Source organism: Serinibacter arcticus (assembly GCF_004786095.1).
Classification (GTDB): domain Bacteria; phylum Actinomycetota; class Actinomycetes; order Actinomycetales; family Beutenbergiaceae; genus Litorihabitans; species Litorihabitans arcticus.
In genome coordinates this window covers 1-56,578 of the sequence record NZ_RHPJ01000001.1, presented here as the reverse complement: position 1 = coordinate 56,578, position 56,578 = coordinate 1, and the positions used below count along the sequence as shown (strand labels likewise).

At 73.5% G+C, this 56,578-nt stretch carries 55 protein-coding genes and 1 rRNA gene (1 of these 56 cut by a window edge); 48 read left to right on the top strand and 8 right to left on the bottom strand.

From position 1 onward, the window contains the following. From SERN_RS00280 to SERN_RS00215, 14 genes are all read left to right on the top strand, one after another. Positions 1–593, top strand: partial view of a UDP-N-acetylmuramoyl-tripeptide--D-alanyl-D-alanine ligase gene (locus SERN_RS00280; RefSeq protein ID WP_135848162.1) — the 3' end only. Its footprint begins 838 nt before the window's first position; 593 of the gene's 1,431 nt are visible here — the last part of the coding sequence; its start codon lies off the left edge, out of view; the stop codon is at positions 591–593. Beyond that, positions 590–1,684, top strand: coding sequence for a phospho-N-acetylmuramoyl-pentapeptide-transferase (gene mraY / locus SERN_RS00275; protein ID WP_135848161.1), 1,095 nt, complete (start codon positions 590–592; stop codon positions 1,682–1,684). The genes SERN_RS00280 and mraY overlap by 4 nt, the downstream gene beginning before the upstream one ends. Then, entirely contained in the window at positions 1,681–3,225 is a 1,545-nt protein-coding gene (gene murD / locus SERN_RS00270) for a UDP-N-acetylmuramoyl-L-alanine--D-glutamate ligase (RefSeq protein ID WP_135848160.1), read from the top strand. The genes mraY and murD overlap by 4 nt, the downstream gene beginning before the upstream one ends. After that, positions 3,222–4,553, top strand: coding sequence for an FtsW/RodA/SpoVE family cell cycle protein (locus SERN_RS00265; protein WP_135848159.1), 1,332 nt, complete (start codon positions 3,222–3,224; stop codon positions 4,551–4,553). Before murD ends, SERN_RS00265 begins: the two co-directional genes overlap by 4 nt. Continuing rightward, positions 4,550–5,767, top strand: a complete 1,218-nt coding sequence (locus SERN_RS00260; RefSeq protein ID WP_135848158.1) for a UDP-N-acetylglucosamine--N-acetylmuramyl-(pentapeptide) pyrophosphoryl-undecaprenol N-acetylglucosamine transferase — start codon at positions 4,550–4,552, stop codon at positions 5,765–5,767. The genes SERN_RS00265 and SERN_RS00260 overlap by 4 nt, the downstream gene beginning before the upstream one ends. Further along, on the top strand, positions 5,764–7,224 hold the full coding sequence (gene murC, locus SERN_RS00255) for a UDP-N-acetylmuramate--L-alanine ligase (protein WP_135848157.1): 1,461 nt from the start codon (positions 5,764–5,766) through the stop codon (positions 7,222–7,224). Before SERN_RS00260 ends, murC begins: the two co-directional genes overlap by 4 nt. Beyond that, positions 7,221–8,198: a cell division protein FtsQ/DivIB gene (locus SERN_RS00250; protein WP_135848156.1), complete on the top strand. Its 978-nt coding sequence runs from the start codon at positions 7,221–7,223 to the stop codon at positions 8,196–8,198. The genes murC and SERN_RS00250 overlap by 4 nt, the downstream gene beginning before the upstream one ends. 176 nt (positions 8,199–8,374) lie before the next feature. Continuing rightward, complete coding sequence (gene ftsZ, locus SERN_RS00245) at positions 8,375–9,610, top strand: cell division protein FtsZ (RefSeq protein WP_135848155.1); 1,236 nt, start codon at positions 8,375–8,377, stop codon at positions 9,608–9,610. Positions 9,611–9,641: 31 nt separating this feature from the next. Continuing rightward, positions 9,642–10,481 carry a polyphenol oxidase family protein gene (locus SERN_RS00240; protein WP_199241461.1) on the top strand — a complete coding sequence of 280 codons (840 nt, stop codon included), beginning with the start codon at positions 9,642–9,644 and terminating at the stop codon, positions 10,479–10,481. A gap of 78 nt (positions 10,482–10,559) precedes the next feature. Continuing rightward, positions 10,560–11,012 (top strand): cell division protein SepF, encoded by a 453-nt coding sequence (locus SERN_RS00235; RefSeq protein ID WP_135848154.1) that lies wholly within the window; start codon positions 10,560–10,562, stop codon positions 11,010–11,012. Between the two features lie 59 nt (positions 11,013–11,071). Further along, entirely contained in the window at positions 11,072–11,365 is a 294-nt protein-coding gene (locus SERN_RS00230; protein WP_135848153.1) for a YggT family protein, read from the top strand. A 98-nt stretch (positions 11,366–11,463) separates the two neighbouring features. Beyond that, on the top strand, positions 11,464–12,165 hold the full coding sequence (locus tag SERN_RS00225) for a DivIVA domain-containing protein (RefSeq protein ID WP_135848152.1): 702 nt from the start codon (positions 11,464–11,466) through the stop codon (positions 12,163–12,165). Between the two features lie 124 nt (positions 12,166–12,289). Next, a complete protein-coding gene (locus tag SERN_RS00220) occupies positions 12,290–12,985 on the top strand; it encodes a signal peptidase II (RefSeq protein WP_233251360.1) in 696 nt (231 codons plus the stop codon). Next, on the top strand, positions 12,982–13,902 hold the full coding sequence (locus SERN_RS00215; RefSeq protein WP_135848150.1) for an RluA family pseudouridine synthase: 921 nt from the start codon (positions 12,982–12,984) through the stop codon (positions 13,900–13,902). Before SERN_RS00220 ends, SERN_RS00215 begins: the two co-directional genes overlap by 4 nt. Positions 13,903–13,969: 67 nt before the next feature. Here the strand turns inward: SERN_RS00215 and SERN_RS00210 are convergent, their stop codons facing one another. Next, positions 13,970–15,352, bottom strand: coding sequence for a cryptochrome/photolyase family protein (locus SERN_RS00210; RefSeq protein WP_135848149.1), 1,383 nt, complete (start codon positions 15,350–15,352; stop codon positions 13,970–13,972). A gap of 111 nt (positions 15,353–15,463) precedes the next feature. Between SERN_RS00210 and dnaE the strand changes: the two genes are divergently transcribed. After that, the gene (gene dnaE, locus SERN_RS00205) at positions 15,464–19,021 is read left to right on the top strand and encodes a DNA polymerase III subunit alpha (RefSeq protein WP_135848148.1); all 3,558 of its coding nucleotides are present in this window, start codon (positions 15,464–15,466) and stop codon (positions 19,019–19,021) included. 11 nt (positions 19,022–19,032) lie between these two features. Then, complete coding sequence (locus SERN_RS00200; protein ID WP_233251359.1) at positions 19,033–19,626, top strand: GNAT family N-acetyltransferase; 594 nt, start codon at positions 19,033–19,035, stop codon at positions 19,624–19,626. An 11-nt stretch (positions 19,627–19,637) separates the two neighbouring features. Here SERN_RS00200 and SERN_RS00195 read toward each other — a convergent pair whose 3' ends face one another. Genes SERN_RS00195 through SERN_RS00185 form a run of 3 tightly spaced genes read right to left on the bottom strand, consistent with a single transcriptional unit; the run spans position 19,638 to position 21,477 of the window. Then, positions 19,638–20,315 (bottom strand): DUF4166 domain-containing protein, encoded by a 678-nt coding sequence (locus SERN_RS00195; protein ID WP_135848147.1) that lies wholly within the window; start codon positions 20,313–20,315, stop codon positions 19,638–19,640. Further along, a complete protein-coding gene (locus SERN_RS00190; RefSeq protein ID WP_199241460.1) occupies positions 20,312–21,220 on the bottom strand; it encodes a hypothetical protein in 909 nt (302 codons plus the stop codon). Before SERN_RS00190 ends, SERN_RS00195 begins: the two co-directional genes overlap by 4 nt. Positions 21,221–21,252: 32 nt before the next feature. Next, positions 21,253–21,477, bottom strand: a complete 225-nt coding sequence (locus SERN_RS00185; protein WP_135848146.1) for an RNA-binding S4 domain-containing protein — start codon at positions 21,475–21,477, stop codon at positions 21,253–21,255. Between the two features lie 29 nt (positions 21,478–21,506). On the opposite strand from SERN_RS00185, the gene SERN_RS00180 reads away from it, so the two are divergent. The 3 genes from SERN_RS00180 (at position 21,507) to SERN_RS00170 (ending at position 23,832) form a co-directional block, all read left to right on the top strand. After that, positions 21,507–22,097 carry a P-loop NTPase family protein gene (locus tag SERN_RS00180; RefSeq protein ID WP_135848145.1) on the top strand — a complete coding sequence of 197 codons (591 nt, stop codon included), beginning with the start codon at positions 21,507–21,509 and terminating at the stop codon, positions 22,095–22,097. A 9-nt stretch (positions 22,098–22,106) separates the two neighbouring features. Further along, positions 22,107–23,444, top strand: coding sequence for a histidinol dehydrogenase (hisD, locus tag SERN_RS00175; protein WP_135848144.1), 1,338 nt, complete (start codon positions 22,107–22,109; stop codon positions 23,442–23,444). 106 nt (positions 23,445–23,550) lie between these two features. Further along, positions 23,551–23,832, top strand: coding sequence for a PspC domain-containing protein (locus SERN_RS00170; RefSeq protein ID WP_135848143.1), 282 nt, complete (start codon positions 23,551–23,553; stop codon positions 23,830–23,832). Between the two features lie 3 nt (positions 23,833–23,835). Here SERN_RS00170 and SERN_RS00165 read toward each other — a convergent pair whose 3' ends face one another. After that, entirely contained in the window at positions 23,836–26,307 is a 2,472-nt protein-coding gene (locus SERN_RS00165) for a RecQ family ATP-dependent DNA helicase (RefSeq protein ID WP_135848142.1), read from the bottom strand. A gap of 146 nt (positions 26,308–26,453) precedes the next feature. Between SERN_RS00165 and SERN_RS00160 the strand changes: the two genes are divergently transcribed. From SERN_RS00160 to SERN_RS00130, 7 genes are read left to right on the top strand one after another with little or no spacing between them, the layout of a single operon-like run. Beyond that, positions 26,454–27,584, top strand: a complete 1,131-nt coding sequence (locus tag SERN_RS00160; RefSeq protein ID WP_135848141.1) for a histidinol-phosphate transaminase — start codon at positions 26,454–26,456, stop codon at positions 27,582–27,584. Next, the gene (gene hisB, locus SERN_RS00155; protein WP_135848140.1) at positions 27,581–28,222 is read left to right on the top strand and encodes an imidazoleglycerol-phosphate dehydratase HisB; all 642 of its coding nucleotides are present in this window, start codon (positions 27,581–27,583) and stop codon (positions 28,220–28,222) included. Before SERN_RS00160 ends, hisB begins: the two co-directional genes overlap by 4 nt. Beyond that, positions 28,219–28,881 carry a hypothetical protein gene (locus SERN_RS00150; RefSeq protein ID WP_135848139.1) on the top strand — a complete coding sequence of 221 codons (663 nt, stop codon included), beginning with the start codon at positions 28,219–28,221 and terminating at the stop codon, positions 28,879–28,881. Before hisB ends, SERN_RS00150 begins: the two co-directional genes overlap by 4 nt. Then, positions 28,878–29,537, top strand: coding sequence for an imidazole glycerol phosphate synthase subunit HisH (gene hisH, locus SERN_RS00145; protein ID WP_135848138.1), 660 nt, complete (start codon positions 28,878–28,880; stop codon positions 29,535–29,537). Before SERN_RS00150 ends, hisH begins: the two co-directional genes overlap by 4 nt. A gap of 53 nt (positions 29,538–29,590) precedes the next feature. Next, the gene (gene priA / locus SERN_RS00140) at positions 29,591–30,352 is read left to right on the top strand and encodes a bifunctional 1-(5-phosphoribosyl)-5-((5-phosphoribosylamino)methylideneamino)imidazole-4-carboxamide isomerase/phosphoribosylanthranilate isomerase PriA (RefSeq protein WP_135848137.1); all 762 of its coding nucleotides are present in this window, start codon (positions 29,591–29,593) and stop codon (positions 30,350–30,352) included. A 1-nt stretch (position 30,353) separates the two neighbouring features. Next, the gene (locus SERN_RS00135) at positions 30,354–31,160 is read left to right on the top strand and encodes an SseB family protein (RefSeq protein ID WP_233251358.1); all 807 of its coding nucleotides are present in this window, start codon (positions 30,354–30,356) and stop codon (positions 31,158–31,160) included. 54 nt (positions 31,161–31,214) lie between these two features. Continuing rightward, the gene (locus tag SERN_RS00130) at positions 31,215–31,619 is read left to right on the top strand and encodes a VOC family protein (protein ID WP_135848136.1); all 405 of its coding nucleotides are present in this window, start codon (positions 31,215–31,217) and stop codon (positions 31,617–31,619) included. Between the two features lie 26 nt (positions 31,620–31,645). Here SERN_RS00130 and SERN_RS00125 read toward each other — a convergent pair whose 3' ends face one another. After that, a complete protein-coding gene (locus tag SERN_RS00125; protein ID WP_135848135.1) occupies positions 31,646–33,256 on the bottom strand; it encodes an HNH endonuclease signature motif containing protein in 1,611 nt (536 codons plus the stop codon). Between the two features lie 134 nt (positions 33,257–33,390). Here SERN_RS00125 and SERN_RS00120 point away from each other — a divergent pair, with 134 nt between their 5' ends. Beyond that, complete coding sequence (locus SERN_RS00120) at positions 33,391–34,158, top strand: alpha/beta hydrolase (RefSeq protein ID WP_135848134.1); 768 nt, start codon at positions 33,391–33,393, stop codon at positions 34,156–34,158. A gap of 49 nt (positions 34,159–34,207) precedes the next feature. Here the strand turns inward: SERN_RS00120 and SERN_RS00115 are convergent, their stop codons facing one another. Continuing rightward, positions 34,208–34,630 carry a DUF1844 domain-containing protein gene (locus tag SERN_RS00115; protein WP_199241459.1) on the bottom strand — a complete coding sequence of 141 codons (423 nt, stop codon included), beginning with the start codon at positions 34,628–34,630 and terminating at the stop codon, positions 34,208–34,210. Between the two features lie 298 nt (positions 34,631–34,928). Between SERN_RS00115 and infC the strand changes: the two genes are divergently transcribed. From infC to SERN_RS00065, 10 genes are all read left to right on the top strand, one after another. Beyond that, positions 34,929–35,909, top strand: coding sequence for a translation initiation factor IF-3 (infC, locus tag SERN_RS00110; RefSeq protein WP_233251357.1), 981 nt, complete (start codon positions 34,929–34,931; stop codon positions 35,907–35,909). 91 nt (positions 35,910–36,000) lie between these two features. Continuing rightward, complete coding sequence (gene rpmI / locus SERN_RS00105) at positions 36,001–36,195, top strand: 50S ribosomal protein L35 (protein WP_135848133.1); 195 nt, start codon at positions 36,001–36,003, stop codon at positions 36,193–36,195. A 26-nt stretch (positions 36,196–36,221) separates the two neighbouring features. Then, positions 36,222–36,614, top strand: a complete 393-nt coding sequence (gene rplT / locus SERN_RS00100) for a 50S ribosomal protein L20 (RefSeq protein ID WP_135848132.1) — start codon at positions 36,222–36,224, stop codon at positions 36,612–36,614. A 115-nt stretch (positions 36,615–36,729) separates the two neighbouring features. Further along, positions 36,730–37,545 (top strand): TrmH family RNA methyltransferase, encoded by an 816-nt coding sequence (locus SERN_RS00095; protein ID WP_135848131.1) that lies wholly within the window; start codon positions 36,730–36,732, stop codon positions 37,543–37,545. Between the two features lie 118 nt (positions 37,546–37,663). Continuing rightward, positions 37,664–38,443: an amino acid ABC transporter substrate-binding protein gene (locus SERN_RS15395; RefSeq protein WP_135848130.1), complete on the top strand. Its 780-nt coding sequence runs from the start codon at positions 37,664–37,666 to the stop codon at positions 38,441–38,443. A gap of 3 nt (positions 38,444–38,446) precedes the next feature. Then, a complete protein-coding gene (locus SERN_RS15390) occupies positions 38,447–39,145 on the top strand; it encodes an amino acid ABC transporter permease (protein WP_135848129.1) in 699 nt (232 codons plus the stop codon). After that, on the top strand, positions 39,142–39,927 hold the full coding sequence (locus tag SERN_RS00080) for an amino acid ABC transporter ATP-binding protein (RefSeq protein WP_135848128.1): 786 nt from the start codon (positions 39,142–39,144) through the stop codon (positions 39,925–39,927). Before SERN_RS15390 ends, SERN_RS00080 begins: the two co-directional genes overlap by 4 nt. 220 nt (positions 39,928–40,147) lie before the next feature. After that, a complete protein-coding gene (gene pheS, locus SERN_RS00075; RefSeq protein ID WP_135848127.1) occupies positions 40,148–41,236 on the top strand; it encodes a phenylalanine--tRNA ligase subunit alpha in 1,089 nt (362 codons plus the stop codon). Further along, positions 41,236–43,821 carry a phenylalanine--tRNA ligase subunit beta gene (pheT, locus tag SERN_RS00070; RefSeq protein ID WP_135848126.1) on the top strand — a complete coding sequence of 862 codons (2,586 nt, stop codon included), beginning with the start codon at positions 41,236–41,238 and terminating at the stop codon, positions 43,819–43,821. The genes pheS and pheT overlap by 1 nt, the downstream gene beginning before the upstream one ends. Next, a complete protein-coding gene (locus SERN_RS00065) occupies positions 43,814–44,635 on the top strand; it encodes an SDR family NAD(P)-dependent oxidoreductase (RefSeq protein ID WP_135848125.1) in 822 nt (273 codons plus the stop codon). The genes pheT and SERN_RS00065 overlap by 8 nt, the downstream gene beginning before the upstream one ends. A gap of 7 nt (positions 44,636–44,642) precedes the next feature. On the opposite strand, the gene SERN_RS00060 is transcribed toward SERN_RS00065, so the two are convergent. Continuing rightward, positions 44,643–45,626, bottom strand: coding sequence for a quinone oxidoreductase family protein (locus SERN_RS00060; RefSeq protein WP_135848124.1), 984 nt, complete (start codon positions 45,624–45,626; stop codon positions 44,643–44,645). Positions 45,627–45,711: 85 nt separating this feature from the next. Between SERN_RS00060 and argC the strand changes: the two genes are divergently transcribed. The 11 genes from argC to SERN_RS00005 form a co-directional block, all read left to right on the top strand. Next, positions 45,712–46,782 carry an N-acetyl-gamma-glutamyl-phosphate reductase gene (gene argC / locus SERN_RS00055; RefSeq protein ID WP_199241458.1) on the top strand — a complete coding sequence of 357 codons (1,071 nt, stop codon included), beginning with the start codon at positions 45,712–45,714 and terminating at the stop codon, positions 46,780–46,782. Beyond that, on the top strand, positions 46,779–47,942 hold the full coding sequence (gene argJ / locus SERN_RS00050) for a bifunctional glutamate N-acetyltransferase/amino-acid acetyltransferase ArgJ (RefSeq protein ID WP_135848122.1): 1,164 nt from the start codon (positions 46,779–46,781) through the stop codon (positions 47,940–47,942). The genes argC and argJ overlap by 4 nt, the downstream gene beginning before the upstream one ends. Then, positions 47,939–48,946 (top strand): acetylglutamate kinase, encoded by a 1,008-nt coding sequence (gene argB / locus SERN_RS00045; protein ID WP_135848121.1) that lies wholly within the window; start codon positions 47,939–47,941, stop codon positions 48,944–48,946. Before argJ ends, argB begins: the two co-directional genes overlap by 4 nt. Further along, on the top strand, positions 48,943–50,199 hold the full coding sequence (locus SERN_RS00040) for an acetylornithine transaminase (RefSeq protein WP_135848120.1): 1,257 nt from the start codon (positions 48,943–48,945) through the stop codon (positions 50,197–50,199). Before argB ends, SERN_RS00040 begins: the two co-directional genes overlap by 4 nt. After that, the gene (gene argF / locus SERN_RS00035) at positions 50,196–51,200 is read left to right on the top strand and encodes an ornithine carbamoyltransferase (RefSeq protein ID WP_135848119.1); all 1,005 of its coding nucleotides are present in this window, start codon (positions 50,196–50,198) and stop codon (positions 51,198–51,200) included. Before SERN_RS00040 ends, argF begins: the two co-directional genes overlap by 4 nt. Then, the gene (locus tag SERN_RS00030; protein ID WP_135848118.1) at positions 51,197–51,724 is read left to right on the top strand and encodes an arginine repressor; all 528 of its coding nucleotides are present in this window, start codon (positions 51,197–51,199) and stop codon (positions 51,722–51,724) included. The genes argF and SERN_RS00030 overlap by 4 nt, the downstream gene beginning before the upstream one ends. 58 nt (positions 51,725–51,782) lie before the next feature. Beyond that, positions 51,783–53,219 carry an argininosuccinate lyase gene (gene argH / locus SERN_RS00025; protein WP_135848117.1) on the top strand — a complete coding sequence of 479 codons (1,437 nt, stop codon included), beginning with the start codon at positions 51,783–51,785 and terminating at the stop codon, positions 53,217–53,219. Further along, complete coding sequence (locus SERN_RS00020) at positions 53,201–53,887, top strand: uridine kinase family protein (RefSeq protein ID WP_135848116.1); 687 nt, start codon at positions 53,201–53,203, stop codon at positions 53,885–53,887. Before argH ends, SERN_RS00020 begins: the two co-directional genes overlap by 19 nt. After that, complete coding sequence (locus SERN_RS00015; protein ID WP_135848115.1) at positions 53,880–54,566, top strand: DNA-3-methyladenine glycosylase; 687 nt, start codon at positions 53,880–53,882, stop codon at positions 54,564–54,566. The genes SERN_RS00020 and SERN_RS00015 overlap by 8 nt, the downstream gene beginning before the upstream one ends. A gap of 74 nt (positions 54,567–54,640) precedes the next feature. Continuing rightward, the gene (gene tyrS / locus SERN_RS00010; protein ID WP_135848114.1) at positions 54,641–55,909 is read left to right on the top strand and encodes a tyrosine--tRNA ligase; all 1,269 of its coding nucleotides are present in this window, start codon (positions 54,641–54,643) and stop codon (positions 55,907–55,909) included. A gap of 558 nt (positions 55,910–56,467) precedes the next feature. After that, a 16S ribosomal RNA gene (locus SERN_RS00005) occupies positions 56,468–56,578 on the top strand; the annotation flags it as partial.

Below are 56,578 nucleotides of genomic sequence, written 5' to 3'. Positions count from 1 at the left end.
ACCGCACGGGCGCGGCGGAGTCGGCCGAGACCCTGCTCACCCTCGTCGGGGAGCACCACGCGACCAACGCGCTGGCCGCCGCCGCGGTCGCGCTCGAGTGCGGCGTGGCCGTCGCGGACGTCGCCGCTCGCCTGTCGCGGGCCGGGGCGATCAGCCCTCACCGGATGGCTGTGACGGAGGTCGCAGACGGCGTCACGATCGTCGACGACTCCTACAACGCCAACCCCGAGTCGATGCGCGCGGCCCTCAAGGCGCTCGTCTCCCTGGCCGGTCAGCGCCGTACGATTGCGGTGCTCGGGGAGATGCGCGAGCTCGGCGAGGACTCCCTCACCCAGCACGACGCGCTCGGCAGACTGGCCGTCCGCCTCGACGTCTCCCGCCTCGTCGTGGTGGGTCGCGGCGCCCGGGCGATGTACACGGGAGCCCTGCTCGAGGGCTCCTTCGGCGAGGAGGCAGCGTTCGTGGCGGACATCGACGAGGCTCAGCAGTGGCTGGCCGACAACGTGATCCCGGGTGACGTGATCCTGCTGAAGTCCAGCAACGGCAGCGGGCTCCACCTCCTGGCCGACCGGCTCCTGGAGGCGAGGCGATGATCCCCGTCCTCATCTCCGGTGGTGTCGCGATCGCGGTGTCCCTCCTGGGCACCCCGCTCTTCATCAAGCTGCTGATCCGCAAGCAGTACGGCCAGTTCATCCGCCAGGACGGCCCGACGTCGCACCACACCAAGCGCGGCACGCCCACCATGGGCGGTGTCGTCATCATCGGCGCCACCGTCGTGGGCTACCTGGTCGCGAACCTGGTCTCCTTCCTTCGCACGGGATCGACGCCGAGCGTGTCCGGCCTGCTCCTGCTCTTCCTGATGATCGGCCTGGGGCTGGTCGGGTTCGCCGACGACTTCACCAAGATCTCGAAGCAGCGCTCGCTGGGTCTCTCGCCGCTCGCGAAGATCCTGGGCCAGGGCGGGGTGGGCATCGCGTTCAGCCTCCTGGTCCTGCAGTTCCCCAACGACACCGGCGTGACGCCCGCGTCGCTGGGAATCTCCTTCATCCGTGACACCGGTCTGTCGCTCGCGTTCGCGGGCTCCGCCGTCGGGCTGCTGCTGTTCGTGATCTGGGCGAACTTCCTGGTCACGGCGTGGTCCAACGCCGTCAACCTCACCGACGGGCTCGACGGCCTGGCCACCGGCGTCAGCGTGTTCGCGTTCGGCGCCTACGTGCTCGTGACGATGTGGCAGTTCAACCAGTCGTGCAACGACCTGCTGGCGGGTGGGCGCTGCTACGAGACGCGCGACCCGCTGGACCTCGCGATCGTCACGGCCGCCATCGTCGGTGCGTGCATCGGGTTCCTGTGGTGGAACGCGTCGCCCGCGAAGATCTTCATGGGCGACACCGGCTCCCTCGCGCTCGGTGGCGCGCTCGCCGGACTCTCGATCCTCACCCGTACCGAGCTGCTGGCGCCGATCATCGGCGGCATGTTCGTCGTCATCGTCGCCTCCAGCGTGATCCAGATCGGCTTCTTCAAGGTCTCCGGCGGCCGACGCGTCTTCCGCATGGCGCCGCTGCACCACCACTTCGAGCTGGCAGGCTGGGAGGAGGTCACGATCGTCATCCGGTTCTGGCTCATCTCCGCGGTGTTCGCGGCCATCGGCCTCGGCATCTTCTACGCCGAGTGGATCACCGGATGACGTCCGACCCCACGCTCCTCACGGGTCACGCTGCTCGCGAGGCCCTCCGGGGGGCGCGCGTCCTCGTGATCGGTCTCGGTCTGACCGGGACGGCCGCGGCCCGCACGCTGCACGCGCTCGGCGCCGACGTCGTCGCGATCGACTCGCGTCCGGCCGCCGCCGAGGCCGCGGCGCGCGACCTGCCCGGGGTGCGCGTGCTGCCGCTGCCGGGGAACGGTGACGACCGCGCCCTGGCGGAGGCCGCCGTCGCGACCGGACCTCGGCTCGCCGTCGTCTCGCCCGGCCTGCCTCCGACGTCGCCGCTCGTCGCGCTCCCGCGGGCGGCCGGCGTGCGCATCCTGACCGAGTTCGACCTCGCCTGGATGATCCGGCTCGACGAGAGCCCCTGGTTCCTCGTCACCGGCACCAACGGCAAGACGACCACGGCCCAGATGACGAGCGCGCTGCTGCGGGCGGGCGGGCTGCACGCCCCGCCGCTCGGGAACATGGGCGTGGCCGTCTCGACCGTCGCGCTGGAGGGCATCGCCGACGACGCCGGTGTCGTCAGGGCGCCCCAGGCCTGGCCGATCGAGATCGCCGCGCTGCAGCTGCACGACACGACGCTCCCGCGGCCCCGCGCGAGCATCTGCCTCAACGTCGCCGAGGACCACCTCGACTGGTTCGGCACCATGGCGGCCTACCGGGCGGACAAGGCCAAGGTCTACCGCGGCGTGACCGGCGCGTGCGTCTACCCGACGTGGGAGCGCGGCGCCCGCGAGATGGTCGAGGAGGCCGAGGTCACGGTCGGGGCCCGCGCCGTCGGGCTCGCGCTCGGCGCCCCCGCCCTGGCGCAGGTCGGCATCGTGGAGAACGCGATCATCGACCGCGCCTTCCACGCGCGCCGGCACACGCACGGCGTCGAGCTCTTCACGACCGACGACGTCGCCCACCTCGGGCTCGGGGAGGCCGGGCTGCCGCTGCACATCGTCACCAACGCCATGGCCGCCGCGTCGCTGGCGCGCGAGGCGGACGTGGAGCCCGACGCGATCGCCGCGGGTCTGCGCGCGTTCCGGGTCGAGGACCACCGGATCGCGCGGGTGGCCGTCGCCGGCGGCGTCACCTGGGTCAACGACTCCAAGGCCACCAACGCCCACGCGGCGGCGGCGTCGCTGCGCGCGCTGGAGGACGGCACGTGCGTCTGGCTCGCGGGCGGCGACGCCAAGGGGGCCTCGCTGGAGGACCTCGTGCGCGACTTCGCGGGCAAGATGCGCGCCGTCGTGCTCATCGGGCGCGACCCGACGCCGTGGCGCGAGCCGCTCGCGCGACACGCGCCCGATGTGCCCGTGATCGTCGTGCCCGACGGCGAGACTGAGGCCGTGATGCGTGGTGCGGTCACGGCCGCTGACGGGTTCGCGCGGCCGGGTGACACGGTGCTGCTGGCCCCGGCCGGCGCCTCGTGGGACCAGTTCCGCAACTACGGTCACCGCGGTGACGCGTTCGCGCGTGCCGTGGGGGAGCTCGTGGCCCACGCCACGGCAGGAGGAGAACAGGAGCAGGCATGAGCGTCACGGATGACCGACCGCGCGCCGGTCGAGGTCGGACGTCAGGCAGCAGCTCCACCTCCGCCCGGTCGGGCCGTGCTGGTCGTGCCGGCCGTGCCGGTACCCGCACCGCACCGCCGTCGGCGACCCGGGTCGCGCTGCGCTCGGCCTGGGACTCGCCCGTCACCTCCTACTACCTCATCGGCTCCGTCACCCTCGTGCTGGTGACGCTGGGCCTGGTCTTCGTGCTGTCGAGCTCGACGATCGTCTCGCTCTCGCGCAACGGCGGGGTGCTGGGGGCCTTCCAGAGCCAGGCGATGTACGCGGTGCTGGTGGCGCCGCTCGCCTTCGCGGTCTCCCGACTTCCGGTGCGCGTGCTGCGCCTGCTCGCCTGGCCTGCCTACCTCGGGGCGCTCGGGCTCCAGCTGCTGCCGATCCTCGCGCCCGGCATCGCCACGACGTCCGGCGGCAACATCACCGGCATCGACCTCGGTGTCATCTACTTCCAGCCGGCCGAGTTCGCCAAGCTGTCGCTCGCTCTCTGGCTGGGATCCGTGCTCGCGGCGAAGCAGCACCAGCTGGGGCAGCTGCGCCACGTCGCGCTGCCGGCGGCCGGTGCGGCTCTCATGATGGCCGCCCAGCTCTACACCCACGATCTCGGCACCGCCCTCGTGCTCGGTGCCCTGGTGGCCGGGGCGCTGTGGGTCGCCGGCCTCCCCGCGAGGTTCTTCGCCGGACTCGGGGTCGCCGCCCTCGCGGTGGTCGCCTTCATGGCCACCCAGGGAACGACCCGGATGGCGCGCATCATGGCGTTGTTCAACCCCGACGCGCTCGACTCCGAGGGGCTGGGCTGGCAGAGCGAGAAGGCGCTGCAGGCCCTCGGCACCGGCGGCATCTCCGGCGTCGGCCTCGGCGGCTCCCGGACCAAGTGGCTCTACCTTCCCGAGGCCAACAACGACTTCATCCTCGCCATCATCGGTGAGGAGCTCGGCCTGCTGGGCGTGCTCCTGGTCCTCGTGCTGTTCGGCCTGCTCATGCTCGGGCTGACCCGCATCGTGCTGCGCCACCCCGACCCGGTCGCCAAGATCACGACGGCCGCCGTGGCCGCGTGGATCCTGTCGCAGGCGCTCGTCAACATCGGGGTCGTGATCGGCGTGCTGCCCGTCATCGGCATCCCGCTGCCGTTCATCTCCACGGGTGGTTCGTCGCTGATCGCGACCGTGCTCGCCATCGGTCTGGTGCTGGCGTTCGCGCGCGACGAGCCGGGGGCCCGTGAGGCGCTCCTCGCCCGCCGCGGCGCCGTCCGCCGCTCGTTCGGCGTGCTCGCCCGACGGGGGAGGGGCGCATGACCGGGGCGGTGTCCTCGCGGCGTCCGCTCCGCCTGCTGCTGGCCGGTGGCGGGACGGCCGGCCACGTCAACCCGCTGCTCGCGCTGGCCGACGAGCTGCGCGCGCGCGACCCCCGCGTCGAGATCCTCGTGCTCGGGACCGCCGAGGGCCTCGAGCAGCGCCTCGTGCCCGAACGGGGCTACGAGCTGGCCACCATCCCGCGCGTGCCGTTCCCCCGCCGTCCCGACGCCGCCGCGCTCCGGTTCCCGCGCGCGTTCGCGCGGGCCGTGGATCTGACGGCCGACGCGATCCGGCGCGTCGGCGGCGGTGCGGGTGCGGACGTCGTCGTCGGCTTCGGCGGCTACGTCGCCACGCCCGCCTACCGCGCGGCCGCCCGGCTCGGTGTGCCCGTGGTGATCCACGAGCAGAACGTGCGGGCCGGCCTCGCCAACCGCCTCGGGGCGAGGTCCGCCGCCGCCGTCGCCGTGACGTTCGCCGAGACGACGCTGACCGCGCGCCGCGGTCGCACACTGCACACCGGCCTCCCGCTGCGCCCCGCGCTCGCGACGCTCGCCGCCAGGCGCGCCGATCCCGTGCAGGCCGCCGAGGCCCGGCGGGAGGCGGCGCCGCAGCTGGGGCTCGACCCCGAGCGCCCGGTGCTGCTCGTCACGGGCGGTTCGCTGGGTGCGCAGCGCATCAACGAGGCGCTGGCGGGCGCTGCGTCCGACCTCACCGGCGCGGGCGTGCAGGTGCTGCACGCCGCCGGTCGCGGCAAGGACGACGCCGTGCGGCCGGCCGCCGAGGCGGCCGGTGCCGACTACCACCTCGTGCCCTACCTCGATCGGATCGAGCTCGCGTACGCCTGCGCCGACCTCGTCGTGGGGCGCTCGGGCGCCGGCACGGTGGGGGAGCAGGCCGCGCTCGGTCTGCCCGGCGTGTACGTGCCGCTCCCGATCGGCAACGGCGAGCAGCGGCTGAACGTCCGCGGCGTCGAGCGCGCGGGCGGCGCCCTCGTCGTCGACGACGCCGATCTCACCCCGGCGTGGCTGCGCGAGCACGTGCTGCCGCTCCTCACCGACGCGCCCCGGCTCGCGGCCATGGCCGCAGCCGCGCGTTCGACCGGCATCCAGGACGGCGCGGCCCGCCTCGCGGACCTGGTCGTCGGCTCAGCACCGGCGGCCGCAGCATCATCGACGACAGCACCTGACGCAGGACGGGACGGACGCACCACGTGAGCCACTGGCACTTCATCGCGATCGGCGGGCACGGCATGAGCGTGCTGGCGGAGATCGCGCTCGAGCTCGGTCACCGCGTGACCGGGTCGGACCAGGTCGAGGGCGAGGAGGTCCTGCGCCTGCGGGCGCGTGGCGCGCACGTCGACCTGGGGCACGCGCCCGAGCAGGTGACGGGTGCCGACGTCGTGGTCGTCTCCACCGCCATCCCCGCGAGCAACGTCGAGGTCGTCCGGGCGGGTGAGCTCGGCATCGAGGTCGTCCACCGCTCCGAGGCCATGACGCGCCTGACCGCCGGTCGGCCGTTCTACGCCGTCGCCGGGACGCACGGCAAGACGACGACGTCGGCGATGCTCGCCGTCGCGCTGGAGGGCGCCGGATGCGATCCCGGCGCCGCCATCGGCGGCACCGTGACCTCGTGGTCCGCCGGTTCCCGAGTCGGCACCGGACCGTTCGTCGCCGAGGCCGACGAGTCGGACGGCTCGTTCCTGCGGTACGCGCCCCGCGTCGCGATCGTCACCAACGTCGAGGAGGACCACCTCGCGCACTACAGCGGTCTCGCCGAGATCCTCGACGCGTTCGAGGCCTTCACGGCGCGCGTGACCGACGACGGCGTCGTGGTCGCGTGCAGCGACGACCCCGGCTCCCTGGAGATCGCCCGCCGCGCGCACGCCTCGGGCGTCCGCGTCCGCACGTACGGCCGGGACGCGCCGACGGCGGCGGACGGCGCCCCGCTCGCCGTCGAGCACCTGCGGCTGACGGACGTGGCGCTGACCGGCACCGACGCCGCCGCGACGATCGCGCTGCTGGGACCGGACGGCGACGTGCGCCACGCACCGCTGACGCTGCGGGTCGCGGCACCCGGTCTGCACACGGTGCTCGACGCCGCCGCGGCGTGGGCCGCCGCCGTCGAGGCCACCGGGCTGGCGGGCGGCCGCGCCGTCGCCGAGGCGCTCGAGGGCTTCACGGGCGCCGGTCGGCGGTTCGAGCTCGTGGGTGAGGCCGACGACGTCCGCGTCGTGGACGACTACGCCCACAACCCGACCAAGGTCGCCAGCGCGCTGGCGGCGGGTCGGCTCGCCGCCGGCGACGGCCGCGTCGTCGCGCTGTTCCAGCCGGCCCTGTTCACCCGGACCCGCGACTTCGCGGAGGAGTTCGCGCTCGCGCTGGACGCCGCAGACGCGGTCGTGGTCTGCGACGTGTTCGGTTCCCGCGAGGACCCGATCGACGGCGTGACCTCGGCGCTGATCACCGATGCCGAGCCCGACGAGCGCGCCGAGCGCGGCGCGATGCCGTTCCGACTCGTGCCCGACCGGCTCGAGGCCGCGGCGCAGACGGCCGCGCTGGCCGGACCCGGCGACCTCGTCATGACGATCGGTTCGGGCGACGTGACGCTGCTGGCGCCCGTCGTGCTGGCGCACCTGCGGGCACGGGCGGGCGAGCCGGCGGAGCGGGCGTGAGGACGCCGTCGGCGCCGCGCCGCCCGGCGGCCGGGTCGACGCGCGTGCCGCAGCCGGTGACCGCGCGCGGGACTGTCGGCGCACCGGGGCGCGGCGACGGCCGTGATCGCGGCCAGGACCTGGTGATCGCCGACGAGCTCGACGACGAGGACCTCGACGACGACCTCGACACCTCCTCCGACGGCGACCTCGACGCGCGCGACGGCGACCGCCACGGACCCACGGCCCCGTCCGCCCCCGTCCGCTCGCTCGAGCCCGCCTATGCGGCGCGCGACGCCGCGCGCAGGCGGGTCCTGCTGGTCCGGACGGGGATCGCCGCCGGCGCCGCCGCGCTGCTCGCCCTGACCGGGTGGCTGACGCTCCTGTCACCGGTGCTGGCGCTGGACCCGGCCGAGGTCAACGTGGTGGGCGGGAGCGCCTACGTGGACACCGCCGCCGTGGTCGAGGTCGCCGCCGCGCAGGAGGGAACACCGCTCCTGCGGCTGGACACGGCCACGGTGCGCGACCAGGTCGCCGCGATGCCCGGCGTCCTCGAGGCGAGCGTCGACCGTGACCTCCCGCGCGGCCTGACGATCACCGTCGTCCCCCGCGAACCCGTGGCGCTCGTGGCGCAGGACGCCGCCACCGTGCAGCTCGTGGGGAGCGACGGCGTCGTCATCGCCACGACCCCCGTGGAGCAGGCGCCCGTCGGGCTGCCGACCCTCGCCGTCGACATGGCGATGACGGGTGCCGGCACGGCCGTCAACGACGTGCTGGCGGTGCTGGCCGATCTGCCGCCCGAGCTGCTCGGCCAGATGGCCAGCGCCGGGGCCACCGGACCGGGGAACGTGCGGTTCGAGCTCGTCGACGGCGCCCAGGTGGTGTGGGGGAGCGCGAGCGACAACGCGCTGAAGGCGGCCGTGCTGACGACGCTGCTCCAGGTGGGCGCCTCGACGTACGACGTCAGCACCCCGGAGACCCCCATCACGAGCTGACGGCGGCACCGATCTCGCCACGGGTGTCCGACACACCCGGCGAGGTCGTTGCCGCAGGGGCGTGGCGCGCCTAGCGTCACAGAGTCAGAATCTGACATAAGTCTTACCCTCAGCCTGAGGGTGAAGGTTGAACGCACTGTCCTCCCAGCGGGTGGGCGCGGACGAGAGGGACGAACGTGACGACACCGCAGAACTACCTGGCGGTCATCAAGGTCGTCGGCATCGGTGGTGGCGGCGTGAACGCCGTCAATCGGATGATCGACGCCGGGCTCAAGGGTGTGGAGTTCATCGCGGTCAACACCGACGCCCAGGCCCTCCTGATGAGCGACGCCGACGTCAAGCTCGACGTCGGCCGCGAGCTGACCCGCGGTCTCGGCGCCGGCGCCGACCCCGAGGTCGGCAAGAAGGCCGCGGAGGACCACGCCGAGGAGATCGAGGATGTGCTGCGCGGCGCGGACATGGTCTTCGTGACGGCCGGCGAGGGTGGTGGCACGGGCACGGGTGGCGCGCCCGTCGTCGCCCGCATCGCCCGCCAGCTCGGCGCGCTGACCATCGGTGTGGTGACGCGCCCGTTCACGTTCGAGGGCCGCCGTCGCTCCACGCAGGCGGACACCGGCATCGACGCGCTGCGCGCCGAGGTCGACACGCTCATCGTCATCCCCAACGACCGCCTGCTCTCGATCAGCGACCGGAACGTCTCGGTCCTGGACGCGTTCAAGTCGGCCGACCAGGTGCTGCTCTCCGGTGTGCAGGGCATCACCGACCTCATCACCACGCCGGGTCTGATCAACCTCGACTTCGCCGACGTGAAGTCCGTCATGCAGGGTGCGGGCAGCGCGCTCATGGGCATCGGTTCGGCGACGGGGGAGGACCGGGCGCTCCAGGCGGCCGAGTTCGCCATCTCCTCGCCGCTGCTCGAGGCCAGCATCGACGGCGCGCACGGGGTCCTGCTGTCCATCCAGGGCGGCAGCGACCTCGGCATGTTCGAGATCACCGAGGCGGCCCGCCTCGTCCAGGAGGCCGCGCACCCCGAGGCCAACATCATCTTCGGAACGGTCATCGACGACACGCTCGGCGACGAGGTCCGCGTCACGGTCATCGCCGCCGGCTTCGACAGCGGGACGCCGACCAAGCCGCCCGTCGCGCCGCCGGCCCGGGCCGAGCGCACCGAGCGCGACCGCGGCATCGGTCAGGTCTCCCGCCAGCAGCCGGCCGTGACCGTGCCGGCCCAGCTGCGGGAGGAGGACCTCGAGCGCGCCGGAGAGATCCGCTACGAGCCCTCCACGCCGGTCACGACCGACAGCGCCCCCGTCGTGGCGGCTCCGGAGCCGCAGCGCCCCGTCGTGGTCGAGGAGCGCCCGCAGCGCTCCCGCCGCGAGGAGGAGCTCGACGTCCCCGACTTCCTCAAGTAGACGCACCCCGGCGCACGCTGGACGAGGTGACGTGACGCACGTCGACGGCCAGGTCGACCCGCAGGTCCTGCGGGTCGACCTGGCCGTCGACGTCTCGGCGCTCTTCACCACGCGCGGGGGCGGGGCGAGCCGCCCGCCCTACGACGGCGCCAACCTGGGGCTCGGCGTCGCCGACGACCCGGGCGCCGTGCTCGCCAACCGCGCCGGCGTGGCGCGGGTTCTCGGCGCACCGATCACGTGGGCGCGCGCCGTGCACGGACGCGACGTCGCGCGCGTGGGGGAGGGTGGGGTCCTTCCCGCCGCCACCCCCGGCGACGGTGGGACGCCCGACGTCGACGCCCTCGTGACGACCGAGCGGGGACGCGGCGTCGCGGCGCTGGCCGCCGACTGCGTGCCGGTCCTGCTCGCCGCGACGCTCGCCCCGGACGCGGGGGCGGACGCACCCGCGGGGCCGACGCTCGCCGTCGCGGCCGTGCACTCCGGGCGTCGCGGGCTCGCGGCCGGAGTGGTGCCGGCCGCCGTGGCCGCGCTGGGCAGGGCTGCCCACGAGGCCCTGGGACGCGGGGCAGAGGCGTCCGACGTCGTGCTGCGCGCCGTGGTCGGCCCGGCGATCTGCGGTCGCTGCTACGAGGTCCCGCAGGAGCTGCGGGACGAGGTGGCCGCCGTCGTCCCCGAGGCGGCCGCCACGACGTCGTGGGGCACGCCGTCGCTCGACCTGCCGGCCGGGGTGCTGGCCCAGCTCCAGGCCGCCGGGGTCGACGTGCGCGTGCTGCCGGTCTGCACGCACGAGGATCCGCGGTTCTTCTCCCACCGGCGCGACGGCGTCACCGGCCGGTTCGCCGGTGCGATCGCGACACGCCGCACGCGTTGACGCCCGTGGTGCGGGGCGACGGATAGCGTCGCAGGCGGACGGGCTCGCCAGGAGCTGTGACCGAGGAGGAGGACGCTCATGGGAGCGCTGCGCAAGACGATGGAGTACCTCGGGCTCTCCGAGCCCGACCGCGACCAGGAGCTGGAGTACGGCGTGAGCGACGAGGAGTACTCGATGGACGAGGTCGAGGCCCCCGCCCGGACCGCCCCCGTGACGCCGATCACCGCGGCCCGTTCGGCCGTGCCGAGCGGTGACCTGCGCCGGATCACGACGGTGCACCCCCGCACGTACAACGACGCCAAGGTCATCGGCGAGTCGTTCCGCTCCGGGACCCCCGTCATCATGAACCTCACCGAGATGTCCGACGCCGACGCCAAGCGTCTCGTGGACTTCTCCGCCGGACTCGCGTTCGGCCTGCACGGCGCCATCGAGCGGGTCACCAACAAGGTGTTCCTGCTGTCGCCGGCCTCCGTCGAGGTCGCCACCGATCCCGGCGCCACCGAGCAGAGCCACCTGTTCAACCAGAGCTGAGCGCGGGTGGTCGGAGCCGCACGCGCGGCCCGGCCACCCAGTCGTCGTAGAGTTGATCCGTGCTCAGTGTGATTGCGACCGTCCTGTACGTCCTCGTACTCCTGTTCGTCGTCGCCATGCTGGTGCGGATCATCTACGACGTGGTCCAGATGGTCGCGCGCGAGTGGCGCCCCCAGGGCCTGGCCCTGGTCGCGGCCGAGGTCGTCTACTCGACCACCGACCCGCCGCTGAAGGCGGTCCGCCGCGTGGTTCCGCCGTTGCGGCTGGGCGGTATGGCGATCGATCTGGCCTTCCTGCTCCTCATGCTCGCCGCCTGGATCCTGATGTTCATCCTGGGCCAGCTCGCCGGTTGAGGTGACGGCGGTGTCGCCGACCTGCACCGATGGGCTACCGTTGTCCGCGATCGACGCATGTGAGCATGCGTGCGTCTCTACCAAACTGAGGTGACGACATGACTCTGCTGACAGCAGACGACGTTCTCAAGAAGACCTTCCAGACCACGAAGTTCCGTGAGGGTTACGACCAGGACGAGGTCGACGACTTCCTGGACGAGATCGTCAACACCCTTCGCGTGCTCCAGGGTGAGAACGCCGAGCTCCAGGCGAAGATCGCCGAGCTCGAGCAGTCCGACGGCGAGCAGACCCGCGCCTCGGCCGCCGACCAGACGAGCCAGATCACGGCCGTCGTCGACGAGCCCGTGGCCGAGCCCGAGCCGACGCCGGAGCCCGAGCCCGAGCCGGAGCCCGTCGTCGAGGCCGCACCGGTCGTCGAGCAGGCGCCCGTGCAGCAGACGTCCGTCGTCCCGGCCGGCCAGTCCTCCTCGAACGAGCCCGAGTCCGCCACCGGCATGCTCCAGCTCGCCCAGCGCGTGCACGACGAGTACGTCCGCAACGGCAAGGACGAGGGCGACCGCCTCGTCGGCGCCGCCCGCCAGGAGGCCGACAAGCTCGTCTCCGAGGCCGAGGGCCAGCGTGCGCGCACCCTCAAGCAGCTCGAGACCGAGCAGGCCACGCTCGAGCACAAGATCACGCAGCTGCGCGCCTTCGAGCGCGACTACCGCATGCGTCTGAAGGGCTTCCTCGGCAGCCTCGTCGAGACCCTCGACGCGCAGGCCGGCGCCGTCGGCATCGACGGGCCGCCCGCGCAGCTCTGACAGCTCCACGACCTGCGCCGTCGCTCCCGGGCGACGGCGAACGGGCCCGGACCGCCTCGGCGGTCCGGGCCCGTCGTCGTCGGGGCGGGCCCGGAGCACACCCGGCATGCGGAAGGATGGGACGGTGAACGAGACGACCCCCGACGACACGGTCCCGGCACCGCAGCCCGCGGTGGCCGGTGCGACCGACCCCGCCGGCGCCACCGGGACCGATGCCCGCCCGCACGGACGGGCTGCGCGCGCCCCCCGACGACGGGTCGGTCTGCTGGCCGTGCTCGCCGTCCTCGTGCTCGTGCTGGACCAGGGCACCAAGACCATCGCGCTCGACCGGCTCACCGAGAACGTCCGTGTGCCGTTCCTCGGCGACCTGCTGGGGTGGCGCCTGGTCTTCAACCCCGGGGCAGCGCTGTCGTTCGGCACCGGGGTGACCTGGATCTTCACGATCGCGATGGTCGCGTGCTCGATCGCGGTCATCGTGCTCGCGACGCGCATCCGCTCGCGCGGCTGGGCGGTCGCCGCCGGTGCCCTCCTCGGTGGCGCGCTGGGCAACCTCGTCGACCGGCTGGCCCGCGACCCCGGCTTCGCCGTCGGGCACGTCGTCGACTTCATCGACTACGGCGTCTTCATCGGCAACGTGGCCGACATCGGGATCGTCGCGGCGGCGGCCGGCTTCGTGCTGCTCACGCTGCTCGGGATCTCGTGGGACGGCACGCGCGAGCGCAGCGGCCGGTCCCAGGACCGGACGGCCCCCGAGCCCGTCGAGAGCAAGAGCGAGGGCTCCGGCGACGGCGCCACCGACGGCGGGGAGCGGCGCCCGTGAGCGATCTGACGCTGCCCGTCCCCGACGGTCTGGTCGGCGAGCGCGTCGACGTCGCCCTGTCCCGCCTGATGGGTCTGTCCCGCTCGAAGGCCGCCGCCCTGGCCGACGCCGGCGGCGTCCGACTCGACGGACGTCCGCTCGCCAAGGCCGACAGGCTCACCGCCGGCGGCTGGCTCGAGGTCGAGCGGCCCGAGCCCGAGACGGTGGAGGTCGCGGAGCCCACGCTCGTCGAGGGCATGCGGATCGTGCTGGAGGACGACGACGTCGTCGTCGTCGACAAGCCCGTCGGCGTGGCGGCCCACCCGTCCCCCGGCTGGACCGGGCCGACGGTCATCGGCGGGCTGGCCGCGGCCGGGGTCCGCGTGGCCACGTCGGGTGCGAGCGAGCGGCAGGGTGTCGTGCACCGGCTCGACGTCGGCACGTCGGGCCTCATGGTGGTCGCCAAGAGCGAGCACGCCTACACGGTGCTGAAGCGGGCGTTCAAGGAGCGCACGGTGACGAAGGTCTACCACGCGCTGGTGCAGGGCCACCCCGATCCGTCGGCGGGCACCATCGACGCCCCGATCGCGCGGCACCCCAAGCACGACTGGAAGTTCGCGGTGGTCGCCGACGGCAAGCCGAGCGTCACCCACTACGCCACGCTCGAGGCGATGCCTCGGGCGAGCCTGCTCGAGATCCACCTCGAGACGGGTCGTACGCACCAGATCCGCGTCCACACCTCGGCGCTCCGCCACCCGTGCGTCGGGGACGTCACCTACGGCGCCGACCCCGTGCTGGCCGCCAGGGTCGGTCTGACCCGCCAGTGGCTGCACGCGATGCGGCTCGGCTTCGCCCACCCGGCGACGGGGGAGTGGACCGAGGTGTCCTCCGACTACCCGGCCGACCTCGCGCACGCGCTCGAGGTGCTGCGGGGCTGACCGGCCCCGGGCCGGGGCCGCGAGCCCGGCCGAGCCCGCACGGCCGCGGGCCTGAGCCGGGGTGCCCTCAGCGCCGGCCGTAGGCCTCCAGCGTGACCTCGCGCTCCTGCTTGTGGTCGATCATCCGCTCCGGGTAGCCCGCGGGCTGCGCGTCGAGCTTCCACGGCTCGTGCACCGCCTTGCCGGTCACCCCGCGCAGCTCCGGCACCCACCGGCGCACGTAGTCGCCCTGGGGGTCGAACTTCACGCCCTGCGTGACGGGGTTGAAGATGCGGAAGAACGGGGCGGCGTCGGTCCCCGTCCCCGCCACCCACTGCCAGTTGTGGGAGTTGGACGCCAGGTCGCCGTCGACGAGGTGGAGCATGAAGTGGCGCGCGCCGGCCTGCCACCGCACGTGCAGGTCCTTGACCAGGAACGACGCCACGACCATCCGCACCCGGTTGTGCATCCAGCCCGTCTCGGCGAGCTGACGCATGCCGGCGTCCACGAACGGGTAGCCCGTGCGTCCCGCGGCCCACGCGTCGAGCGCGTGGCGCTCGTCGTCGCCGCCGATCCAGACGTCGTCGGCGACGACGTCGCGCAGCGACTCGCGCGCGCTGGCCGGGTCCTGCCACAGCACGTCGGCGTAGAACTCGCGCCACGCGAGCTCGGAGCGGAACACCGCGGCGCCGTCGGTGCGCTTGCGGGCGAGGTCGGCGAGCAGCGTGCGGGGGTGCAGCTCCCCCCACTTCAGCGCGGCCGACAGCTGGGAGGTGCCCTCGTGGTCGGGACGGTCGCGCTCGGTCCCGTACTCGGCGACGGCGTCGGTGCGGAACTCCTCCCAGCGCTTGCGGGCGGCCTCCTCCCCGGCGCGCGGGTGACCCTCGGCGGGGTCGGGCAGGTCGCGTCGCACCAGGCGCCCCAGGTCGACGTCGTCGGGGTCGACCCAGGTGACGTGGGCCGGGAAAGGGGCGGCGTCGCGCCAGCCGTGCTTCTCCCACGCGCGGCCGAACGGCGTGTAGACCTTGTACGGCGAACCGTCGTCCTTGGTCACGCGGCCGGGGGCCACGGCGTAGGGCGATCCGCTGCGCACGAGCTCCACGTCGCCGAGGGCCTCGGCCACCCGCTCGTCGCGCTGCGACCCGTACGGGCCGTAGTCGGTCGCGATGTGGACGCCGGCGGCACCGATCGTTGTCGCGAGCTGCGGCAGGACGTTCTCCGGGGTGCCGTGCACGAGCAGCAGCGAACCGCCGATGGCCGCGTCGAGCCGGGCGAGGGACGTCATGAGGTAGTCGTGCCGCGGCTTCCCGGCCGGGCCCATCAGGGCGTCGTCGATCACGAAGACCGCGAGCACCGGGTGCTTGCCCGCCTCGCCCGTGAGGTGCTCGCCCGTGGCGGCGAGCAGGGCGGGGTTGTCGTGGAGGCGCAGGTCGCGCCGGACCCACCAGATGTTCGGTGCGGAGCGAGGCATTCCTCGAGCCTGCCACGCGGGGTCCCGGGCGTCACGTGACGCGTGCGGGCCGACCTCCTGACACGCCCGGGCGGGCCCGGCGCGCCCGGCGGCGCGATCTAGGATCGGGGGATGCCGGCAGCCCAGGAAGACTTCGTCCACCTGCACGTGCACACCGACTACTCGATGCTCGACGGCGCGGCCCGCGTGCCGGACCTCATCAAGGAGGTCAAGGCGCAGGGGCAGAGCGCGATCGCGATCACCGACCACGGGTACCTGTTCGGCGCGTACGACTTCTGGAGCAAGGCCCGCTCGGCCGGGGTCAAGCCCATCATCGGTCTCGAGGCGTACGTGACGCCCGGCACCGCGCGCCAGGACCGCACCCGGGTGCGCTGGGGAGAGCCGCACCAGAAGGGCGACGACGTCTCCGGCGGTGGCGCCTACACCCACATGACGCTGTGGTCGGAGACGACGGCGGGCATGCACAACCTGTTCCGGCTCGGGTCGCTCGCGAGTCTCGAGGGCTACTACTTCAAGCCCCGCATGGATCGCGACCTGCTGACCCGGTACTCCGACGGTCTGATCGCGACGTCGGGCTGCCCCTCGGGCGAGGTCCAGACGCGCATCAAGCTCGGGCAGTGGGACGAGGCCGTGCGCGCCGCGGGCGAGATGCAGGACCTGTTCGGCAAGGACAACTTCTTCATCGAGCTGATGGACCACGACCTCGAGATCGAGCGTCGGGTCTTCCGCCAGCTGGTCGAGCTCGGCAAGACCATCGGCGCGCCGCTGGTGGCCACCAACGACCTGCACTACGTGCGCCAGGAGGACCACACCGCGCACGAGACGCTGCTCGCGGTGCAGTCCAACTCGCTCCTCACCGACCCCACGTACGACCAGGGCGGCAACCGGTTCGCCTTCACGGGCGACACCTACTACGTGCGCTCGGCCGCCGAGATGCGTCGCATCTTCGCCGAGCTGCCGGAGGCCTGCGACAACACGCTGCTCATCGCCGAGCGGTGCAACGTCGAGTTCACCGAGCAGGTCGGCAAGTACATGCCGCACTTCCCGGTGCCCGAGGGCGAGGACGAGATCTCGGTGTTCGTCAAGGAGGTCGAACGCGGCCTCGTGGCGCGGTTCGGGGAGGTCGTCCCGGCCGAGGTCGACAAGCAGGCACGCTACGAGATCGAGATCATCACGTCCAAGGGGTACGCCGGCTACTACCTGGTCGTCGCCGACTTCATCAACTGGGCCAAGCGCAACTCGATCCGCGTCGGTCCCGGGCGCGGTTCGGGCGCCGGGTCGATGGCCGCCTACGCGATGGGCATCACCGAGCTCGACCCGCTGGCAAACGGCCTGATCTTCGAGCGGTTCCTCAACCCCGAGCGCATGAGCCTGCCCGACTTCGACATCGACTTCGACGAGCGTCGGCGCGGCGAGGTCATCCGGTACGTGACGGAGAAGTACGGCGACGACAAGGTCGCCTCGATCGTCACCTACGGCACGATCAAGGCCAAGCAGGCGCTCAAGGACGCGGGCCGCGTGCTCGACTACCCGTTCGCGATGGGTGACAAGCTCACCAAGGCGATGCCGGCCGACGTCATGGGCAAGGGCATGTCGCTCAGCGGCGTCTTCGACCCGAGCGACAAGCGCTACGCCGAGGCCGCCGAGTTCCGCACGCTCTACGAGGTGGATCCGGACGCCCGCAAGATCACTGACCACGCCAAGGGCATCGAGGGCCTGAAGCGGCAGTGGGGCGTGCACGCGGCCGGCATCATCATCTCCTCGGAGCCGCTGCTCGACGTGATCCCGATCATGCGGCGCGAGCTCGACGGCGCGATCATCACCCAGATCGACTTCCCGGCCGGGGAGGAGCTCGGCCTGGTGAAGATGGACTTCCTGGGCCTGCGGAACCTGACGATCCTGGACGACGCGCTCGAGAACATCACGGTCAACGGCAAGGACGACGTCGTCATCGAGGACGTCGAGCTCACCGACCCCGACACGTACGCGCTGCTGGGTCGCGGCGACACGCTGGGCGTCTTCCAGCTCGACGGCGGCGGCATGCGCTCGCTGCTGCGCCTCATGCGCCCCGACAACTTCGAGGACATCTCGGCCGTCGGCGCGCTCTACCGGCCCGGGCCGATGGGCGCGAACTCCCACACGAACTACGCGCTGCGCAAGAACGGCCTGCAGGAGATCGAGCCGATCCACCCCGAGCTCGCCGCGGCGCTCGAGGACATCCTCGGCAAGACCTTCGGCCTCATCGTGTACCAGGAGCAGGTGATGGAGATCGCCCAGCACCTGGCCGGCTACACCCTGGGCGAGGCCGACCTGCTCCGGCGCGCGATGGGCAAGAAGAAGAAGGAGATCCTGGACAAGGAGTACGTGCCGTTCTCGGGGGGCATGAGGAAGAACGGCTTCTCCGAGAAGGCCATCAAGGCGCTCTGGGACGTGCTGGTGCCGTTCTCCGACTACGCCTTCAACAAGGCCCACTCCGCCGCCTACGGGCTGGTCTCCTACTGGACCGCGTTCCTCAAGGCGAACTACACGACCGAGTACATGGCGGCGCTCCTGACGTCCACGCGGGACGACAAGGACAAGTCGGCGATCTACCTCAACGAGTGCCGTCGCCTGAAGATCACGGTGCTCCCGCCGGACGTGAACGCCTCAGCCGGCACCTTCACCCCCGTCGGCAACGACATCCGCTTCGGCATGGCCGCGGTGCGCAACGTCGGGCAGAACGTGGTGGACGCCATCGTCGCGGCGCGCGAGGAGAAGGGCGCGTTCACCTCGTTCACGGACTTCCTCGACAAGGTGCCGGCCGTCGTGTGCAACAAGCGCACGATCGAGTCGCTCATCAAGTCGGGCGGCTTCGACTCGCTCGGCCACACGCGCCGCTCGCTCCTGCTGATCCACGAGCAGGCCGTCGACGCCGTCATCGACGTCAAGCGCAAGGAGGCCGTGGGGCAGTTCGACCTGTTCGCCGACCTCGGGTCGCTCGACGACGGCGCGGGCTCGTTCTCCGTCCAGGTCCCCGACCTGCCGGAGTGGGACAAGAAGCAGAAGCTGACCTTCGAGCGCCAGATGCTGGGGCTGTACGTGTCCGACCACCCGCTCGCCGGCGTCGAGCACGTCCTGACCGCGGCGAGCGACGTCTCGATCGCCACGCTGCTGACGGACGAGTCGCGGTCGGACGGCAGCGTCATCACGATCGCCGGTCTCATCACGTCGGTCGCGGTGAAGATCTCCAAGAAGAGCGGCAACCCGTGGGCCGCGGTGACGATCGAGGACCTCGAGGGCAGCGTCGAGGTGCTGTTCTTCGGCGAGACCTACCTGGCCTACTCCACCGTGCTGGCGGAGGACGCCGTCGTCGTGCTGAAGGGTCGGATGCGGCGCCGCGACGAGGCGCTGTCGGTGCAGGCGATGGAGCTCTCGCTGCCCGACATCGTCTCGACGGCCGACGGCGCGCCCGTGGCCATCACGATCCCCGAGTCGCGCTGCACGCAGCCGCTGCTCGAGCGTCTGGTGGAGGTGCTGCGGTCCCACCCCGGCGCGAACGAGCTGCACGTGCACGTCCGCACCCGCACGGGGCGCACGGTCGTGCGGGCCGGTGACCAGCTGCGGATCGATCGGACGTCGTCGCTGTACGGCGACCTGAAGGCGCTCCTCGGTCCGAACTGCCTGGTCTGAGGAGGGTCGCCGTGACCGCCACCGACGCCTTCGCCGTCAAGCCGACCCTCGTGGGGGAGCGCGTCGTGCTGCGGCCGTTCCGCCCCGACGACATCGAGGCGATGGGGCCCGTCCTCGCCGACCCCGAGGTGCTGCGCCTCACCGGTTCCGTGACCACGACGGCCGAGGTGGCGGACGCCGACCCCGAGCTCGACGACCGCACGCGTCGGTGGTACTCCTCGCGCTCCGCGCAGGCCGACCGGCTCGACCTCGCGATCATCGACCGCGCGAGCGGACGCTGCGTGGGCGAGGTGGTGCTCAACGAGCTGCGCCCCGGGCAGGACGCGTGCAACCTGCGGATCCTCGTGGGTCCGGACGGCCGCGGCCGCGGTCTGGGGACGGAGGCGGTGCGCCTCGTGCTGGACCACGCCTTCGCGACGACGGACCTGCACAGGATCTCGCTCGACGTCCAGGCCGACAACGTGCGCGCCCGCCGCTCCTACGCCAGCGCCGGGTTCGCCGTGGAGGGCCTGCTGCGTGACGAGCACGTGTTCGACGGCGTCCGCAGCGACACGGTGCTGATGGCCGTCCTGCGGACCGACCGCGAGGTGGCGGCCGAGGGCTGAGCCTACGGCGCTCAGCGCCGGGGCTCCTCCCGCAGCGGTCGCGCGGAGGCGGGGACGGCGTCGCCGACCACGGTCGGGTACTCGCACGTGAAGGTGCCGTCGTAGCCCGCCAGCGGCCCGAAGCGGTCGTTGGAGACCGCGACCGAGATGGTGAACCGGCCGCGCGCGTCGTCGTAGCCCTCGCGCAGCACGGCCGTCCCGGACAGCGCGAGCGGGAAGCGGAACGACACCGGGCCCTCGTGGAACCGCTGACCGCGCGAGAGGATCTGCAGGCCGCCGTCGGGCAGGACGGCGGGCTCGAGATCGACGGCGAGGTGCTGGTGCGTGCCGAGGTAGTCCAGGACCCGGCCGGGGCCGTCCGCGACGAGGGTCGCGTCGAACCGACGCCGCCGGCCGGGACCGACCTCGAAGGTCCGCACGACGGAGAGGCTCTCGCGACCGAGCGCGTCGACGTAGGCGTAGTTCTCGATCGTGAAGGGGATGTCGTGGCCGGCCTCGGGGACGAGGATGTTGCGCCACGCGCCCAGGTGCAGGAAGGGCAGCGTCCAGGCCGGGCCGTGCCACATCCGATCCATCGTTCCGCGACCCAGGCACGAGTACCCGGCCGTGGTGCTCGCGCCGAAGCGGCGCTGCAGCTCGGGGTGGAGGCGGTCGGCGTCGCTGCCGAGCGCGTCGAGGACGATGCTCATGACGGTGCTCCCTCGTGGTCGGTCGGTGGTGGTCGGTCGACGGCCGGTGCGGGCCCGGTGGACGGTCCGGGGTCCACGGGTGCGGTCAGGGTCGCGAGGCTGCGGGGAGCCCGTGCGGCGCGGCGGTCCGGCGGTCGGCGCACCGTCCGACGTGCGGACGGCACCCGGGCCGGTGTCGGGACGCCCGCCGCCGCCGTGACGAGGGCGGCCCCGGCGGCGACCGCGGCGCCGACGGCGCTCCACGACCACGCGTCGCCGGGGCGTCCGATCGCCTCGGCCACCCCACGTCCGACCAGGAGCGAGCCGCCGGCGACACCGGCGAGGCGCGCGACGGCCTGGACGAGCGCGGCGTCGCGCGAGCGCGACGGGTCGACGCCCCGTTCGGCCCACAGCCGGAGGCGGTCGAAGCTCCATGCCGTCGCCCAGCCGACCAGGGGACGGACCACGAGCGGGTCGAGTCCGGCGCCGAGCCGCCCCCATCCCGGCTCGTAGTCGTAGCCGGTCAGGAAGCGCACCCCGGCGTCGGTGGGGACGTAGCGCCAGTACCCCGACCCGGGACCCAGCGGCGAGAGCGTGTCGTCGGGGTGGAACCGGAGGGCGGAGGTGCCGTGGCCGTCGTCGTCGCGCCGGTGGCCGACCGAGGTTCCCCAGCCCCGCAGGGCCCACCGCCGCCCGAGCGCACCGGGTGGGCGGATCTCGTACCGGAAGCGCTGGTGCCCGGTCGCGCCAGGTGCGCCGTCCGGCGTGATGTGGGTGAAGCGCAGGTCCCACCGCGGGTGCAGCAGGGGGTCCTGCGTGAGGTGCCAGAGCCGGTCGACCGCGCGCTCGCCCGGCGTGCGGACGAGGGTCTCGACGTAGATCTGCCGGCGCTCACGGGAGCGGGACGACGACCGGCGGTGACGCATCGGCGTAGGTGTCCTGGCGACCGCGGGCGCCGTCAGCGCTGACGCACGACGAGCAGGGTCCGGACGCCCTGCGGCAGGTCGATCTCGACGACGGCGCCCACCGGGACCTGGCGGCCGCGACGCGTCTCCACCTCGCCGTCCACGCTGACGGCGTCGTCGGACAGCAGGTCCTTGACGTCGCTGCCGTCGTCGACCAGGCCGGCCAGCTTGAGGAGCTGGCCCAGGCGGATGATGTCGTCGCGGATCTCGATGTCCATGCGCCCATCATCCCGCGTAGCCTCGCGCGGTGACCACCGACCTCCGCGCCGTCCGCCGTGTCCGGATCGTCGGGGTGTCGGGTTCGGGCAAGACGCGCCTGGCGGGGCGGGTCGCCGCGATCCTGGGGGTGCAGCACCTCGAGCTCGACGCCGTCTTCTGGGACGCGGGCTGGACCTACCGCGACCTCGACGAGGCGCTCCGGACGGTGCGGGCGTTCGTCGAGGCGAGCGACGAGAGCGACGGCGGCTGGGTGGCGGACGGGAACTGGTCCTCGCGGATGCAGGGTCTGCTCGATCCCGGCACGCCCGGGGGTGCGGACGTGCTCGTCTGGCTCGACCACCCCCGTCCGCTCGTGATGTGGCAGGTGGTCCGGCGCACGGTGTCGCGCGGGCTGCGGCGCACCGAGCTCTGGCACGGCAACCGCGAGTCGCCCGGCAGCTGGCTGCACCTGGACCCCGAGAAGAACGTGGTGCGGTGGGCGTGGGTGCAGCACCCGGTGCTCCGTGCGCGGATGACGGCGGTGCTCGACGCCGATCCCGGCGCACCGGTGATCAGGCTCGCCGGGCGCCGTGCGGTCGCACGATGGCTGCGGGCGCTCGCAGCGGCACAGCCCTCCTAGAATCGCCTCATGCCCGTCATCTCCCGCATCGACCTGCGCGGCCGCACCCTGACCACCGCCGAGCTGCGCCGCGCCATCCCTCGCGCACCGCTCGACGTCGCCGCGGCGACCGGCGCGGTCGAGCCGATCCTGGCCGACGTGCGCGCCCGCGGCGCCGCTGCGCTGCGGGACCTGGCCGAGAAGTTCGACGGCGTCCGTCCCACCCACGTGCGCGTCCCCGCAGCCGAGCTCGAGGCCGCGCTGGCGCGCCTGGACCCGGCCCTGCGGTCCGCCCTCGAGCTCGCCGCGACGCGGGTGCGTGCCGGCCACACCGCGCAGCTGCCGCGGGCCACGAGCACCGACCTCGGGCCCGGTGCGCAGGTGCGTCAGCGCTGGGTGCCCGTGCGGCGCGTCGGCCTGTACGTGCCCGGCGGTCTCGCGCTCTACCCCTCGAGCGTCGTGATGAACGTCGTGGCGGCCCAGGTCGCCGGCGTCGAGGGGTTGGCCGTGGCCAGCCCGCCGCAGCGCGACAACGGCGGCCTGCCCGACCCGACCGTGCTGGCGGCGTGCGCGCTGCTCGGCGTGAGCGAGGTCTACGCGGTCGGCGGGGCGCAGGCCGTGGCGATGTTCGCCTACGGCGCGGTGGGCAGCGAGGAGGCCGACGGCGGCGACGGCGTCGAGCTCTGCGCGCCGGTCGACACCATCACCGGTCCCGGCAACATCTACGTCGCGGCGGCCAAGCGTGCCGTCCGCGGCGTGGTCGGCATCGACTCCGAGGCGGGGCCGACCGAGATCGGCATCCTCGCCGACGCCGGGGCCGACCCCGACCACGTGGCGGCCGACCTGGTCTCCCAGGCCGAGCACGACCCGAACGCCGCCAGCGTGCTGGTGACCGACTCGCTCGCGCTGGCCGCCGCCGTCGAGGAACGCCTGGAGGCGCGGGCCGCGAGCACGAAGCACGGTGAGCGCGTGCGCACCGCGCTGGGTGGCCCGCAGTCGGCAATCGTGCTGGTGGACGACGTCGAGCAGGGCCTGGCGGTCGTCGACGCCTACGCGGCCGAGCACCTCGAGATCCAGACCGCTGACGCCGCCGCGCTGGCCGAGCGTGTGCGCTCGGCCGGGGCCATCTTCGTGGGGGCCTACTCGCCCGTGTCGCTCGGCGACTACGTGGCCGGGTCCAACCACGTGCTGCCCACCGGAGGCTGCGCGCACTTCTCCTCGGGTCTCGGCGTCATGAGCTTCATGAAGTCGGTCCAGGTGATCGAGTACACGCGGGAGGCACTCGCGGCCGTGACCGAGCCGCTGGTGGCGCTCGCGAACGTCGAGGACCTGCCGGCTCACGGCGAGGCGGCGCAGGCGCGCCTCTGAGCGGGCGCCGCTCGCGGGCGGGTCAGCCCGTCGGGGGAGGGCTCGGGGTCAGGATCAGGCCGATCCCCGATAGCGGTGCGACGGCGACGCGCCTACCGTCGAGGTCATGAACTCCTTCTACGACATGATCCGCAACACCGGCTTCCGTCGCGGCCCCGGCCGCCTGATCGGTGGCGTCTGCGCCGGCATCTCGCGCCAGTGGGGCTGGGACCTCACGCTGGTGCGCGTCGTCGTCCTCATCCTGATGATCCTGCCCGTGCTCAGCTGGGCCGTGTACGCCGTCGCGTGGCTGCTCCTGCCGTGGCAGGACGGCTCCATCCCGCTCCAGAAGGCCTTCAGCGGGTCGAACGGGTCCGGCGGTGCCGGCCCCCGTCCGTACGACGCCTGACGGTCAGCGGACCCCGAGCGTGAACGGGTGGACCGCCACGGCGCCCGCTCGTCGCAGCAGGCGGGCCGCCAGGGTCAGGGTCCACCCCGAGTCGGTGTAGTCGTCGACCAGCAGCAGGGTGCGGTTCGCGAGACCCGCGCGGGCGCCGTCGGACAGCTCCAGCTCGAGCCGACGGTCGACGACGGCCAGCCGCTGCGCCGAGTTGAGGTCGTGACGGCCGGGCGGCATCCCCCCTCGGGCGACGAACCGCCCGACCACGGGCACCCCGAGCACGGCGGCCGCGCCGCGCGTCAGGTGGTCCACCAGCTGCGGTCGCGTCGCGGAGCTCACCGAGACGACGCCGTCGACCCGGATCCCCCCGCCGGTGATCCACCGCTCGAGCACGGCGCGGGTCGCGGCCCGCAGCTCCGGACCCACCTGGCCGTCGGTCGCCGACGGCCCGACCGCGTCGCGCACGCTGCTCGCGAGACCGATGCCGTCCATCCGGGCCAGGGCCGTGCCCGGTTCGGAGCGGTCGTCGACCGCGATGCGACCCGCGAGGTCGATGCCGATCCCCGGCATGCCGGTCGGCCACTGCCGCCGCGGCACGATCTCGACCCCCGCGCGCGCGAGGCTCACCCTGACGTCCTCGGCGGCGTCGGCACCGGGCAGCGTGGGCGCCCACGGCCCGTCGCAGAGGTCGCAGCGTCCGCACCGCCAGTCGGCGGGCAGCTCGGGATCGTCCAGCTGGCGCCGCAGGTAGGCGACCCGGCACGCGTCGGTGCCGTCGAGCTTCTCGTAGGCGATCATCGAGGCCTGCTCCGCGAGCCTGGCCTGCTCGACACGGGCGTACCGCTCGGCGTCGTAGACCCACTCCTGGCCCGTCAGCTGCCAGCCGCCACGCACCTTGGAGACGGCGCCGTCGACGTCGAGCACCGACAGCATCATCTCCAGCCGGGAGCGGCGGAGATCGACGGCGGTCTCCAGCCGGGCCGTCGAGGCGATGCGGTCGGGCGAGCCCGCCAGTGCCTCGAGGACCTGGTGGACGGTCTCGGCGGGCGGGAAGGCGAGGGAGCCGAAGTAGTCCCAGATCGCTCGGTCCTCGGGTCCGGGCGCGAGCACGACGTCGGCGCTCGCGACCCCGCGACCCGCACGACCGATCTGCTGGTAGTAGGCGATCGGTGAGCTCGGCGCACCGAGGTGCACCACGAAGCCGAGGTCCGGCTTGTCGAAGCCCATGCCGAGCGCGGAGGTCGCGACCAGGGCCTTGACGCGGTTGCTCAGCAGGTCCGCCTCGAGCTGCTCACGCTCGGACGGCTCCGTCCGGCCGGTGTACGCGGCGACGTCGAGCCCGGCGCCGCGCAGCTGCGTGGCGACCTCCTCGGCCATCGCGACCGTCAGGCAGTACACGATGCCCGACCCCTCCACGCCCCGCAGGTACTCCATCAGCCACGCGACGCGGACGGCGGCGTCAGCGCGGGGGAGGACCGCGAGGCGGAGCGAGTCGCGGGCGAGCGAGCCGCGCAGGACGAGGACCTCGCCCGCCCCGGCCGCGCCCCCGGACGTGCCGACGGCCGCGCCCCCGGTCGTGGTCGACGCCAGCCCGGCCCCGAGCTGCTCCGCGACGTCGGTGCTGACCCGCTCGTTGGCGGTCGCGGTCGTCGCGAGCACCGGGGTGCCCGGCGGCAGCGTCTCCAGCAGCGTGCGGATGCGGCGGTAGTCGGGACGGAAGTCGTGTCCCCAGTCCGAGACGCAGTGCGCCTCGTCCACGACCACCAGCCCGGCGGTCGCGGCCAGGCGGGGGAGCACCTCGGCGCGGAACGCCGGGTTGTTCAGGCGCTCGGGGGAGCACAGCAGGACGTCGACCTCGCCCGCGGCGATGTCGGCGTGGATGCCGTCCCACTCCGTCACGTTGGCCGAGTTGATCGTCACCGCGCGGATCCCGGCGCGCGACGCCGCAGCGACCTGGTCGCGCATGAGGGCGAGGAGCGGCGAGACGATGACCGTCGGACCCGCACCGCGGGCGCGCAGCAGGCTGGTGGCGACGAAGTAGACCGCGGACTTGCCCCACCCGGTGCGCTGCACCACGAGGGCCCGAGCGCGGTCGGCGACCAACGCGCTGATCGCGCGCCACTGGTCCTCGCGCAGGACGGCGTCGTCACGTCCCACGAGCGCCCGGAGGGCCGTCTCGGCCTCGGACCGCAGCTCGTCCGAGGACTCGACGTCCTCGCGGACCACGGTCTCGATCGGCGTCGCCGGGGGCGAGGTCACCGAGGTCCGGGTCTCCGACGTCCGGGTCCCCGAGGTTCGCGTCTCCGAGGTGCGGGTCTCCGAACGCCGGTCCGACCCCGCCGGCTCCCGTCCACCGCTCGCGCGCCGACCGGCACCCCCGGTCTCCTCCCGGTTGCTGCCGCCACCGGGGCCACCGGTGTCGGGCGGCGCGTCGTCGTACTCGGGGTCGTAGGGCGGTTCCTCGAGCGGGGGCAGGTCCGTCATGTCGATCACCGTACGCGGGGGGTCGGACATGGTCGGCACCCGCCGGTGCGCCCCCTGTGGACGGCCGTGGGAGGCACGCGGCGTCCCGGCGCCCGACCGCCGGACGCGCCGGTGACGCGCGGCCGCGCCGCCTAGACTGGTGCACCGTGACCGCCACGCCCCTCCCCGACGCTCCCCGGCTGCCGATCCGCCCGGAGCTCGCGCACGAGGAGCCCTACGGGGCGCCCCAGCTGGACGTGCCGATCCTTCTCAACGTCAACGAGAACCCCTACCCGCCGAGCGAGGCCGTCGTGGCCGACGTCGCGGCCGCCGTCGCCGTCGCCACGCGGGGTCTGAACCGGTATCCCGACCGAGAGTTCCGCAAGCTGCGCACCGCGCTGGCGACCTACCTCGAGCGCGAGTCCGACGTCGGGGGGCTCGACGCCGACCACCTGTGGGCCGCGAACGGCTCCAACGAGGTGATGCTCCACCTGCTGCAGGCGTTCGGCGGCCCCGGCCGCACGGCGCTGTCGTTCGCCCCGACCTACTCGATGTACCCCGAGTACGCGCGCGACACGAACACCGCCTGGGTCGCGGGACGCCGCGAGGAGGACTTCTCCCTCGACCCCGAGGCCGCCGCGGCGCTGCTGCGCGAGGTGCGCCCCGCCGTCGTGCTCCTGCCGAGCCCGAACAACCCCACCGGGACGGCCCTCCCGCTCGACACGGTGCAGCACCTGCTAGACGTCGCGCGGACGACCGGCCCCGACGGCGCCGCGACCGTCGTCGTGATCGACGAGGCCTACGCCGAGTTCCGCCGCGCGGGGGTGCCGAGCGCGCTGACGCTGCTCGGCGCCAACCCGCACCTGGCGGTCTCGCGCACGATGTCCAAGGCGTTCGGTCTCGCCGGTGCTCGCCTGGGCTACCTCGCCGCCGCGCCCGCCCTGGTCGACGCGCTCCGGGTCGTCCGCCTGCCCTACCACCTGTCGGCCGTCACGCAGGCGGTGGCGCTCGCGGCCCTCGCGCACACCGACGAGCTCATGGCGCAGGTCGCGTCGCTGCGCGACGAGCGCGACGCGCTGGCGACGTGGCTGCTCGAGCACGGCCTCGACGCCGTCCCGAGCGACGCGAACTTCATCCTGTTCGGTAAGTTCACGGACAGGCACGCCGTCTGGCAGGGGCTGCTGGACCGCGGCGTCCTCATCCGCGAGACGGGTCCCGACGGCTGGCTCCGCGTCACCGTCGGCACCCCGCAGGAGACGGCGGCGTTCACACAGGCACTAGTGGAGGTACTGGGATGAGCACGGACGAGACCACCACCCCCGACCGGGGCGGCCGGCCCGCGCGCCGCGCGCGCCTCGAGCGCACCACCCGGGAGTCCACCGTCCTGGTCGAGCTCGACCTCGACGGGAGCGGCGTCGTCGACGTCGACACCACGGTCGGGTTCTGGGACCACATGCTGACCGCGCTCGGGACGCACGCGCGCTTCGACCTCACGGTCCGCGCCAGCGGTGACACCCACATCGACGTCCACCACACCGTCGAGGACACGGCCATCGTGCTGGGCGAGGCCCTGCGCGAGGCGCTCGGCGACAAGGTCGGCATCGCGCGCTTCGGCGACGCGACCGTGCCGCTGGACGAGGCGCTCGCGCTCGCCGTCGTCGACGTCTCCGGACGCCCGTACTGCGTCCACGAGGGCGAGCCGGCCGGGCAGGAGTACCACCTCATCGGCGGACACTTCACGGGGTCACTGACCCGTCACGTGCTCGAGTCGCTGGCGCTGCACGCCGGCATCTGCCTGCACGTGCGCGTGCTCGCGGGCCGCGATCCGCACCACATCGTCGAGGCCCAGTTCAAGGCTCTCGCGCGCGCCCTGCGCGCCGCTGTCGCGCACGACGACCGCGTGGTCGGCGTGCCGTCCACGAAGGGTGCGCTGTGACCGCTGGCCGGGGTGAGGACGAGCTGCCCGACGGCCTCGTCGTGCCCGACGACCTCTCGAGCCTCTTCGCCGGCGACGGCGGTGCGGCGCCGGCCGGGGACGACGGGTCCGGCGTCACCGAGTCCGCCGAACCGGCCGAACCGGCCGAGCCCGCCGTCATCCACACGACGGCGGTCGTCCTGACCTCCGTCCGGCAGGCCAAGGTGCTCGCCTCGCTGCTGTCGCTCGCGGGCATCGAGGCCGCCGTCGTGCCGTCGGCGCGCGGGGCGATCGCGGTGCGTTACGTCGAGCAGCTCGAGTCGGAGACCGATCCGGGCGAGCTGCTCAGCGGCATCCCGCTCGAGGCTGAGGCGCTGGGCGCGTCGCTCTCGGTCGCCGCGCGCAGCGAGGTCGTCCTGCTCGCCGCGCGAGTGCAGGAGATCGGCGGTGAGATCTCCGGACAGGTGAAGGCCCGCCGCTACCGCGGCGGTCAGATCGTCGAGGAGCCGCCGCCCGGTCTCGTCCTCGCCCAGGCCGACGCCGTCGCCGAACGACTCCTCATCGGTCTCGTGCAGGCGCCGCAGGTCGACGGCTACATCAGCTCCTCCGACCTCCCGAGCGCCGGTGGCGGCCGGTCGTTCTTCGGCAGGCGGCGCAAGGACGGCGGTGAGCCGGAGTGAGCGAGTCGCGTCCGACAGTCGTCGTCCTGGACTACGGCTCCGGCAACACCCACTCGGCCGTCCGGGCGCTCGAGCGCGCCGGGGCCGACGTGACCCTGACGGCCGACCCGGCGCTCGTCGCCTCGGCCGACGGCCTCGTCGTCCCGGGCGTCGGTGCCTTCGCCGCGGTCATGGAGCAGCTGCTCGCCGTCGGGGGTGACCGCATGGTCGAGCGTCGCCTCGCCGGTGGTCGCCCCGTGCTGGGCATCTGCGTCGGGCTTCAGGTGCTGTTCGCCGCGGGGGTCGAGCACGGCTCCCGAACGGTCGGCCTCGACCAGTGGCCCGGGGTGGTCGAACCCCTCGAGGCCGAGATCGTCCCGCACATGGGGTGGTCCGGCGTCCAGCCGCCCGCCGACACCGTGCTGTTCCGCGGCGTCGAGGACGAGCTGTTCTACTTCGTCCACTCCTACGGCGTGGCCACGGACCCCGCCGACCTGCTGGCGGAGGCGGGGACCACCGCGCTGACGCCGCCGCGCGTCACGTGGTCCGAGCACGGTTCGCGGTTCGTCGCCGCCGTCGAGAACGGGCCGTTGAGCGCGACCCAGTTCCACCCCGAGAAGTCCGGCGACGCCGGTGCGCGCCTGCTGCGCAACTGGGTCGGCACGCTCCGCCCCTGACGGTGCGCCCCGCTCCACCAGATCCACCGGATCCACCCCGATCGAGAGAAGACATGAGCTCCCAGCCGACCACCCAGCCCGTCCTCCAGCTGCTGCCCGCCGTCGACGTCACGGGGGGCCAGGCCGTCCAGCTCGTGCAGGGCGTCGCGGGCTCGGGCGGGCAGTACGGCGACCCGTACGACCAGGCGATGCGCTGGGTCGACGCCGGAGCGCCGTGGCTGCACCTGGTCGACCTCGACGCGGCGTTCGGTCGCGGGTCGAACCACGAGCTGCTCGCCTCGATCGTCGAGCGCGTCTCCGACCGGATCCAGGTCGAGCTGTCCGGCGGCATCCGGGACGACGAGTCCCTGCGTCGGGCGCTCGCGACCGGGGTGCGTCGCGTCAACATCGGCACCGCAGCGCTCGAGGACCCCGACTGGACCGCGTCGGCCATCGCCGAGCACGGCGATCGGATCGCGATCGGGCTGGACGTCCGCGGCACGCGCCTCGCCGCGCGGGGCTGGACGCAGGAGGGCGGCGAGCTCGACGCGGTCCTCGACCAGCTCGAGGCCGCCGGCTGCGCGCGCTACGTCGTCACGGACGTCACGAAGGACGGGACCCTCCGCGGCCCGAACATCGACCTGCTGCGCGAGGTCTGCGCCCGCACGGACGCCCCCGTCATCGCCTCGGGCGGCATCTCGACGCTCGCGGACCTGGCGGCGCTCCGGGAGCTGGTTCCGACCGGCGTCGAGGGCGCGATCGTCGGAACCGCGCTGTACGCGGGCGCGTTCACGATCACCGAGGCGCTCGACGTCGCCGGACGCCCGGGGTCCTGACGTGCCGATCGGCGACTTCCTGCCGCGCACCGGTGAGCAGCGGGCGCCGCGCGAGCTCCCGCCGGCGTCGGCCTTCGCGGGCGACGACGGCACGTGCCCGCCGCTGCTCGCCGCGGCCCTCGGCCTGCCGCCCGGTGCGGACCGGATCGGCGCCGTCGTGCGGGCGTTGGCCGAGGAGCGGGTGCTCGTCCCGGTCGTCGCGCACGAGGAGACCGAGCACGACGCCGACGTGCGGGAGAAGCTGACCGGCCGCCGGGAGCGGGTCGGCACCGCCTCCCAGGACGAGCCCACCGTCGACCACCACGGCGATCGTCACGCGTCGGCGGCCCTGGTGACCGTCCGGACGCCGGACGGCCGCGAGGCCCTGCCCGTCTTCTCCAGCGTCACCGAGCTGGCGGCGTGGCGTCGGGACGCCCGCCCGGTTCCGCACCAGGGCCCGCGCACGGCGATGGCGGCCGTGGACGAGGCCGGAGGAGTACTGGTGCTGGACGCCGGGTCCGCCGACCCCGTGGTCGTCCCGCGCCCGGCCGTGTGGGCGCTCGCCCGCGGTGAGGCGTGGGTGCCGGCGCTGGCGGATCCGCTCGTCGTCGCCGAGGTGCGCGACGTCGTCGCGGCCGTCGACGGCGTGCGTCGCGTCGTCGTCGTGGCCGGCACGCGCGCCGAGGTCAAGATCGAGCTCGCCGTGGTGGCCGGACTGACCAGGGAGCAGATCCAGGTCGTCGCCGGACAGGCGGCGCAGGCGCTCGGGGAGAGCGTCGTGGTGGCGGAGCGGGTCGACTCGCTCGAGCTGGCGCTGACGACGGCCTGACGCACGCCACGACGACTCTTCACCCCACCGCCCCGTCACTGCTGTACTGGCTGGATGACCGACGTCGATCACCCCGTCCTGCTGCACACCGTCCTGGACGCCGAGGACGTCCGCGGGCTCGCCGAGTTCTACCGCGAGCTGCTCGGTCTGATCTACCGCCCCGGTGACGAGCGCGACGAGGCACCGGACTGGCTCGTGCTGACCGACACGGACGGCACCCGGCAGCTCGCGTTCCAGCGGGTGGAGCGGCTCGCACGTCCGACCTGGCCCGACGACGACGTCCCGCAGCAGCTGCACCTCGACCTGACCGTCCCGGACCGCGAGTCCCTGGAACGGCAGCACCGGCGCGCCCTGCAGCTCGGAGCACAGCTGCGGCTGGACCGGACCGACGACGCCGACGAGCCCCTCTACGTCTACGTCGATCCGGCCGGGCACCCGTTCTGCATCTTCGTCGGCTGAGAGCCTCAGCACGTCCGCGCCGACCGTCACGCCCCGAGCGGGTAGGCGTTCCACCGCTGGGCAGGTCGGTGCGACCACGGTGACGTGACCTCGAACGGCATGCTGCCGAACGACGTGCCGACGAGCGGTGCGATCGCCGCGGGGGCGCGGGGGAGCGAACCCGCCGGGAGGGTGCCGGACGCACGGGTCCTCGCGGGGTCCCCGCGCGTCGGCACGATCAGCCACCGACCGGTGTGGACGGCGTGGTGGTGCCCCGAGCAGAGCAGGACGCAGTTGTCGGCGTCGGTCCGTCCCCCCGACATCCACGGGACGACGTGGTGCGCCTCGCACCAGGTCGACGGGATCGTGCAGCCAGGGAAGATGCAGCCGCCGTCGCGCGCGACGAGCGCCCGACGCAGCGATGCCGGGACGAGCCGGTGACGGCGTCCGAGGTCGACGATCTCGGACCGTCCTCCGAGCACGACGGGGATCATGTCCGCGTCGCACGCGAGCCGCCGCACCCTAGCTGCCGGTACGGGGCCGGCGTGGGGGAGCAGGGCGAGACCCGTCCGCGCGGCCGTCGACGTCGGACCGTCATCCCGTCGATCCTCGGCCACCGGTGGCGCGAGCTGCGCCCGAAGGTCCTCGAGCCCCATCGTGACCATGAGCCGGGGCGGCAGACCGCCGACGCGCGGGAGCTCGCCGGCGCGCAGCGCCGTCTGACACGCGGAGATCAGGGCGTCGAGCATGATCTGGGGCCGGGTCCGGTCCTCGAGCGGAGGCTCGGACTCCCGTTCCCGGTCCGTGGGACCCGCCTCGGTACCGGGCCCAGCGCCGCCGGCGGCGCGCGGGTTCGTCCCGGCGTCGAACACGCCGAGCAGGACCTCCGCCTGGAGGAGGTCGGCCCAGATGTCGAGGTGCGCCAGGCCGCCGCGCGTGGCCCCGACGTGCACCCCCTGGCGGGATCGCAGATCCTTCTCGCGCGGCTCGTCACCATCGGGGTCGAGGTGCGCGAGCAGACGCTGCCCCACCCGCTCGAGCGTGCCGGGGTCGAACGTCGCGGCGTCGGTGGTCATCGTGTGCTCGGCGACGTCGGGCGGCGCGATCGCCGCCGCGCGGTCGAGCACGCGGAGGATGACCGCGATCGCCTCGGCGCCGGGGGTGCGGTCGTCGTCGGTCGCTCCGCCCACCCCACCGCCCGTCCGTGCGTCCACGTCGTCGACGCGCACCACACCATCCGGTCCCAGTCCCACTCCCAGTCCCACGGCGACGGCCAGCACGGGCGAGCGCGCCTCGAGGGGCTCACCGGTGAGGCTTGTCCCCGGCAGCAGCGCCGCGGCGGTGCGGATGCGGCGGCGGGCCTCGGCGCCACCGATGCGCACGCGGGTGCGCAGCAGATCGCATCCGCGGCGGTAGGGGGCCGGTCCGTCGTCGCCCTCGACACCGGACCGTGCCGGCGACGACGCCTCCACCGCACCCGCGACCCGGAGCTGGAGCCGGTGGACGACCCGCGCGAGTCGCTCGACCTCCTCAGCCGCGTCCGCCGCCGTCGCCCACGACGCGCCGTCGAGCAGCGTGACCAGGCCCGCCTCGGCCTCGCTGGTGGCGATGACGGCGCGCCGGATCGCCGCCACTGCCACGCCGCCCCCGATGTCCATGCGTCAATTTTATCGAACGTGCGTTCGTCAATCAATGCCCTGCACCACATTGACGTCCACAGATTTCGCACGACGGCGGCCTCGGCCGGCGTCTGGGGACAGCCCGCGACGGCCCCGGTGAGCGAGACTGGACCATGGCCTACGCGCACACGTCCCTGTTCTCCGAGTCGCTCGGGATGAGCACCTCGGTCGCCGTCGTCCTGCCGCAGCGCACGACGACGCAGATCGGGCTGAGCGGGACGCGGTCCGCGGGCGATCCCCCCGTGCTCTACCTGCTGCACGGACTCTCGGACGACGAGACGATCTGGATGCGACGGACCTCGATCGAGCGCTACGCCGCCGAGTACGGCCTCGCCGTCGTGATGCCGCGCGTCGAGCGCAGCTTCTACCAGGACATGGCCCACGGCGAGCGCTACTGGACCTACGTCTCGCAGGAGCTTCCCGCGCTGGTGCAGCAGCTCTTCCGGGTCTCCGACCGGCGCGAGGACACGTTCGTGGCCGGGCTGTCGATGGGCGGCTACGGCGCGATGCGTCTGGCGCTCGCGCAGCCCGAGCGCTTCGCCGCAGCGGCCTCGCTGTCGGGCGCGCTCCACATGGCGCACCCGGCGGTCCGGCAGGCGCGGTCTGACTTCTACGACACGGCGTTCGGTGAGGCGGACATCGCCGGGAGCGACGCCGACCTGCTGGCCCTGCTCGCCCGCGCGGACCCTGCTCGGTTGCCGTCGCTGATGGTGGCGTGCGGGCTGCAGGACGATCTGCTGCCGATGCAGCACGCCTTCCTGGCCGCGGCGGACGACGCCGGGGTCGAGGTGGCGTCGTCGCTCACCACGGGGGAGCACGAGTGGGGCTACTGGGACGCGCGGATCCAGGACGTCCTGGCCTGGCTGCCGATCCGCAGCTGAGCCCCGGTCCGGAGCCGAGCCCCGTTCCGGAGCTGAGCCCCGCCGGCGGTCAGCGGACGGCGCCGGTCCACTTCTCGCCGGGGCCGTCGCCCGGGGCGTCCGGGAACGCCGACGCCTCGCGGAACGCGAGCTGGAGCGTGCGGAGCCCGTCACGCAGCGGCCGCGCGTGGCGGTCCCCGATCTCGGGGGCGCCCGCGGTGACCAGGCCGGCCAGCGCGGTGATGAGCTTGCGGGCCTCGTCCAGGTCCTTGAGGTCCTCGCCCGCGACGCCGTCGGCGTCGGGCGCCAGGCCGCACTTCACGGCGGCGGCGCTCATCAGGTGGACGGCAGCGGCCCCGATGATCTCGACGGCGGGGACGTCCGCGATGTCTCGGCTCGCGTCGAGCTCGTCCACGGCGACGACGGCGCCGCCGTCGCCCTCGGTGGTGGCGGGCGAGGGCGCGGCGGGGCCGGGGATGTCGGGGGAGGTCATGTCTGGTAGTGTTCCATGTCGACCAACCGGTTCCACACTCGCGCCCGCCTCGCGGCGGTGCCTGCGACGTGGGGGGCCGGTCTGCAAGCGGAGATCTCATCCCACCTCGTCCCGTCATCCGGGTCAGGTTCCGGTCGGGTGGACGTCCCATCGTCCACCCGCGCGTGTGTCCGCACACGTGACCGTCGAGGCCTCCGCACGCACCGCGTCCGGGGGCCTTTCCCGTGCGCCGAGGTCGCACCGACACGACACCGAGGAGCACCACATCAGCGAGCCCCGCATCAACGAGCGGATCCGCGTGCCCGAGGTGCGTCTGGTCGGCCCGAACGGTGAGCAGGTCGGCATCGTTCGCGTCGAGGACGCGCTCCGGCTCGCCGAGGAGGCAGATCTCGACCTGGTCGAGGTCGCCCCCGAGGCGCGACCCCCCGTCTGCAAGCTCATGGACTACGGCAAGTTCAAGTACGAGGCGGCCATGAAGGCGCGCGACGCGCGTCGCAACCAGGCCAACACCGTGCTGAAGGAGATCCGTTTCCGGCTCAAGATCGACCCGCACGACTACGGCACCAAGAAGGGCCACGTCGAGCGCTTCCTCGCGGCCGGCGACAAGGTCAAGGTCATGATCATGTTCCGCGGTCGTGAGCAGTCGCGCCCCGAGATGGGCATGCGTCTGCTGCAGCGTCTCGCGGACGACGTCTCCGAGCTCGGCGCCGTGGAGTCCACGCCTCGCCTCGACGGCCGGAACATGACCATGGTCATCGGTCCGACCAAGAAGAAGGCGGAGGCACGCGACGAGGTCCGTCGCGAGCGCGCCAAGGCCGAGCCGGCACCGCAGGCTGCACCACCCCGTGCGCCGAAGGCCCCCGCGGCCCCGGCCGAGACGCGTGCTGTCGAGGCGCCCGCCGCCCCGGCCGCGGCTCCCGCTGTCGAGACGCCCGTCGCCGAGGCCCCCGTGGTCGAGGCGCCCGCCGTCGAGACGCCTGCCGTGGAGACGCCTGCTGTCGAGGCGCCCGCCGCGGAGGTTCCTGCCGCCGAGACGCCCGCCCCGGCGCCGAAGGCTGCGCCCGCCCCGAAGGCCGCTCCGGCCCCCCGGGCGGCCGCCAAGCCCGCCGCGTCGACGCCGAAGCCTGCGACCGCCGCGCCGAAGCCTGCGACCGCCGCGCCGAAGCCTGCGACCGCCGCGCCGAAGCCCGCAGCCGCGCCCAAGCCCCGGGCCGCTGCTCCGAAGCCCGGAGGCGCCAAGCCGGCGGCTCCGCGGCCGGGACCGAAGCCGAGCGCCTGAGCCCGGCGGCCGGTGCTCGCACCGGCCACACGAACTGCACGTCCAGCACAACAGCACGTCCCGCGCGAGCGGGCCAACCGAGGATGGCGAGATGCCGAAGAACAAGACGCACTCCGGTGCGAAGAAGCGTTTCCGCGTGACCGGGAGCGGCAAGATCATGCGCGAGCGCACGGGCGCCCGTCACCTGATGGAGCACAAGAGCTCCGACCGCCGCCGTCGGCTCAACTCGGACACCTCGGTGTCCGCCGCCGACCTTCCCAAGATCAAGAAGCTGCTCGGCCGCTGAGCCGTTCCAACTAGAAGGAGACTCACGTGGCACGCGTGAAGCGGGCGGTCAACGCCCACAAGAAGCGCCGGGTTGTACTCGAGCGCGCCTCCGGCTACCGCGGTCAGCGTTCGCGCCTGTACCGCAAGGCCAAGGAGCAGGTCACCCACTCGCTCGGTTACGCCTACCGCGACCGTCGCGCCCGGAAGGGTGACTTCCGTCGGCTCTGGATCCAGCGCATCAACGCTGCGGCCCGCGCCAACGACATGACGTACAACCGCTTCATCCAGGGTCTCGGCCTCGCCGCGATCGAGGTCGACCGTCGCATGCTGGCCGAGCTCGCCGTGAGCGACCCGGCCGCGTTCGCCGCCCTCGTGCAGCTCGCCAAGGCAGCCCTGCCGGCCGACGTCAACGCCCCCCGGGTCGCGTCCGCCGTCTGAGCACGACCCCTCGGTCCGGCGCCTCGCGCCCGACGTCCGGCGGCCCGCCTCCCCTCGGGGAGGCGGGCCGCTTCGTCGTTCCCGGCGTGCGGGTGGTTCCTGGAACACTGGACCCATGCCGTTCGCCGCCGCCGTCGTCAACACCCGGTCCGATCGCGTCGCCGGACTGCGTCGGCTCGTCACGCGAGCGGGTCGCGACCGCGCGGGCGAGCACCTCGTGGAAGGGCCGCAGGCGTGCCGCGAGGCCGTGCGGTTCGCGGCCGAGCGGGTGCGGGACCTCTACATCACCGAGGCGGCGCAGTCGCGGTGGCCGGAGATCGTCGACGACGCCCTGGCCCACGGCCTCTACGTCCACCCCACCTCGCCCGAGGTGATGGTCCGCATCTCCGAGGACGCGCAGGGCGTGGTGCTCGTCCTCCGCGACGCCGACGTGGCCACGGACGAGCTCGCCGCCGTCGTGGCCGGGGCGCGTCTGGTGGCGCTGTGCGAGGAGGTCCGCGACCCCGGCAACGCCGGCACGATCATCCGCGCGGCCGACGCCGCGGGGGCCGACGCCGTCGTCCTCACCGCGGGCAGCGTCGACGTGCGCTCGCCCAAGGTGGTGCGGTCCAGCGCCGGGTCGCTGTTCCACCTGCCGGTGGTCACGGGCGTGGGGCTGGCGGACGCCGTCGCCACGCTGCGCGCCGCCGGGCTGACGATCCTCGCGGCCGACGGCGGGGGAGCCGACGACGTCGAGACCTCGCCCCTGCTCGCCCGGCCGACGGCGTGGATCTTCGGGACCGAGGCCCAGGGCCTGTCCGACGACGCCCGACAGCTCGCCGACGCCGTCGTCGCCGTCCCGCTGCGCGGTCGCGCCGAGAGCCTGAACGTCGCCATGGCCGCGACCGTCTGCCTGTACGCGTCCTCGCGCGTCCACGCGCTCTCGACGTAGGGTTTCGACATGTGAGACGCCCGTCGGCGACGCGGACCGGTGGCGTCCCACGGCTTACCCTCCTCTGCGGCGCCGGGCAGATCCCCGTGCGCCACCCACTCCTCAGGAAGGCTCCACCATGACGCGTGTCCACAAGGTTGCCGGTGCCCTGGCGGTCGCCGCCCTCGGAGTCACGCTGGCGGCGTGCGGCGGCGGGTCGGAGGGCGACGGCGACGCCGCCGCGAGCGACGTCCTGCGGGTCGGCACCGAGGGCACCTACTCGCCCTTCACGTTCCACGACCCCGAGAGCAACGACCTCACCGGCTACGACGTCGAGGTCATCACGGCCGTCGCCGACGAGCTGGGGCTCGAGGTCGAGTTCTTCGAGACCCAGTGGGACGCCATCTTCGCCGGCCTCGAGGCCGACCGCTTCGACGTCATCGCCAACCAGGTGACGATCAACCCGGAGCGCGAGGAGCTCTACGACCTCTCCTCGCCCTACACGGTCTCGACCGGGGTCGCCGTCGTCCCGACGGGCAGCGCCATCGCCTCCGAGGCCGACCTCAGCGGGCTGACATCGGCGCAGTCCTCGACGTCGAACTGGGCCGAGGTCGCCCGGGAGGCCGGCGCTGACGTCGAGGCCGTCGAGGGGTTCACGCAGGCCGTCACGCTGCTCAAGCAGGGTCGCGTCGACGTCACGCTGAACGACAACCTCGCCGTCCTGGACTACCTCACGACCAGCGGTGACACCGACGTCGAGGTCGCGTTCGAGGTCGGCGAGCCCTCCGAGCAGGCCTTCGCGCTGCGCAAGGACTCGCCGCTGACCGCCGAGATCGACGGCGCCCTGGAGACCCTCCGCGACAACGGCACGCTGGCGGAGATCTCCGAGCGCTGGTTCGGCGAGGACGTCTCGAGCTAGCCGATGGACCTCGACCTCGTACGGGAGTCGATCGGCCCGCTCCTGTCGGGCACGATCCGCGGCACCATCCCGCTGACGGCGGCGTCGTTCGTCGGCGGGATGGTGCTGGCCGTGCTGGTCGCGCTCGCCCGGCTGTCCCGGGTGGGGGTGGTGCGCTGGATCGCCCAGGGCTACGTCTCGATCATCCGGGGCACACCGCTGCTGGTGCAGCTGTTCATCATCTTCTACGCCCTGCCCTCGCTCGGGCTCACCATCGACCCGTTCCCCTCGGCGATCATCGCGTTCTCGCTGAACGTCGGCGGGTACGCCTCCGAGATCGTGCGAGCCGCGATCCTGTCGATCCCGCGCGGACAGTGGGAGGCGGCCGAGACGATCGGCTACTCCCGCACGATGGCGCTGCGCCGGGTCATCCTGCCGCAGGCCGCGCGCGTGGCCGTGCCGCCGCTGTCGAACACGTTCATCTCGCTGGTCAAGGACACGTCCCTGGCCTCGACGATCCTGGTGACGGAGCTGCTGCGCAAGGCGCAGGAGATCGCGGCCCCCACGTTCGAGTTCCTCACGCTGTACTCCCTCGCGGCCGTCATCTACTGGGTCCTGTGCCTGGTGCTGTCGATCGGGCAGGGCTTCCTGGAGCGGCGCCTGGGTCGGCACCTGCAGCCCCAGATCGCGAAGGTCGAGAAGGTCAGGCAGGCCACCGCATGAGCATCCACGACGAGGGTTTCGCCCCCGCCGAGACGCCCGAGGGCATCGAGGTGCGCGGTCTCGTGAAGTCGTTCGGGTCCACCCCGGTGCTGACCGGCGTCGACCTCGACGTCGCCCCCGGAACCGTCTCGGTCATGATCGGACCGTCGGGATCGGGCAAGTCGACGCTGCTGCGCTGCCTCAACCTGCTGGAGACGCCGCAGGCCGGGCGCGTGCGGATCGGCGACGACGAGATCGACTTCACCGCGGGGGTGCGACGGGGCCAGTCGGCGTCGCTGCGCCGCCACTCGGCGATGGTCTTCCAGTCCCACAACCTCTTCCCGCACCGCACGGCGCTGCAGAACCTCATGGAGGGCCCGGTGTTCGCGCAGGGCCGCCCGCGCCGCGAGGTCGAGGAGGAGGCGCGTGGCCTGCTGGCGCGCGTCGGCCTCGCCGAGAAGGCCGACGCCTACCCCGACCAGCTCTCCGGCGGTCAGCAGCAGCGCGTCGGCATCGCCCGCGCGCTCGCGCTGCGGCCCCGCGTGCTGCTGTTCGACGAGCCGACGTCGGCGCTCGATCCCGAGACCGTCGGCGAGGTCCTCGCGGTGATGCGAGACCTCGCGGCCGAGGGACGCACGATGATCGTGGTCACGCACGAGGTGCGCTTCGCGCGCGACGTCGCCGACCACGTCGTCTTCCTCGACGGCGGAGTGATCGCCGAGGAGGGGCCGCCGCAGCAGGTGCTCCTCGACCCGCAGCAGGAGCGGACGCGCGCCTTCCTCGGGCGGATCCTGTCCCACTGACGCGCCCGGGGGGACCCACGGGCGCACCTGCCGACCTCTGGCAGGATGGGGGCGTGTCCGTGACGCTGCACGTTCTCCGCCCCACCGGCCGATTCCCTCGGCCCGGGCTCCCGCGCGCCTGACGGCCGGGAGGGCCAGACGGCCAGACGGCCAGACGCCCCGTCGACCCGAGGCCCGTGAGCACGAGCAGCCGCACCGTTCCCGGAAGGAACCCCCAGCCATGACCAGCGACACCACGCTGCCCGAGGCCATCAGCCCGACCGACGCCGACGCCGTCGGTGCCGCCGTGGACGCGGCGCTGTCCGCCGTCGCCGCGGCCGACTCGCTCGAGGCTCTCAAGGTCGTCCGCATCGAGCACACGGGGGAGCGCAGCCCGCTCGCCCTCGCCAACCGCGGCATCGGTGCGCTGCCCGGTGCCGAGAAGGCCGCGGCCGGCAAGCTCCTGGGCGGGGCGCGCGGCCGCGTCAACGGCGCGCTCAAGGCCCGCGACGCCGAGCTCGCCGAGCTGCACGCCCAGCACGTGCTGCGCACCGAGACCATCGACGTCACCCTCGCGGCCGCCCGCGGCACCGCAGCCGCCGTGACCACCGGCGTCGCCGGGGCCCGTCACCCGATCGCCACCACCTCGGAGCAGATGGCGGACATCTTCGTCGCGATGGGCTGGGAGATCGCCGAGGGGCCCGAGGTCGAGCACGAGTGGTTCAACTTCGACGCGCTGAACTTCAAGCCGGACCACCCCGCCCGGCAGATGCAGGACACGTTCTTCCTCGACGGGTCCGACCACCTCGTCCTGCGCACCCACACGTCGCCGGTGCAGGCGCGCGCGCTGCTCGAGCGGGGTGTGCCGCTGTACGTCGCGTGTCCCGGCCGCGTGTTCCGCACCGACGAGCTCGACGCCACGCACTCCCCGGTCTTCCACCAGGTCGAGGGCATCGCGATCGACGAGGGCCTGACGATGGCCCACCTCAAGGGCACCCTGGACCACTTCGCGCGGGCCATGTTCGGCGCCGAGGCACGCACGCGCCTGCGGCCCGCCTACTTCCCGTTCACCGAGCCGAGCGCCGAGATGGACCTCTGGTTCCCGCAGAAGAAGGGCGGTCCGGGCTGGATCGAGTGGGGCGGCTGCGGCATGGTCAACCCCAACGTGCTGCGCAGCGTCGGCGTCGACCCCGAGCGCTACTCCGGCTTCGCGTTCGGCATGGGCATCGACCGCGCGGTGATGCTCCGCCACGGCCTGGAGGACCTCCGAGACCTGTTCGAGGGCGACATGCGGCTCTCGCGGACCTACCCCCTGGGAGGGGAAGCCTGATGCCCAACGTCGTCCTGCCCTGGCTCGCCGAGCACGTCGAGCTGCCCGCCGACCTCACCGCCGCCCAGCTCGCCGAGGACCTGGTCCGCGTCGGGCTCGAGGAGGAGGCGATCCACTCCTCGGGTGTGACCGGTCCCGTCGTCGTCGGCCGCGTGCTCGCCAAGAGCCCTGAGCCGCAGAAGAACGGCAAGGTCATCAACTGGTGCCAGGTGGACACCGGTGAGCGCGACGAGTCCGGCGAGGTCGTCCCGCGCGGTGTCATCTGCGGTGCGCACAACTTCGAGGTCGGCGACACCGTCGTGGTGTCGCTGCCCGGCGCCGTGCTGCCCGGCGACTTCGTGATCGCCGCGCGCAAGACCTACGGTCACGTCTCCGACGGCATGATCTGCGCCGCGGGCGAGCTGGGCCTGGAGGACGACGTCGACGGCATCATCGTGCTCGCCACGGCTGCCCGGCGCGAGGCCGAGCCCGACGCCGTGCCGGCGCCCGGCACCGACGCGCTCGCGCTGCTCGGGCTGTCGGACGAGGTCCTCGAGATCAACGTCACGCCCGACCGCGGCTACTGCTTCAGCGTGCGCGGGGTGGCCCGCGAGTACGCGCACTCCACCGGCGCACGCTTCACCGATCCCGGCCGCCCCGCCCCGCGCGGCAGCGCCCCCGAGGTCCCGTCGCCGACCGAGGACGGCTTCGCCGTCGAGATCGACGACGACGCCCCCATTCGCGGCACGGCCGGCTGCGACCGGTTCGTCGCCCGCGTCGTGCGCGGTCTCGACGCCGGCGCCAGGACGCCCGAGTGGATGCAGCGCCGCCTGCGCCAGGCCGGGATGCGCCCGATCTCGCTGGCCGTCGACGTCACCAACTACGTGATGCTCGACCTCGGTCAGCCGCTGCACGCCTACGACCTGGCCACGCTGCACGCCCCGATCGTGGTCCGCCGCGCCCGCGCCGGCGAGACGATCACGACGCTCGACGACGCGACGCGGACCCTGCACGAGCAGGACCTCCTCATCACCGACTCGGAGGGCGGGTCGCGCGGTGCGCGCCCGATCGGCATCGCCGGCGTCATGGGTGGTGCGAGCACCGAGGTGACGGCCTCGACGACGGACGTGCTGATCGAGTCGGCCCACTTCGAGCCCATCACGATCGCCCGCTCCGCGCGCCGGCACCGCCTGCCGAGCGAGGCCTCCCGCCGCTTCGAGCGCGGTGTCGACCCCCGGCTGCAGGCGATCGCCGCGCAGCGCGTCGTCGATCTGCTGGTCGAGCACGGCGGCGGCACGGCGGACGAGCGCGCGGTCACCGATCTCGACGTGACCACGTCGCCGACGACGATCACGCTCGACCCCGCCGCCGCGCGCCGTCTCATCGGCGTGCCGTACACCTACGACGAGGTGCACGACACGCTCGAGGAGATCGGCGCGGCCGTCACCGACATCGCCGACGGCGAGGACCGCGAGCTGCTCGTGACGCCCCCCACGTGGCGCCCGGACATCACGCAGGCCGTCGACCTGATCGAGGAGGTCGTCCGGCTCCGCGGCTACGAGCACGTGCCGACCGTCGTGCCGCGCGCCGTCCCCGGCGACGGGCTCACGACGGCGCAGCGGCTGCGCCGCAGCGCCGAGCGCACCCTCGCCGAGGCTGGCCTCGTGCAGGTGCTGTCCTACCCGTTCGTCGGCCCGGGCGTGCACGACGCCCTCGGCGAGGCGGCCGACGACACCCGCCGCGACGCCGAGCGCCTGGCCAACCCGCTCGCCGACGACGCCCCCGAGCTGCGGACCAGCGTCCTGGCGACGCTGCTCCCGCTCGCCACGCGCAACCTCAGCCGCGGCGCCGCGACGGCCGCGATCTACGAGGTCGGCTCGGTCACGCACCGTCGTGCCGGCGACGAGAGGGGCCGGCCGCTGCTGCCCGACGGCGGCGCCTACCCGGGCGAGGAGACGATCGCGGCGCTGGTCGCGGCCGTCCCGCACCAGGAGCGGCACGCCGCGGGCGTGCTCGCGGGCACCGCCCAGCAGGGCGCGGGGGCCGCGCAGGCGGAGACGGTCATCGCGGTCGCGCTGCGGCTCGCGGCCGCGCTCGGCGCGGAGGTCGACGTCGTCGCCGCCGAGCGGGCGCCGTTCCACCCCGGCCGGTGCGCCGCCCTCACGCTGACCGACGGCACGGTCGTCGGCCACGCGGGCGAGCTCGCCCCCGCCGTCGCCAAGGCCTTCGGACTGCCGGCGCGCGCCGCCGCGTTCGAGCTGGACCTGGACGCGCTCGTGGCGGCCGCCGGGGCGCGCGACCTCGCCGTCGGCAAGCTGTCGACCTTCCCCGTCGCGAAGGAGGACGTCGCGCTCGTCGTCGACTCCGACGTTCCCGCGGGGACGGTCCGGGCGCTCGTGACCGAGGCTGCCGGTGAGCTGGCCGAGTCCGTGGAGCTGTTCGACGTCTACACCGGGGACCAGGTGGGCGAGGGGAAGAAGTCCCTCGCGTTCGCGCTGCGCCTGCGCGCGGCCGACCGGACGCTGACGGCGAGCGAGACGGCCGCCGTGCGCGACGCCGTCGTCGCCCTGGTCGGCGAGCGCGTCGGCGGGGTCCTGCGTGGGTGACGCGGTCGCCCTCGTCACGGGCGCCTCGCGGGGCATCGGTCGGTCGATCGCGCTCGCGCTGGCGGCCGACGGCGTGGCCGTCGGTCTGCTGTCGCGCGACGGCGAGGCGCTGACCGCGGTCACCCGGGAGATCACCGAGGCCGGCGGCCGGGCCGCGTGGGCCACCGCCGACGTCGGCGACGCCGCGCAGGTGGGCGACGCCGTCGCGCACCTCACCGCCCAGCTCGGGACGCCGGACCTGCTGGTCAACAACGCCGGCCGGATCGACGCCGAGGTCCCGATCTGGGAGGCCGACGTCGAGCAGTGGCACGGCGTCGTGTCCGCGAACCTGCTCGGCTCCTTCCACGTCTCGCGCGCGGTGCTGGCGCTCATGGTGGCGGCCGGGCGGGGCCGCGTGGTCGACATCGTCTCCGGGGCCGGCGCGCGCGACTGGAACGTCACGTCCGCCTACACCGCGACGAAGGCGGCGCAGATCCGCCTGGTCGGGCACGTGCACGAGGCCGGGTTCGACCTCGGTCTCCGGTCGTTCGCGATCGCGCCCGGCACGGTCGAGACCGCGATGTCGACCTCGATGCGGCTGCACGCGGGCCGCACCGACTTCACGCCCGTCGAGCGCACGACCGACCTCATCGCGGCGATCGCCCGCGGCGAGCTCGACGACTGGTCGGGCCGCTACCTCCGCGTCACCAACGACACGCCGCAGACCCTGCGCGCGCACGGCGCACCGCAGGGTCTGGCGCGCCGGTTCGGCGTGCTGCCGTGGGGGCAGGACGACCCGCTGGCGACCGAGACCCTGGTGCCGCCGCGCACCTGACGAACGCTCAGAGCGTCAGGACCACCTTGCCGGTGGTGGCGCGCGACTCGAGCGCCGCGTGGGCACCAGCGGCCTCCTCGAGCGGGTGCGTCGCGCCGATGCGCACGGTCAGCGAGCCGTCGCGCACCGCGTCGAACAGCTCGTCCGCCCGCTCGCTGAGCTCCTCCGGCGTGGCGACATAGTCCTTCAGCGTCGGCCGCGTCACGAACAACGAGCCGGCGGAGTTGAGCCGCTGCAGGTCGAACGGCGGCACCTGCCCGCTCGAGCCGCCGAACAGCACGAGCACGCCGCGACGTCGCAGGCTCGCCAGGGACGCGTCGAACGTGTCGCGCCCCACGCCGTCGTACACCGCGGCGACGCCGTGGCCACCGGTGGCCTCGCGCACCAGCGCGGGCAGCTCGGCGGTGAGGTCCTCGAGCTGGTCGTAGCGGATGACGACGTCGGCGCCCGCCTCGCGCGCGAGCGCCGCCTTCTCGTCGGTGGAGACGGTCGCGATGACGCGCCCGCCGCGCGCGACCGCGAGCTGCGTGAGCAGCAGCCCGACCCCGCCGGCGCCCGCGTGCACCAGGACGTCGTCGCCCGGGGCGACGGGGTGGGTGGAGGTCGCGAGGTAGTGCGCCGTTAGCCCCTGCAGCGGCAGCGCGGCCGCGGTGACGTCGTCGACGTCGTCCGGCACGGGCAGCGCCCGGTCTGCCGCGACGACCGCGCGCGAGGCGTAGGACCCCGGCGCGTCCGACCACGCCACCCTGTCCCCGACGGCCAGGGACGTCACGCCCGCGCCGAGCGCGACCACGCGCCCCGCGCCCTCGGACCCGACCACGTGGGGGAACGGCACCGGGTAGATCCCGCTGCGCCGGTAGGTGTCGATGAAGTTGACGCCGGCTGCGGCCACCTCGACCGCGACCTCACCGGCACCGGGCTCCGGATCGGGGAGGTCGACGAGCTCGAGGACGTCGGGGCCGCCCGCCTGACGGGCCTGGATCGCGCGCATGACCGAGAACCTACGCCCGCAGTCGTGGGAGAGTGGGTGCGCGGGTCGCTGTCCGCCGAACGAGACGCTGTGTATAGTTATGCGCATGCCTGTATCTGTAGCGATCGCCGGAGCCAGCGGCTACGCCGGGGGCGAGGTCGCCCGCCTCGTGCTCGGTCACCCCGATCTCGAGCTCGGCGCGCTGACCGCGCACTCCAACGCCGGCGAACCCGTCGCGGCCCACCAGCCCCACCTCGCGGCGCACCCGGCGATCGCGGACCGCACCTTCGCCCCGACGACGGCCGCCGAGCTGGCGGGGCACGACGTCGTCGTGCTCGCCCTCCCGCACGGCGCCTCCGGGGCCGTCGCGGCCGAGCTCGAGGCGACCGACCCCGGCTGCATCGTCGTCGACGTCGGCGCCGACCACCGTCTCGCGGACCCGCAGGCGTGGCGCGACTACTACGGCAGCGAGCACGCCGGCACCTGGACGTACGGCATGCCCGAGCTGCTGCACGCGGGGGAGACGACGGCGCAGCGCCAGCGCGCCGAGCTCGCCGCGACCCGCCGCATCGCCGTCCCCGGCTGCAACGTCACCGCCGTCACGCTCGGCCTGCAGCCCGGCATCGCCGCCGGCCTGATCGAGGTCGACGACGTCGTGGCCGTCCTCGCCGTCGGCTACTCAGGCGCGGGCAAGGCCCCGAAGGCCAACCTGCTCGCGTCCGAGGCGCTGGGCTCGCTCGTGCCCTACGGCGTCGGCGGCACCCACCGCCACGTGCCCGAGATCCTGCAGAACTTCGCGGTCACCGGCGCGGCGGGCGCGCGGCTGTCCTTCACGCCCGTGCTCGTGCCGACCTCGCGCGGCATCCTGGCGACCACCACCGCCCGGGTACGCGAGGGCGTCACCGAGGCCGACCTGCGCGCCGCCTGGGACGTGTACGACGCCGAACCGTTCGTGCACACGCTGCCCGCCGGCCGGTGGCCAACATCGGGCGCCACGACCGGTGCGAACACCGCCCTGGTGCAGCTCGCGCTCGATGCCCGAGCCGGGCGCGTCGTGGTCACGAGCGCGCTCGACAACCTCGTCAAGGGCACCGCCGGTGCCGCCCTGCAGTCCCTCAACCTCGCGCTCGGTCTGCCGGAGACGGCCGGCCTCCCGCTGACAGGAGTCTCGCCGTGAGCGTCACCACCCCCGCCGGTTTCCGGGCCGCCGGCGTCACCGCCGGCCTCAAGACCTCCGGCCGCCCCGACCTCGCGCTCGTCGTCAACGACGGCCCGCTCGCCGTCGCCGCGGGCGTGTTCACGAGCAACCGCGTCGTCGCCGCCCCCGTCGTCTGGTCGCGCACCGCGGTCGGCGACGGCGTGGCGCGCGCCGTCGTGCTGAACTCCGGCGGTGCCAACGCGTGCACCGGACCCGAGGGCTTCGCCGACACCCACCGCACCGCCGAGTACACCGGTGCCGCGCTCCGCGTCGACGCCGGCGACGTGCTCGTCTGCTCGACCGGTCTGATCGGCGAGCGGCTGCCGATGGACACGCTGCTGGCGGGGGTGCACGACGCCGCCGCACGCCTGACGAGCGACGGCGGGGCGGACGCCGCCACCGCCATCATGACGACCGACACCGTCAGCAAGACGAGCCACGTCCAGGGCGACGGCTGGTCCGTCGGCGGGATGGCCAAGGGCGCGGGCATGCTCGCCCCCGGCCTCGCCACGATGCTCGTGGTGATCACGACGGACGCGGTCATCGACGCCGCTCGCGCCGACGCCGCGCTGCGCGAGGCCACCGGGACGACGTTCGACCGCGTCGACTCCGACGGCTGCATGTCCACCAACGACACGGTGCTGCTGCTCGCGTCCGGTGCCAGCGGCGTCGAGCCGGCGCCGGGACAGCTCGAGGCAGCCCTGACGCAGGTGTCGGCGGACCTCGCCCGCCAGCTCGTGGCCGACGCCGAGGGCGCCAGCCACGACATCGCGGTCACCGTCTCGGGCGCGACCAGCGAGACGGCCGCCGTCGCCGTCGCCCGCGCCGTGACGCGCTCGAACCTCTTCAAGGCCGCGGTGTTCGGCAACGACCCGAACTGGGGCCGCGTGCTGGCCGCCGTCGGGACGGTGCCGGAGGACGTCGCCCCGTACGACCCGCTCACGCTCGACGTGTCGATCAACGGCGTGCAGGTGTGCCGCGCCGGGGGAGTGGGGGAGGACCGCACGCTCGTGGACCTGGCCGCCGACCGCGAGGTGCAGGTCCTCGTGGAGCTGCACGCCGGTGAGGCGAGCGCCACCGTCTGGACCAACGACCTCACGCACGACTACGTCCACGAGAACAGCGCCTACTCCTCATGAGCGACGACGAGAACCCCACCGGCACCGAGGGCAGCGGCGTGACCGAGGTCCCCGAGGACTTCTACTTCGACACCGAGCGTGACCTGTACGCCTACCAAAAGGCGGAGGTGCTCATCCAGGCGCTGCCCTGGCTCGAGCGCTTCGAGAACGCGATCGTCGTGATCAAGTTCGGCGGCAACGCCATGGTCGACGCCGAGCTCGAGCAGGCGTTCGCCGACGACATCACGTTCCTGCGCCGCGCCGGGCTCCGCCCCGTCATCGTGCACGGCGGCGGACCGCAGATCAGCGAGATGCTCGGCCGGCTGAACATCGCCAGCGAGTTCCGCGGCGGGTTGCGCGTGACCACGCCCGAGGCCATGGACGTCGTCCGGATGGTCCTCACGGGTCAGGTGCAGCGTCGTCTCGTCACGATGCTCAACGCGCGCGGTCCGCTCGCGATCGGGCTGTCGGGCGAGGACGCCGGGCTGTTCCGCGGCAAGCGCCGCACGGCTGTCGTCGACGGCGAGGAGGTCGACGTCGGCCAGGTCGGCGACGTCAGCCTGGTGGACCCGGCCGCCGTCGCCGACGTGCTGGCCGCCGGTCGCATCCCCGTCGTCTCGACCATCGCGGTCGACGAGGACGACCCCACCCAGATCCTCAACGTCAACGCCGACACGGCGGCCTCGGCCCTGGCGGTCGCGCTCGGCGCGACCAAGCTCGTGGTCCTCACCGACGTCGAGGGCCTCTACGCCGCGTGGCCCGACCGCTCGTCGCTCGTGCGCCGCATCGGTTCGCAGCCGCTGGCGGAGCTGCTGCCGGGCCTGTCCAGCGGCATGGTGCCGAAGATGGAGGCGTGCCTGCGCGCCGTCGACGGCGGTGTGCCCCAGGCCCACGTGATCGACGGCAGGGCGCCGCACGCGCTGCTGCTGGAGATCTTCACCACCGACGGCGTGGGCACGATGGTGCTCCCGGGGGACCGGGCCCCCGAGTTCGAGAAGGCCGAGACGGAGAGTGAGCAGGCATGAGCGAGATCGCCACGACCCAGGGGTCCGGCAGCGAGCTGTCCCAGCGCTACGCCGGGGCCCTGATGAACACGTTCGGCCCGCCGCAGCGCGTCCTCGTGCGCGGTGAGGGCGCGTACGTCTGGGACGCCGACGGCGCGCGCTACCTCGACCTGCTCGGCGGCATCGCCGTCAACGCGCTGGGCCAGGCGCACCCAACGCTGGTCAGCGCGGTCGCTGCGCAGCTCGGCACGCTGGGTCACGTCTCGAACTTCTTCGCGACGCCGACGCAGATCACGCTGGCCGAGCGGCTGCTCGAGCTGGCGCAGGCCCCGGCCGGTTCGCGGGTGTTCTTCACCAACTCCGGGACCGAGGCCAACGAGGCCGCCCTCAAGATGATCCGCGTGCACGGCCGGGCGCGCGGCACGTCCCGCGTGCTCGCGCTCGAGGGCGCGTTCCACGGCCGGACCATGGGCGCGCTCGCCCTCACGCACAAGGCCGCCTACCGCGAGCCGTTCGAACCGCTGCCCGGCGGGGTGGAGCACGTGCCGTTCGACGACGTCGCCGCGCTCGAGGCCGCGTTCGAGGCCGGCGGCGTCGCGGGCCTGGTCGTCGAGCCCGTGCAGGGTGAGGCGGGCGTCCGCTCGCCCGCGCCCGGCTACCTGGCCGCGGCCCGCGAGCTCGCCACGCGGCACGACGCGCTGCTCGTGCTCGACGAGGTGCAGACCGGCGTCGGACGCTGCGGGGAGTGGCTCTCCCACCACGCCCAGGAGATCGGTGGCGGGATCGTCCCCGACGTCGTCACGCTCGCCAAGGGCCTCGGCGGCGGCATCCCCGTCGGCGCGGTCATCGCCTACGGCGAGGGTCCCGGCACGCTGTTCGGACCGGGCAACCACGGCACGACGTTCGGCGGCAACCCCGTCGCCGCCGCCGCCGCGCTCGCCACGATCCACGTCATCGAGCGCGACGGGCTGCTGGCGCACGTGCGCCAGCTGGGTCGCTCGTGGCGCGCCGCGCTGTCGGCCGCCGACCCCCGCGTGGCGGCCGTGCGCGGGCACGGGCTGCTCATCGCCGTCGAGCTGGACGCACCGATCGCGGCGCACGTCCAGACGGCGGCCCTCGCGGCCGGGTTCATCGTCAACGCGCCGACGCCGACGTCGCTGCGGCTCGCGCCGCCGCTCGTCCTGACGGCCGAGCAGGCCGCCTCGTTCACGGCGGCGCTGCCCGCCGCCATCGACGCCGGCGCCCGCGCCGCGGCCCGTCAGGAGACCTCATGACCACGTTCGACGACACGACACCACCGGAGTGGGCGACACCGGCCGGGCAGCCCCGTCAGCCTCGGTCCTTCCTCGCCGACGACGACCTCACCAGCGCCGAGCAGCGCGACGTGCTCGAGCTCGCCGGCGTCCTCAAGGCCGAGCGGCACGCGCGCACGCCGTACGCCGGGCCGCGGTCGGTCGCGATCATCTTCGACAAGCCCACGCTGCGCACGCAGGTGTCGTTCACGACGGCGGTCGCCGAGCTCGGCGGCTACCCGCTGATGGTCGACGGTGCGCTCGCGCAGATCGGCCGGCGGGAGTCGGTCTCCGACGTCGCCAAGGTCCTGGGGCGGCAGGTGGCCGCGATCGTGTGGCGCACGTTCCACCAGAGCGACCTGCAGAAGATGGCCCAGGACTCCGGCGTACCGGTCGTCAACGCGCTGACGGACGACTACCACCCGTGCCAGGCGCTCGCCGACCTCCTCACCGTCGCCGAGCACACCGGCGGCCTGGCGGCCTCCGGACCGGCGCTGGCAGGTCGCGTGTTCGCCTACGTCGGCGACGGGTCCAACAACATGGCGCACTCCTACCTGCTGGCGGGTGCGCTGGCGGGGATGGACGTGCACATCGGCTGCCCCGAGGACTACCGCCCGCGGCCCGACGTCCTCGCGCGCGCCGAGCGGATCGCCTCGGAGACCGGGGCCGCGATCGGCATCCACACCGATCCGCGGCACGCGGTCGTGGGGGCCGACGCCGTCGCGACCGACACCTGGGTCTCGATGGGACAGGAGGCCGAGGTGGCGCAGCGCGAGGCCGTCTTCCTGCCCTACCAGCTCGACCAGGCGCTCCTCGACCTCGCCGACCCGGGCGCCGTCGTGCTGCACTGCCTGCCCGCGTACCGGGGCAAGGAGATCACCGCCGAGGTCCTCGACGGGCCCAGGGCCGTGGTGTGGGACGAGGCCGAGAACCGCCTGCACGCGCAGAAGGCGGTCCTGACGTTCCTCGCGGGGACGCGATGAGCCAGGTGCCGCCGACGAAGGCCGCGCGGCACGCGCTGATCACGCGGGCGATCACGCGCGGCACCATCCGTTCGCAGGCCGACCTGTCAGCGGCGCTGGAGGCCGACGGCGTCGTCGTGACGCAGGCGACGCTCTCGCGCGACCTGCTCGAGCTGCGCGCCCAGAAGACCCACACGGCCGACGGCCTCGTCTACACGCTGCCGCCCGAGGGCGGTGCCTACCACGGGGTCCGGATCGCCGAGCAGGAGCCCCACCTCGCGCGGCGGCTGGAGAAGCTGACCGCGGAGCTGCTGGTCTCGGCGGACTCGAGCGGTAACCTCGCGGTGCTGCGCACGCCCCCGGGTGCGGCCCACTTCTTCGCCTCGGCGATCGACCAGTCGATCATGCCCGGCGTGCTCGGGACGATCGCGGGGGACGACACGGTCGTGGTGATCTCGCGTGACCCCGACGGTGCGACGGACGTCGTGGAGGCGTTCATCGACCTCGCTCGCGCCGGCTCCGTCGGCCACCACCAGCAGCAGTGACCCGAACCACCCGACCACCTGCCGATGCGCTCGCGCGGCACGTCCCCTGGAGAGCCCTGTGACCACCCCCGGCGGTACCACCAACACCGGAGCCCTGTGGGGCGGCCGCTTCGCATCCGGTCCCGCCGACGCCATGGCCGAGCTCTCGCGCAGCACGCACTTCGACTGGGTCCTCGCACCCGTGGACCTGGCCGGCTCCCGCGCGCACGCCCGCGCGCTGCACCGCGCGGGACTGCTGACCGAGGCCGATCTCGCCATCCTCGTCGACGCCCTGACGGCGATGGAGGACGACGTCCTGGCCGGGACGCTCGTGGCCGACCCCGGCGACGAGGACGTCCACGGCGCGCTCGAGCGCGTGCTCATCGAGCGCGTCGGCGCCGGTGTCGGTGGCCGGCTGCGCGCCGGTCGGTCGCGCAACGACCAGATCGCGACGCTCGTGCGGATGTTCCTGCGCGATCACGCGCGCGACGTCGCGACGGGTGTGCTCGCCGTCGTCGACGCGCTCGTCGACCAGGCCGCGGCGCACCCCGACGCGCCCATGCCGGGCCGCACCCACCTCCAGCACGCGCAGCCGGTGCTGCTCGCGCACCACCTGCTGGCGCACGCGTGGCCCCTGCTGCGCGACGTCGAGCGCCTCACCGACTGGGACCGTCGGGCCGCCGTCTCGCCCTACGGGTCCGGCGCGCTGGCAGGCTCCTCGCTCGGCCTGGACCCCGACGCCGTCGCGCACGAGCTCGGGTTCGACTCGGCGGTGGAGAACTCGATCGACGGCACCGCGGCGCGCGACGTCGTGGCGGAGTTCTCGTTCGTGGCCGCGATGATCGCGGTCGACCTGTCGCGGCTGTCCGAGGAGGTCATCCTCTGGGCGACCAAGGAGTTCGGCTTCATCCGGCTGGACGACGCGTTCTCCACCGGGTCGAGCATCATGCCGCAGAAGAAGAACCCGGACATCGCCGAGCTCGCGCGCGGCAAGGCCGGGCGCCTCATCGGCGACCTCACCGGCCTGCTCGCGACGCTCAAGGGCCTGCCGCTCGCGTACAACCGCGACCTGCAGGAGGACAAGGAGCCGGTGTTCGACGCCGTCGCGCAGCTCGAGGTGCTGCTGCCGGCCGTCGCCGGCATGGTCGCGACCCTGACGTTCCACACCGAGCGGATGGCGGAGCTCGCACCGCAGGGCTTCTCGCTCGCGACCGACATCGCCGAGTGGCTCGTGCGTCGCGGTGTGCCGTTCCGCGACGCGCACGAGATCGCCGGGGCGTGCGTGCAGGCGTGCGAGGCCCACGAGCCGGCGATCGAGCTCGCCGACCTGACCGACGCCGAGCTAGCCGCGATCAGCGAGCACCTGGTCCCGCAGGTGCGCGAGGTGCTCACGGTGGCGGGGTCGATCTCCTCGCGCGACGGCCGCGGCGGCACCGCCCCGGTCCGCGTCGTGGAGCAGCTGGCACGCGCGGCCGAGCGGGCCGACGAGCTGCGGGCGTGGGCCGAGGGCGAGTGACGGCGGGGGAGTCCGGCGCCCCGGTGCCGGCGTCGTCGCCGGATCTCGCGGCGGCCGTCGTCGACGCGGTCCTGGTGCCCGGCGCCCCACGGGTGCACGACGGCGTCGCGCTCCTGTGCATCGACGGTCTGGCCGGGGCGGGCAAGACCACGCTCGCCGGTCAGGTCGCCGAGGTCGTCGCCGCCCGGGGCGGGACGGTCGCCGTCGTGCACATGGACGACCTGTACGAGGGCTGGGGCGGCCTGCTCGAGGCGGGCACCGAGGTGGTCCGGGTGGTCGAGCAGCTCGAGCGTTCCGGCACGGCCACCTACCGGCGCTGGGACTGGGAGTCGTCGGCGCGCGCCGAGACCGTCCACGTCCCCCGGAGCGACGTGGTCGTGGTCGAGGGCTGCGGCAGCGCGCCGCCCCGGGTCGACGGCGTGGCGGCGCTCGTCGTGTGGATCACCGCGCCCGACGAGCTGAGGCTTGCACGCGGACTCGAGCGCGACGGCGAGGGGATGCGCGACGACTGGCGCGCGTTCATGGCCGACGAGCGCGCGCTGCGGGAGCGGGACGCGACGGACGAGCGTGCCGACGTCGTGCTCGACGCCACCGGCCACGTGCTGCGCTGGTCCCGGGCACCCGGCGGGACCGGCGACCTCCTGTGGGAGGATCGCGGCCATGGGTGAGGGCGAGGTGACCGCGGCCGGTGCCGCAGCCGTCGACGCTCGTGACTTCCCCCACGCGTTCCACGTCCCCGGACGAGCCTGGTACGCCCGCAGCCCGCAGGACGTGGCGCGCGACCTGCTCGGCGCCCACCTCTCCGTCGGCTCGCCGAAGGGGACGGTCACGATCCGGATCACCGAGGTCGAGGCCTACGGCGGGTCGGAGGATCCGGGTTCGCACGCCTACCGCGGCCGGACGGCACGCAACGCCACGATGTTCGGCCCGGCGGGCCGCCTCTACGTCTACTTCACCTACGGCATGCACTGGTGCGGCAACCTCGTGACCGGGCCCGACGGCGTCGCCTCGGCGGTCCTGCTGCGCGCGGGTCAGGTCGTCGACGGCGTCGAGCTCGCCCGGTCCCGTCGCACCACGTCCAAGAGCGACAGGGACCTGGCGAGCGGCCCGGCACGCCTGGCGACCGCGCTGGGGATCGACGGGCAGCACGACGGGACGAGCGTCGACGCGGCCGACGGTCACCGGATGCCCGACTCCGTCGTGTCCCTGCGGGTCCGCGACATCCGGTCCGGCCCCTTCTCGAGCGGTCCCCGCACCGGCGTCTCGGGCGACGGCGGCCTGGCCACCTATCCGTGGCGGTACTGGCTCACCGGGGACCCGACGGTCTCCCGCTACCGGACCGCCTGACACCACCCAACGATCCAACCCCGCTCCCGGCCCGGGGCACCGCCTCGGGCCGACGACGAAACCGAGGACATCCCGTGACCGACCTGATCGACGAGCTCCGCTGGCGCGGGCTCGTCTCCCAGACCACCGACGAGGACGCGCTCCGCGCGGCGCTGGCGGACGGCCCGATCACCTACTACGCGGGGTTCGACCCCACCGCCCCGAGCCTCCACCACGGCCACCTCGTGCAGCTGATCCTGCTGCGCCACCTGCAGCTGGCGGGGCACCGACCGATCGCGCTGGTCGGGGGAGCCACGGGCCTCATCGGGGACCCGAGGCAGTCGGGCGAGCGCGTGCTCAACACGAGCGACGTCGTCGCCGACTGGGCCGACCGGCTGCGCGCGCAGATCGAACCGTTCCTCGACTTCGAGTCGCCGAACGCCGCGCGCATGGTGAACAACCTCGACTGGACCGGCGGGCTCACGGCCATCGACCTCCTGCGCGACATCGGCAAGCACTTCCGGATGGGCACGATGCTGGCCAAGGACACGGTCGCGCGCCGGCTCGCGTCCGAGGAGGGCATCTCCTTCACGGAGTTCAGCTACCAGCTGCTCCAGGGCAACGACTACCTCGAGCTGAACCGCAGGTACGGGGTGACCCTCCAGACCGGTGGCAGCGACCAGTGGGGCAACCTGCTGTCGGGCGTCGAGCTGATCCGCAAGAGCGAGGCTCGGGGCGTGCACGCCTGGACGACGCCGCTGATCACCAAGGCCGACGGCACGAAGTTCGGCAAGACCGAGGGCGGTGCCGTCTGGCTGGCGCCCGACATGATGAGCCCGTACGCCTTCTACCAGTACTGGGTGAACGCGTCCGACGCCGACGCCGTGCGCTGGCTGCGGACGTTCACGTTCCGCAGCCGCGAGGAGATCGAGGCGATCGAGACGGAGACGGCCGAGCGGCCGCAGGCGCGCGCGGCTCAGCGGACCTTGGCCGCGGACGTGACGACGCTCGTGCACGGGGCCGCGGCCACCGCCGCCGTCGAGGCTGCGAGCGCGGCCCTCTTCGGGCGCGGTGAGCTGCAGGACCTGGACCCGGCGACGCTGGACGCCGCCGTGGCCGAGCTGCCGTCGGTCACGCTGGTGCCGGGGGAGACCACGCTGGTGGAGGCGCTCGTCGGTGCCGGCCTGGTGAAGGGACGGAACGAGGCACGGCGAGCCGTGAGCGAGGGCGGGGCGTACCTGAACAACGTCAAGCAGGACGACGGCGAGCGCGCGATCGGCACCGACGACCTGCTGGGTGGGCGTCACGTGCTGCTCCGACGCGGTCGTCGCAACCTCGCCGTCGGTACGGTCGCCGGCTCCTGATCGGGGCCGGGGGACGCCCCCGGAGGTGTTCCCCGGCCCGTTCCGGCGGGTTCGACCGACGTTCGCGCTGGTCAGGCCGGTGCGCGTGGCGCGGCCCACGTCAGCGACACGCCCGGGCTGCGCGCCGAGTTGCCACCGGCGCGGAACGTGCGTAAGTTTTCACCTCGTTGCGCAGAGCAGAAAAGCCTCAGGGCCGGGACGCGGAAGGCCAACACAGAGTCGGTACGAACGGGTCAGACCCGGGCGGAGACTCGACAAGCCCCAGATCACGAGAAGCGGCCGATTTGACCGCGAGGAATTGATCAGGTAAGTTTGAGAAGTTGCCCCGGTGGGGCTGGCTCTCCTGGTGGGGGTTGGTTTGCTGGTGTGGTGTGTGTTGTTTGAGAACTCAACAGTGTGTTTGTGAATGTGATGCCATTCGGCTGGTCGGATCTTTTTGTCTGGTTGGTCGTGGTTTTGATTGTTTTGCCTCGCATCTTCTCGTCAGTGGGTGGTGTGGGGTTTTTGTTGGGGTCATTCCCGTTGTATGGATTCCCGCCTTTGGGTTGGGGTTTGTTTTTGACGGAGAGTTTGATCCTGGCTCAGGACGAACGCTGGCGGCGTGCTTTACACATGCAAGTCGAACGATGATGGGGTGCTTGCATCCCTGATTAGTGGCGAACGGGTGAG

Bases quoted from the DNA above. Each gene is read 5' to 3' on its own strand.
- SERN_RS00170 (WP_135848143.1), top strand. From the start codon at position 23,551: ATGAACTCCTTCTACGACATGATCCGCAACACCGGCTTCCGTCGCGGC.
- SERN_RS00015 (WP_135848115.1), top strand. From the start codon at position 53,880: ATGGGTGAGGGCGAGGTGACCGCGGCCGGTGCCGCAGCCGTCGACGCT.
- argB (WP_135848121.1), top strand. From the start codon at position 47,939: ATGAGCGACGACGAGAACCCCACCGGCACCGAGGGCAGCGGCGTGACC.
- SERN_RS00225 (WP_135848152.1), top strand. From the start codon at position 11,464: ATGACTCTGCTGACAGCAGACGACGTTCTCAAGAAGACCTTCCAGACC.
- SERN_RS00265 (WP_135848159.1), top strand. From the start codon at position 3,222: ATGAGCGTCACGGATGACCGACCGCGCGCCGGTCGAGGTCGGACGTCA.
- hisD (WP_135848144.1), top strand. From the start codon at position 22,107: ATGCCCGTCATCTCCCGCATCGACCTGCGCGGCCGCACCCTGACCACC.
- SERN_RS00115 (WP_199241459.1), bottom strand. From the start codon at position 34,630: ATGACCTCCCCCGACATCCCCGGCCCCGCCGCGCCCTCGCCCGCCACC.
- SERN_RS00080 (WP_135848128.1), top strand. From the start codon at position 39,142: ATGAGCATCCACGACGAGGGTTTCGCCCCCGCCGAGACGCCCGAGGGC.
- SERN_RS00195 (WP_135848147.1), bottom strand. From the start codon at position 20,315: ATGAGCATCGTCCTCGACGCGCTCGGCAGCGACGCCGACCGCCTCCAC.
- SERN_RS00210 (WP_135848149.1), bottom strand. From the start codon at position 15,352: ATGCCTCGCTCCGCACCGAACATCTGGTGGGTCCGGCGCGACCTGCGC.
- SERN_RS15395 (WP_135848130.1), top strand. From the start codon at position 37,664: ATGACGCGTGTCCACAAGGTTGCCGGTGCCCTGGCGGTCGCCGCCCTC.
- dnaE (WP_135848148.1), top strand. From the start codon at position 15,464: ATGCCGGCAGCCCAGGAAGACTTCGTCCACCTGCACGTGCACACCGAC.
- pheS (WP_135848127.1), top strand. From the start codon at position 40,148: ATGACCAGCGACACCACGCTGCCCGAGGCCATCAGCCCGACCGACGCC.
- hisB (WP_135848140.1), top strand. From the start codon at position 27,581: ATGAGCACGGACGAGACCACCACCCCCGACCGGGGCGGCCGGCCCGCG.
- SERN_RS00130 (WP_135848136.1), top strand. From the start codon at position 31,215: ATGACCGACGTCGATCACCCCGTCCTGCTGCACACCGTCCTGGACGCC.
- SERN_RS15390 (WP_135848129.1), top strand. From the start codon at position 38,447: ATGGACCTCGACCTCGTACGGGAGTCGATCGGCCCGCTCCTGTCGGGC.
- SERN_RS00260 (WP_135848158.1), top strand. From the start codon at position 4,550: ATGACCGGGGCGGTGTCCTCGCGGCGTCCGCTCCGCCTGCTGCTGGCC.
- SERN_RS00125 (WP_135848135.1), bottom strand. From the start codon at position 33,256: ATGGACATCGGGGGCGGCGTGGCAGTGGCGGCGATCCGGCGCGCCGTC.
- pheT (WP_135848126.1), top strand. From the start codon at position 41,236: ATGCCCAACGTCGTCCTGCCCTGGCTCGCCGAGCACGTCGAGCTGCCC.
- SERN_RS00165 (WP_135848142.1), bottom strand. From the start codon at position 26,307: ATGACGGACCTGCCCCCGCTCGAGGAACCGCCCTACGACCCCGAGTAC.
- argF (WP_135848119.1), top strand. From the start codon at position 50,196: ATGACCACGTTCGACGACACGACACCACCGGAGTGGGCGACACCGGCC.
- SERN_RS00030 (WP_135848118.1), top strand. From the start codon at position 51,197: ATGAGCCAGGTGCCGCCGACGAAGGCCGCGCGGCACGCGCTGATCACG.
- SERN_RS00190 (WP_199241460.1), bottom strand. From the start codon at position 21,220: ATGCGTCACCGCCGGTCGTCGTCCCGCTCCCGTGAGCGCCGGCAGATC.
- SERN_RS00060 (WP_135848124.1), bottom strand. From the start codon at position 45,626: ATGCGCGCGATCCAGGCCCGTCAGGCGGGCGGCCCCGACGTCCTCGAG.
- SERN_RS00120 (WP_135848134.1), top strand. From the start codon at position 33,391: ATGGCCTACGCGCACACGTCCCTGTTCTCCGAGTCGCTCGGGATGAGC.
- mraY (WP_135848161.1), top strand. From the start codon at position 590: ATGATCCCCGTCCTCATCTCCGGTGGTGTCGCGATCGCGGTGTCCCTC.
- SERN_RS00185 (WP_135848146.1), bottom strand. From the start codon at position 21,477: ATGGACATCGAGATCCGCGACGACATCATCCGCCTGGGCCAGCTCCTC.
- SERN_RS00095 (WP_135848131.1), top strand. From the start codon at position 36,730: ATGCCGTTCGCCGCCGCCGTCGTCAACACCCGGTCCGATCGCGTCGCC.
- rpmI (WP_135848133.1), top strand. From the start codon at position 36,001: ATGCCGAAGAACAAGACGCACTCCGGTGCGAAGAAGCGTTTCCGCGTG.
- priA (WP_135848137.1), top strand. From the start codon at position 29,591: ATGAGCTCCCAGCCGACCACCCAGCCCGTCCTCCAGCTGCTGCCCGCC.
- SERN_RS00040 (WP_135848120.1), top strand. From the start codon at position 48,943: ATGAGCGAGATCGCCACGACCCAGGGGTCCGGCAGCGAGCTGTCCCAG.
- murD (WP_135848160.1), top strand. From the start codon at position 1,681: ATGACGTCCGACCCCACGCTCCTCACGGGTCACGCTGCTCGCGAGGCC.
- argC (WP_199241458.1), top strand. From the start codon at position 45,712: ATGCCTGTATCTGTAGCGATCGCCGGAGCCAGCGGCTACGCCGGGGGC.
- SERN_RS00235 (WP_135848154.1), top strand. From the start codon at position 10,560: ATGGGAGCGCTGCGCAAGACGATGGAGTACCTCGGGCTCTCCGAGCCC.